At 51.9% G+C, this 57,671-nt stretch carries 39 protein-coding genes (2 of these 39 running past the window's edge); 22 read left to right on the forward strand and 17 right to left on the reverse strand.

Annotation, left to right across the window (positions count from 1 at the left end; translation table 11 throughout):
• Nucleotides 1–443, reverse strand: partial view of an FAD-dependent oxidoreductase gene (locus tag SH302x_RS01690; protein ID WP_479366833.1) — the 5' end (the start) only. The gene continues 1,234 nt to the left of window position 1, outside the view; 443 of the gene's 1,677 nt are visible here — the first part of the coding sequence; the start codon lies at nt 441–443; the stop codon falls past the left edge of the window.
• Nucleotides 444–992: 549 nt separating this feature from the next.
• Between SH302x_RS01690 and SH302x_RS01695 the strand changes: the two genes are divergently transcribed.
• A complete protein-coding gene (locus SH302x_RS01695; RefSeq protein ID WP_479366834.1) occupies nt 993–1,562 on the forward strand; it encodes a hypothetical protein in 570 nt (189 codons plus the stop codon).
• Nucleotides 1,563–1,576: 14 nt separating this feature from the next.
• Here SH302x_RS01695 and xerD read toward each other — a convergent pair whose 3' ends face one another.
• Nucleotides 1,577–2,533, reverse strand: a complete 957-nt coding sequence (gene xerD / locus SH302x_RS01700; RefSeq protein WP_479366836.1) for a site-specific tyrosine recombinase XerD — start codon at nt 2,531–2,533, stop codon at nt 1,577–1,579.
• 90 nt (nt 2,534–2,623) lie between these two features.
• On the opposite strand from xerD, the gene galE reads away from it, so the two are divergent.
• Nucleotides 2,624–3,625 (forward strand): UDP-glucose 4-epimerase GalE, encoded by a 1,002-nt coding sequence (galE, locus tag SH302x_RS01705; RefSeq protein ID WP_479366837.1) that lies wholly within the window; start codon nt 2,624–2,626, stop codon nt 3,623–3,625.
• Nucleotides 3,606–4,838 (forward strand): 1-acyl-sn-glycerol-3-phosphate acyltransferase, encoded by a 1,233-nt coding sequence (locus SH302x_RS01710; RefSeq protein ID WP_479366838.1) that lies wholly within the window; start codon nt 3,606–3,608, stop codon nt 4,836–4,838. Before galE ends, SH302x_RS01710 begins: the two co-directional genes overlap by 20 nt.
• Nucleotides 4,839–4,862: 24 nt before the next feature.
• On the opposite strand, the gene SH302x_RS01715 is transcribed toward SH302x_RS01710, so the two are convergent.
• Complete coding sequence (locus SH302x_RS01715; protein WP_479366839.1) at nt 4,863–5,054, reverse strand: Flp family type IVb pilin; 192 nt, start codon at nt 5,052–5,054, stop codon at nt 4,863–4,865.
• A 309-nt stretch (nt 5,055–5,363) separates the two neighbouring features.
• On the opposite strand from SH302x_RS01715, the gene SH302x_RS01720 reads away from it, so the two are divergent.
• Genes SH302x_RS01720 through SH302x_RS01730 form a run of 3 tightly spaced genes read left to right on the forward strand, consistent with a single transcriptional unit; the run spans nt 5,364 to nt 9,486 of the window.
• Nucleotides 5,364–7,196: an ABC transporter permease subunit gene (locus SH302x_RS01720; protein WP_479366840.1), complete on the forward strand. Its 1,833-nt coding sequence runs from the start codon at nt 5,364–5,366 to the stop codon at nt 7,194–7,196.
• A 3-nt stretch (nt 7,197–7,199) separates the two neighbouring features.
• Nucleotides 7,200–8,504 carry a CNNM domain-containing protein gene (locus SH302x_RS01725; protein ID WP_479366841.1) on the forward strand — a complete coding sequence of 435 codons (1,305 nt, stop codon included), beginning with the start codon at nt 7,200–7,202 and terminating at the stop codon, nt 8,502–8,504.
• A 22-nt stretch (nt 8,505–8,526) separates the two neighbouring features.
• On the forward strand, nt 8,527–9,486 hold the full coding sequence (locus SH302x_RS01730; RefSeq protein ID WP_479366842.1) for a CNNM domain-containing protein: 960 nt from the start codon (nt 8,527–8,529) through the stop codon (nt 9,484–9,486).
• A 40-nt stretch (nt 9,487–9,526) separates the two neighbouring features.
• On the opposite strand, the gene SH302x_RS01735 is transcribed toward SH302x_RS01730, so the two are convergent.
• Nucleotides 9,527–9,847, reverse strand: a complete 321-nt coding sequence (locus SH302x_RS01735) for a hypothetical protein (RefSeq protein ID WP_479366843.1) — start codon at nt 9,845–9,847, stop codon at nt 9,527–9,529.
• Between the two features lie 99 nt (nt 9,848–9,946).
• Between SH302x_RS01735 and SH302x_RS01740 the strand changes: the two genes are divergently transcribed.
• From SH302x_RS01740 to SH302x_RS01760, 5 genes are all read left to right on the forward strand, one after another.
• Nucleotides 9,947–13,573: an ABC transporter permease gene (locus SH302x_RS01740; protein WP_479366845.1), complete on the forward strand. Its 3,627-nt coding sequence runs from the start codon at nt 9,947–9,949 to the stop codon at nt 13,571–13,573.
• 13 nt (nt 13,574–13,586) lie between these two features.
• Nucleotides 13,587–14,663 (forward strand): radical SAM protein, encoded by a 1,077-nt coding sequence (locus SH302x_RS01745; protein ID WP_479366846.1) that lies wholly within the window; start codon nt 13,587–13,589, stop codon nt 14,661–14,663.
• A gap of 113 nt (nt 14,664–14,776) precedes the next feature.
• Entirely contained in the window at nt 14,777–15,475 is a 699-nt protein-coding gene (locus SH302x_RS01750; protein ID WP_479366848.1) for a 3-keto-disaccharide hydrolase, read from the forward strand.
• Between the two features lie 199 nt (nt 15,476–15,674).
• Nucleotides 15,675–17,168, forward strand: coding sequence for a hypothetical protein (locus SH302x_RS01755; protein WP_479366849.1), 1,494 nt, complete (start codon nt 15,675–15,677; stop codon nt 17,166–17,168).
• Entirely contained in the window at nt 17,165–17,902 is a 738-nt protein-coding gene (locus SH302x_RS01760) for a hypothetical protein (protein WP_479366850.1), read from the forward strand. The genes SH302x_RS01755 and SH302x_RS01760 overlap by 4 nt, the downstream gene beginning before the upstream one ends.
• Before the next feature lie 76 nt (nt 17,903–17,978).
• Here SH302x_RS01760 and SH302x_RS01765 read toward each other — a convergent pair whose 3' ends face one another.
• Entirely contained in the window at nt 17,979–19,286 is a 1,308-nt protein-coding gene (locus SH302x_RS01765) for an O-antigen ligase family protein (RefSeq protein WP_479366851.1), read from the reverse strand.
• A 365-nt stretch (nt 19,287–19,651) separates the two neighbouring features.
• On the opposite strand from SH302x_RS01765, the gene SH302x_RS01770 reads away from it, so the two are divergent.
• From SH302x_RS01770 to SH302x_RS01780, 3 genes are all read left to right on the forward strand, one after another.
• Entirely contained in the window at nt 19,652–20,770 is a 1,119-nt protein-coding gene (locus SH302x_RS01770; RefSeq protein ID WP_479366852.1) for a hypothetical protein, read from the forward strand.
• A 364-nt stretch (nt 20,771–21,134) separates the two neighbouring features.
• Complete coding sequence (locus SH302x_RS01775) at nt 21,135–21,818, forward strand: M14 family metallopeptidase (protein ID WP_479366854.1); 684 nt, start codon at nt 21,135–21,137, stop codon at nt 21,816–21,818.
• A gap of 63 nt (nt 21,819–21,881) precedes the next feature.
• Nucleotides 21,882–23,198, forward strand: coding sequence for a polysaccharide biosynthesis/export family protein (locus SH302x_RS01780; protein ID WP_479366855.1), 1,317 nt, complete (start codon nt 21,882–21,884; stop codon nt 23,196–23,198).
• Nucleotides 23,199–23,216: 18 nt separating this feature from the next.
• Here SH302x_RS01780 and SH302x_RS01785 read toward each other — a convergent pair whose 3' ends face one another.
• The 4 genes from SH302x_RS01785 to SH302x_RS01800 form a co-directional block, all read right to left on the reverse strand.
• The gene (locus SH302x_RS01785; RefSeq protein ID WP_479366857.1) at nt 23,217–25,646 is read right to left on the reverse strand and encodes a polysaccharide biosynthesis tyrosine autokinase; all 2,430 of its coding nucleotides are present in this window, start codon (nt 25,644–25,646) and stop codon (nt 23,217–23,219) included.
• 446 nt (nt 25,647–26,092) lie between these two features.
• The gene (xylA, locus tag SH302x_RS01790) at nt 26,093–27,403 is read right to left on the reverse strand and encodes a xylose isomerase (protein ID WP_479366859.1); all 1,311 of its coding nucleotides are present in this window, start codon (nt 27,401–27,403) and stop codon (nt 26,093–26,095) included.
• A 159-nt stretch (nt 27,404–27,562) separates the two neighbouring features.
• Entirely contained in the window at nt 27,563–28,579 is a 1,017-nt protein-coding gene (locus SH302x_RS01795; RefSeq protein ID WP_479366861.1) for a hypothetical protein, read from the reverse strand.
• Between the two features lie 8 nt (nt 28,580–28,587).
• On the reverse strand, nt 28,588–29,955 hold the full coding sequence (locus tag SH302x_RS01800) for a zinc ribbon domain-containing protein (protein ID WP_479366863.1): 1,368 nt from the start codon (nt 29,953–29,955) through the stop codon (nt 28,588–28,590).
• A 74-nt stretch (nt 29,956–30,029) separates the two neighbouring features.
• Here SH302x_RS01800 and SH302x_RS01805 point away from each other — a divergent pair, with 74 nt between their 5' ends.
• Nucleotides 30,030–31,061, forward strand: a complete 1,032-nt coding sequence (locus SH302x_RS01805) for a threonine aldolase family protein (protein ID WP_479366865.1) — start codon at nt 30,030–30,032, stop codon at nt 31,059–31,061.
• Here SH302x_RS01805 and SH302x_RS01810 read toward each other — a convergent pair.
• From SH302x_RS01810 to SH302x_RS01820, 3 genes are all read right to left on the reverse strand, one after another.
• Nucleotides 31,018–32,085, reverse strand: a complete 1,068-nt coding sequence (locus tag SH302x_RS01810; RefSeq protein ID WP_479366866.1) for a threonine aldolase family protein — start codon at nt 32,083–32,085, stop codon at nt 31,018–31,020. The genes SH302x_RS01805 and SH302x_RS01810 overlap by 44 nt on opposite strands.
• Nucleotides 32,086–33,949: 1,864 nt before the next feature.
• Nucleotides 33,950–35,143 (reverse strand): transposase, encoded by a 1,194-nt coding sequence (locus SH302x_RS01815; RefSeq protein WP_479366868.1) that lies wholly within the window; start codon nt 35,141–35,143, stop codon nt 33,950–33,952.
• A 90-nt stretch (nt 35,144–35,233) separates the two neighbouring features.
• The gene (locus tag SH302x_RS01820; protein ID WP_479366869.1) at nt 35,234–35,647 is read right to left on the reverse strand and encodes a threonine aldolase family protein; all 414 of its coding nucleotides are present in this window, start codon (nt 35,645–35,647) and stop codon (nt 35,234–35,236) included.
• Nucleotides 35,648–35,972: 325 nt separating this feature from the next.
• Between SH302x_RS01820 and SH302x_RS01825 the strand changes: the two genes are divergently transcribed.
• Together SH302x_RS01825 and SH302x_RS01830 are read left to right on the forward strand one after the other, a co-directional pair.
• Complete coding sequence (locus SH302x_RS01825; RefSeq protein ID WP_479366871.1) at nt 35,973–36,533, forward strand: ECF-type sigma factor; 561 nt, start codon at nt 35,973–35,975, stop codon at nt 36,531–36,533.
• A gap of 881 nt (nt 36,534–37,414) precedes the next feature.
• Nucleotides 37,415–40,867 (forward strand): PKD domain-containing protein, encoded by a 3,453-nt coding sequence (locus SH302x_RS01830; RefSeq protein ID WP_479366872.1) that lies wholly within the window; start codon nt 37,415–37,417, stop codon nt 40,865–40,867.
• Between the two features lie 568 nt (nt 40,868–41,435).
• On the opposite strand, the gene SH302x_RS01835 is transcribed toward SH302x_RS01830, so the two are convergent.
• The gene (locus tag SH302x_RS01835) at nt 41,436–41,630 is read right to left on the reverse strand and encodes a pentapeptide repeat-containing protein (RefSeq protein WP_479369230.1); all 195 of its coding nucleotides are present in this window, start codon (nt 41,628–41,630) and stop codon (nt 41,436–41,438) included.
• Between the two features lie 203 nt (nt 41,631–41,833).
• Here SH302x_RS01835 and SH302x_RS01840 point away from each other — a divergent pair, with 203 nt between their 5' ends.
• The 3 genes from SH302x_RS01840 to SH302x_RS01850 all read left to right on the forward strand — a co-directional run bounded on the left by SH302x_RS01840 (nt 41,834) and on the right by SH302x_RS01850 (nt 48,018).
• The gene (locus tag SH302x_RS01840) at nt 41,834–45,019 is read left to right on the forward strand and encodes a protein kinase domain-containing protein (RefSeq protein WP_479366874.1); all 3,186 of its coding nucleotides are present in this window, start codon (nt 41,834–41,836) and stop codon (nt 45,017–45,019) included.
• Nucleotides 44,964–46,109, forward strand: a complete 1,146-nt coding sequence (locus tag SH302x_RS01845; protein ID WP_479366875.1) for a WD40 domain-containing protein — start codon at nt 44,964–44,966, stop codon at nt 46,107–46,109. Before SH302x_RS01840 ends, SH302x_RS01845 begins: the two co-directional genes overlap by 56 nt.
• Nucleotides 46,110–46,947: 838 nt before the next feature.
• Nucleotides 46,948–48,018 carry a hypothetical protein gene (locus SH302x_RS01850; protein WP_479366876.1) on the forward strand — a complete coding sequence of 357 codons (1,071 nt, stop codon included), beginning with the start codon at nt 46,948–46,950 and terminating at the stop codon, nt 48,016–48,018.
• Here the strand turns inward: SH302x_RS01850 and SH302x_RS01855 are convergent.
• From SH302x_RS01855 to SH302x_RS01870, 4 genes are all read right to left on the reverse strand, one after another.
• Nucleotides 48,015–49,865 carry an SMP-30/gluconolactonase/LRE family protein gene (locus SH302x_RS01855; protein ID WP_479366877.1) on the reverse strand — a complete coding sequence of 617 codons (1,851 nt, stop codon included), beginning with the start codon at nt 49,863–49,865 and terminating at the stop codon, nt 48,015–48,017. The genes SH302x_RS01850 and SH302x_RS01855 overlap by 4 nt on opposite strands.
• A gap of 57 nt (nt 49,866–49,922) precedes the next feature.
• A complete protein-coding gene (locus SH302x_RS01860) occupies nt 49,923–51,566 on the reverse strand; it encodes an alpha-amylase family glycosyl hydrolase (protein ID WP_479366878.1) in 1,644 nt (547 codons plus the stop codon).
• A 68-nt stretch (nt 51,567–51,634) separates the two neighbouring features.
• Nucleotides 51,635–53,044 (reverse strand): DUF1501 domain-containing protein, encoded by a 1,410-nt coding sequence (locus SH302x_RS01865; protein WP_479366879.1) that lies wholly within the window; start codon nt 53,042–53,044, stop codon nt 51,635–51,637.
• 15 nt (nt 53,045–53,059) lie between these two features.
• Nucleotides 53,060–55,894 carry a PSD1 and planctomycete cytochrome C domain-containing protein gene (locus tag SH302x_RS01870; RefSeq protein WP_479366881.1) on the reverse strand — a complete coding sequence of 945 codons (2,835 nt, stop codon included), beginning with the start codon at nt 55,892–55,894 and terminating at the stop codon, nt 53,060–53,062.
• A gap of 145 nt (nt 55,895–56,039) precedes the next feature.
• On the opposite strand from SH302x_RS01870, the gene SH302x_RS01875 reads away from it, so the two are divergent.
• Nucleotides 56,040–57,353 (forward strand): Gfo/Idh/MocA family protein, encoded by a 1,314-nt coding sequence (locus SH302x_RS01875; RefSeq protein ID WP_479366883.1) that lies wholly within the window; start codon nt 56,040–56,042, stop codon nt 57,351–57,353.
• A gap of 115 nt (nt 57,354–57,468) precedes the next feature.
• A protein-coding gene (rpmB, locus tag SH302x_RS01880; protein WP_479366885.1) for a 50S ribosomal protein L28 crosses the window boundary here: on the forward strand, nt 57,469–57,671 show its 5' portion. 58 nt of this gene lie beyond the right edge of the window; 203 of the gene's 261 nt are visible here — the first part of the coding sequence; it begins with the start codon at nt 57,469–57,471; its stop codon lies beyond the right edge, outside the window.

The following is a 57,671-nucleotide window of genomic DNA, read 5'->3' on the forward strand; positions in this document are numbered from 1 at the left end:
ACAAAGGATTTGATGCGATCGGTATCTTCCAAGTTACGCAGCGTCAGGACATTGCCAGCGTCAATGCCAGCGATCGGCGGAACCAAGGGACTGGCTCCCGGGGCAAGGATCAATTTATCGTAAGGTTGAGTGTACTTTTCGCCGGTTGCGTGGTTAAGGACTTCGACCGTTTTTTTGACGCGATCGATAGCGGCGACTTCTTGTCGAACGCGGACATCAAGCCTGAATCTGCGGCTAAGAAATTCAGGCGTGGCGACCAGCAGTTTTTCTCGCTGCTGGATTTCGCCGCCGATGTAATAGGGGAGGCCACAATTGGCGAAAGATACGTGGGGGTCTTTTTCGAACAGAATGATCTCAGCGGACTCGTTCATTCGCCTGGCGCGGGTCGCTGCAGAAGCTCCACCAGCCACACCACCTACGATGACAATTTTTAGTTCACTCACGTCTTACATCCAGCCTTTTACATTCTTGAAAGTCGAAGCCGTTCGCAATCGAATGCGATTCGTTCCATGGCTTCGCAGGGAAATCCAGCGTGCAGGTAGTTGGCCGACACGCTTTGAGTGGAATTGTGCAGATTTTAACGTTGTCGGCGAGCATGGCCATGGCGTGTGCTGGACCGTCACTCTCCAGCGTGCGAGGAGCGGGGCAGTTTCTCTAGAAAACGCGTATGCCTGGGCCGACAGTCCAGCGAGTTGATGCCGAGAACGGGGACTTGGGCTGTTAAGTCGTTCGGATTATGCGGTTTGTTCGAAGCGAGAGCTGACGAATTTCGAACTTGCGCTCAGATTGACTGGATATCGCTTTGATTTTTAGGTGCGTCCTCAATAAATTCGAACTGTTGACAAAAAGAAGTCGATCCCCCGCCATCTGGTGAGCAAGCGCAGATGTTCGTCGCGGATTGAGCTTCCTTTTGTTCCAACACGTGTTTCGGTCGGCTGGTCAAAGCCGCCGAGCTTGGCGTTTGATCTTGTTTTCCTTACCTTCGGGCCAGGATGAATACGAATAATCCAATTACAGACGAAGTCGATCAACTGTTGCTTAACGCTCAACTGCGTACAGAGTTGGAGCCATTTCTTGATGAAGCGACAGATTTGTTAGCGATGCAACGCGTACCGCTGGCGATCGAAAATGATTTCTTGGCGTCGATGCTGGCGTGGGAACGCGCTCCGGCGTTGCCCATTAGCCGCTGGTTTACTCCAGAGTTGTTGTTGCCTAATCCCGATTCTTTGTCCCCGCAGGCATTACATCGTCTGTTGTGGGAAACGATTCATCGGTTGCATGCGCAGCGAATTGTGCTGGAATTTACCGACCACTTGAGCGATCGCGAACTGTACTGCGTGATTGCTCGAGATATTTTGCCTAGTTATGAAAAGAAGATCGAAGAGCCGCGCAACTACCTGCATTGGCATTGTTTGGATGAAAGCGAAAGCGAACTGTGGCTGACCTATTACGCCACGGAAGAAGAGCGTCGGGCTTGGTTGATGTCCAATGATGGGGGATTGCCCGAGCGAAAGCCGTTGCCATACCCACGTAAGATGCCCAGCCGTCCGCAAGGCATGTAAAAAAGGCCGTTGGTCTACGCTCTAGGATGATACAACTTGTGGACTTTCTTTAACCGCGAGTTGTCGACTTGGGTATAGATTTGCGTAGTTTGGATACTCGCATGTCCCAGCATTTCTTGAATGATCCGCAGGTCTGCTCCATTCTTTAGCAGATGCGTCGCGAATGAATGACGCATCGTGTGCGGCGAGATCTCGATGCTGATGTCGGCTCGCAAAGCATGTCGTTTGATCAGTTCCCAAATGGCTTCGCGTCGCAGTCGTCGTCCGCTGCGAGATAGAATCAGCCAAGGTAGGACGGCATAGTCGCGACCTCTCGCAAGTTTTGGCCGCAAGATTTCCATGTACTCTTGGATGGCTTCGATCGCACTACGCCCCAGCGGGATCATCCGTTGCTTGCGGCCTTTCCCTTCGGCCATGCAGTAACCATCCTTCAGATGCAGGTTTGCGATGAGCATGTCGCTGACTTCCGACACACGGCAACCGGTGGCGTACATCAATTCCAACAGGGCACGGTCTCGCAAGAACAGAGGGTCGTATCGTGAAGGCGACTTTAGGAATCGGTCGACTTCTGCGGTCGTTAGTACGCGAGGGACGCGTTGCCACATTTTGGGCAACGTCAACAACTCGGCTGGATTATCGACCAAAATCGATTCTAGTTGCAGGTACTTGTAGAACATCCGCACAGCCACCACGTGTCGGGCGATACTGGCGGAAGCCAACTCCAGCGACTTTAAATAGGACAGGAAGTCCATTAGGCCGCTAATGTCTAGTTCCGCGGGGTTGCGACCTGCCAGCCAAGTCGCAAAGTGTTCCAAATCGCGGCCGTAGGCGGCGATTGTATTGTCGGCCAGATGGCATTCGCTGCGCAGATAGTTTTCGTAGCCGCTGAGCCAAGCGGTCAGCGATGGCTGCGGAGCTTGATACACTTTGGTATCGGTCTGCCGAAGTCTTTTAAGTTTGCTTGCCGCCATCTGCGTCTTGTTGTGCTTAGAGTAAGGTAATGTAAATTGGTAGCCGTTGAGGCTGAAAATTCGAACTTGGTTGTTAGGTAAAGCGAGTCAATGAATATTTTGGTGGTCGGAGGTGCCGGTTATGTTGGATCCCATACGGTGCGGCATTTAATAGAAAATGGCGAAGAGGTTTGGGTCTATGACAATCTTTCCCGCGGCCACGCGGCGTCGGTCCCAGAAGGTCGATTAATCGAAGGAAATCTGACGGATCGTGCCAAGTTAATGCAGGTTATGCGGGATAAAGAGATTGATGCGGTCATGCATTTTGCAGCGTTTGCACTGGTCAATGAGTCGGTGAATCATCCGGCGATGTACTACCAGAACAACGTCGTCGCGACGTTGGAACTGATGGAAGCGATGCGAGCGACCGGCGTTTGGCGATTCGTTTTCTCGAGTACTACTGCGACGTATGGTGATGTGGCCAAAATGCCAATCAAAGAAGACACGTTGCAGCAACCGATCAATCCCTATGGTTTTACGAAATTAGTGATCGAAAAAGCTTTAGAAGACTACTCGATCGCATATGGCTTTGGCGCGGCTTGCCTACGCTACTTTAATGCAGCCGGAGCGATTGACGATGGTTCAATTGGGGAAGACCATGATCCCGAGTCGCATTTGATTCCGATTGTGTTGCAGGTCGCACTCGGGCAACGCCAGCATGTTTCGGTGTTTGGCCGTGATTATCCGACGCCCGATGGTACCTGTATTCGCGACTATATTCATGTCAGCGATTTAGCGACAGCGCATCTGGCAGCCCTGAAGAAACTGGAACCAAGCCAAGTTTTAAAAATGAATCTTGGAACTGGCAAAGGGACCAGCGTGCAAGAGGTGATTGAAGCTTGTCGCAAAATCACTGGGCATCCAATTCCTACTGTCGATGCAGCCCGTCGCGAAGGCGATCCACCGGCTCTTGTGGCGGATTCCAGTTATGCGCAGTCGCTGTTGCAATGGAAGCCACGCTACGACAATATTGACTCGATTGTGAAGACCGCTTGGAACTGGCACAAAAATCATCCACGTGGTTACGGGGACTATGCAACCAGTCATCATTGAACAGCCGTACAAGTTCATTCCGCCTTGGCGGGGGACTTGGTTGCCCTACATCGCGCAGAAGTTTCGCATCATCGACTGGTACTTAAACAAGTACGAGGGCGTGGAAGATCACGAATTGCGAGGCTTGGAGAATCTGAGTGCCTCGATTCGCAGCGGCCACGGAATATTGCTGGCTCCAAACCATTCGCGTTACGCGGACCCATTGGTCATGGGCTTTATTGCGCGGCGGTTGAACACCTATCCATTCTTAATGGCCAGTTGGCACCTCTTTCATCATAGTCGCCTGCAGAGTCTAGCGATGCGAGCGGTCGGCGCCTTCAGTATTTATCGCGAAGGAACCGACCGGCAATCGCTGGATACGGCGATTGACGTATTGGTGGAAGCCAAGCGTCCGTTGGTCATTTTTCCGGAAGGAGCTGTCTTTCGCACCAACGATCGATTGCAGGAGTTGCTGGATGGTGTTGCGTTGATTGCACGATCAGCCGCGAAACGTCGAGCGAAGATTGAGGCAGGAGCTAAAGTCGTCGTGCATCCGATTGCGATTAAGTACGTTCCGAAAGCACCTGTTTCGTCGATGGTCGACGGGGTGCTGCGAGATGTGGAGAAGCGACTCACATGGGAGTTGAAGGCATCCAACGCGACCTCGCTGCTGGCGAGGACAGAACGTGCTATGCATGGCTTGCTATGTCTGAAAGAGATAGAGCACTTCGGCGTCGCTCAGACCGGAAGTTGGGTGGAGCGTCAGCAGCGATTGGTCAATCGACTGCTGGAAGATAGTGAATTGCAATGGTTGGGGCGAACGGGGACCGGCGCCATCATTCCGAGGATCAAAGCGATTCGTAGTCGCATTCTGCCGGAATTGTTAAAGCCCGATGTGACCGAGCAAGAACGACTGGCAATCTGGCATCAGTTGAGCAAGATTTATCTTGCACAGCAGATCTCCTCTTATCCGCATGATTATCTTAGCTCACCGACCACCGAGTCACGTTTGTTGGAAACAGCCGAACGACTGCACGAAGACTTAACAGATCGATCAATTCGAGTGAGGCCCTTGAAGGCGATCATTCAGATAGGGGAAGCAATTGAAGTACCGCCAGAAAAAGTGCGCGGAGATCGCGGTTCGGACGTGATGGTTGAATTGAGCACGCAATTGCAGGCAATGCTGCAAGTGCTATCGAGCGAGTCTCGCGTGTTCAATGAGCAAGATGGTTGACGTTTGTGCGTCGACGTGATTCGATTACTCGTTAAATGCTGAATCGATGGCAGCAGCCGAAGCGTCGAAAGAGCCAGCAGTGGCGTTCGACATGTGCTTTACGGCTCCGACGCAGACAACCACAATCAAAGACAATAGGACGGCATATTCGACGGCGGTCGGGCCTGCTTCGTCGCGTAGCAGTCTGGTAAAGTTATTTGCAAGACGAGTCAACATCTTACGTCCTGTGGATAAATAGTGACAAGAACGGATCAGTGAAGCGTTTGGAATCGCCCAGTTCCTGATAGAAACTCTAGTTCATGTATCGGCATACAGGAGGTCGCTTTCTTTGACGACTTTGATGAATTTCCAAGCTGTTTGTCCGCGTGTCCGTGGTAACCGGTAAGGGTGAATTAAGCGGTAAAGTCATCGCAATTACTACAATTTTCGATTGGGCAGTCGCAAGATGCGAGGCTTCAGTCCATAATGTCCTGGCCGTCTTATCCAAGCCGCCTCCTAGGAATCAAACAGAACACATCCACCTTCATGCTCGGCCCTATTTTTGAACGTGAACTAACTATCCTGCCGCGGCGAGGGAAGCATTACGCTGGGCGAGTGGTCTTTTGCTTGTCATTGTTTGTGCTGCTATGTACCGCTTGGCTATTGATGGCTGGCATTCAGCCGATTCGAGAATTAGGCGATTTTGCGCGATTTGGTTCGTTAGTATTTCAGATCCTGGCTCCTTTGCAGTTGGTTGTGCTTACCTGTGTAGCGGCTTTGGCTGGTGCGATTTCGGTAGCGCATGAGAAAGACCGCAAAACGCTGCTACTGTTGCTGATGACTTCGCTGCGCAACAACGAATTGGTGTTGGGGAAAGCCGGCGGCGGTTTTTTGATCGCGCTCAATCTGTTTTTAGCTGGATTGCCGGTGCTAGCCATGTTGACTTTGCTGGGCGGTGTTTCCACCAGCCAAGTTTTGTTGACCGCTTGGATCACGCTGGCCACGATTTTTGCAGCGACTTCACTGGGGGCGACGGTGGCTTTCTGGCGCGAGAAGACCTTTCAAGCGATTGCGATCACGATCTTGACGATCGTATTGTGGATTGCATTGTGTGAAGCGATCGGAGCGGGTGCTGTGCCTGGTCTTCCCCCCGATTGGGCGGTGATCCTGAATCCGTTTCGCGCAGTTTGGTTGCTCAGCCAACCGATGCCGACAGCCACGCTGTTTGATTCAACAACCAGTGTCGGCTTTCTGAGCGGTTTGTGGATGTTTGCATTTGGGGTTAGTCAACTGGTGATCTCAATTGTCATGTTGCGAGTTTGGAATCCATCGCGTGAAGCACGGCCCCGCATGGAAGAAGAAAGCGAGTCGGATCAAACGGCAAGACTAACGACAGCAGCGTCTGGTGGTACAGAAGAATCCAGCAACCCATCTGCGGGTAAGCAAGTGAAAGCGTGGAAGAGTCGCGAAGCTCGCCGCGTTTGGAATAATCCAGTCCTCTGGCGGGAAGTGCGAACGTGGGCTTACGGTCGCAAGGTGCTGATCATTCGTATGGCTTACTTATTATTAGCCAGTGTGGTCGCGTTGGCATTGTATCGTCTTGCTGCCACCGGCGTATTTCAGGCCCGCAATCAGCTCAATGAAGAATTGATTCCTGTTGCGGCAAAACTGCTAGCTCCCTTTGGCGTCATTTCTTTGGTCATCATCAACGCCCTGGCAGTCAACTCGATTGCCAACGAACGCGATAGTCAAGCGCTTGATCTATTGTTGGTGACGGAGATAACACCGCCAGCTTTTCTGTTTGGCAAGTTGTTTGGTGTGATGTATGTCTGCAAAGAAATGATCCTAGCTCCCATAGCATTATGCATTTATCTTTGGAGTTTAGGGGGGGTGAGCTCGGAGAATTTAGTCTTCACGGTCGGTGGTTTGATCGTGCTTGATTTCTTCGTTGCCATGCTAGGCATACATTGCGGCATCATATACTTCCGATCGCGCACTGCGATTGCGACCAGCCTGGGCACCGTCTTTTTCTTATTCCTGGGGGTGGTGACTTGCATGTTGATTATGATCTCGTTCCAAGGGTCTTTTAGCCGCCAGTTGGCACCCTTTCTGGCGATCATTGTGGGAGGAGGGCTCGGCTTGTACTATGCGTTGGGATCGCGGAATCCGTCGCCAGCGATAACAATTAGCGCTTTTCTGTTGCCTTTTTTGACGTTCTTTTCGTTGACAAGCTTTATACTCCGGAATCAAGAACTAACCGTCTTTAGTGTGATTGTGTCCGTCTATGGCTTTACTACTTTGGCGATGATTATCCCGGCGATTACCGAATTTGATTTTGCATTAGGGCGTACGCCGACAGCCGAAGATGCGGAGGGTTAATCGTTGGACTCGGTTACGTCGGCATCGCAATTGATGGCTTATCACGTCATTGGTTTAGTAACCGCGATGGTGTTTCTCTTGGCAGGATCTGCATTTTTCTCTGCGAGTGAAGCTGCGCTTTTCTCGCTGAACTGGAATCAACAGACGGCAGCAACCAAAAAGAAGCTTGTGGATCGCACGATCTCTCATTTGCTGGGCAAAGCGGACCGTTTACTGTCGACCATTCTCTTTTTCAACTTGACGATCAACGTAGTCTATTTTTCCATTGCGACGATCTTGGCCAATCTGGCGGCTCAGGCGCAGTCGAGTTGGACATTTGCGATTCCGCTGTTGAGCTTGGGTGTGATCATTTTAAGCGGTGAGCTGATTCCCAAAAGTTTAGGTGTGGCGGCACCAATGCGAGTCGCGCGAGCGGTTGCGATCCCGCTCTCGTGGGCAGTCGCCATTGCAAATCCCATCACGCCGATCTTTCAATGGGCCAGCGATTTATCGCGACGAATTATTTGGCCTGGTATGACACCGGAGCAGTATCTAGATGTTACCGACCTTGAGCGAGCTATTGAGTTAAGCGGAAGTGACGCGTCTTTGATCAAGCATGAAAAAGACATGCTCCAAAATACAGTCCAACTTTCGGTCGTGCGTATCGAAGAATGGATGAAACCGCGGTCCTCATTCTTCTGTGTTGAGCTAAACGATCAGCTCGGGCACGAGATCAATGAAAGATTAGGGGAGTCAACCGACGAGAGCCCTGACTACATCTTGGTCAGCAACGAATCGCAGGAGGTCGCCGCTGCGATTCGGTTGGCGGATCTGCCGTACACGCCGGAGCTTGATTGGCGCGAAAACGTACAGCCAGTTTTGATTGTGCCATGGTGCCAGTCGCTGGGCGATGTCTTTACGGCGATGCAAAAATCAGGCAAGTACGTTGCGTTGGTGGTTAACGAGTTCGGTGAATCGATCGGAGTAGCGACGTATGAGGATTTGATTGAGTCGATTTTCTCAACCGAAATTAGCGATGTTCAAGCCTTCTCTCGGCCCGCATTTGATCAGACAGGCAAGCTTCAATGGGAGGTGACTGGCTCAACTAGTTTGCGTCGCATCGAGCGAGCATTGAGCCGAAAGTTGCCTCGAGGTCGTCAGGTGACGGTGGCGGGTGTCTTGCAAAACGAACTGCAAAGGTTGCCGCAGGCTGGCGATATCGTACAGTGGGGGGGATTTGAAATCGAAGTTGTTCGAGTTCCGCGTCGTGGGGAAGTCCTGTTGCGAATGACTCAACTTGAACCGCAAGAGGGAAGCAACCTGTCCTGATCGGAGGCTTTGGCTGTTCACTATGTACGTTGCAATTGTATTCTTTCTGATCGGTTTGTCTGCGAGCGCTTTCTTTAGCGGGACAGAGACTGGTCTATATCGGGTGCCACGCGTTCGCCTGGTCCTGGATGGAATGGAAGGTTCTACGATCGCAAGGTTCCTGCTGTGGTTGACCAATCATCCGGCCGCTTTTGTATCGACTGTGCTGATCGGAAACAACATCGCTAACTACATCGCATCGGCTGGCTTGGTTGGGATCGCATCCGTGTTGCTTGGCGATCCGAACACTTCGCTGGAATTGTTACTGACGCTGTTGGCCACGCCGCTGCTATTCATCTATGGCGAGTTGCTGCCAAAGTCGCTCTTCTACAACGCGCCGTTCCGACTATTGATGCTGAGCGGCTATCCGTTGCTGATTGTCACGCTGCTTTTGTCACCCATCTCTTTCTTGTTGTACTCGTTGAGCGTTTTGGTGCAGCGATTTTCTGGAGAAACGCCGTTTAAAGTATTGCCTGCACTGGCACGTCGAGAGTTAAAGCGGATGTTGCAGGAAAGCCGCGAGATTGGGTTGCTTAATACGGTGCAACGGGATGTTGCGCAAAATATTTTAGCGTACGGAGGAACTTCCATCAGGCAGTATTGTATGCCAGCTCGAGCACTGAAGATTGTGCCATCGGACGTCACGCTCGCGGAACTGCACCATGCAGCCGCCAGGAGTACGTTTCCAATCCTCGCAGTGAAACATCCCAAGCACGATCGTTTGGTTGGTTACTTTCGAATTTCAGATATCATTGTCGCGAAGAAGCAGTTGCCCAAGCTGCGAGCTTTGCTGACGCTTTCCCCGGAAACCAGCCAAGCTGTTGCACTTAGCCAGATGCTGAGCAATCGTTGCGAGTTGGGGCGTGTCATCGACAGCAACGGCAACGTGATGGGCGTTTTGTTGCAACAACGACTGTTGGGGCAAATGCTGCAACAAGATTAGTTGCAGAAAAAGTCGATCTGATTGGCTGGTAATCAGTCGGTCATTGGTCTAGACGCTTTTGCGAGAAGAACTCGCTAGTCGTGCGTGGTCGTTCAGCAGGGGCTGGTTTCGGTTCGGGAAACGGATCGAGGAAAGCGGCAGTTTTGTTCCAAGCGGTCGCTGTTCCCTGCGAGATGGATTTCCAAGTGGATTTAGTTGTTTTGGTTACCGTGTTGGTCGTCGAGGTTACAGGTTTAGTGATCCATGTCGGCGGTGTAAGCAGTTTCATTGGATTCCAGTCCCAACCCTCTGCGTGAGCGACCGAAGGTGCAAACAAACCGGACGATATGACAAGGAATAATGTTGCGATATACTTTTTCATGGTTTACACGATCCGTTTAAGCATTGGCAGTCAACGTCGCCGACGCCCAGAGTTTCATAAATGGAATACGATTTGAGCGCAAGCGGAGCAAGGCCAGTTATGACCAAAAACTCTCAGGAAGCGAACATGCAGTCATCCGCAATATTGTCACGTACGCAAATTGCTTTGGCTTCCTTGCGCCATTACCCCAGATTATTGCTGCCTATTGCTTTGGGGATTGCCGCAGCCACGGCCACCATTGTCGGTGCCTTGCTGGTTGGAGATAGCTTGCGAGGGTCCCTGCGATTTTTGGCGTTAGATCGCATTGGCCGAATCGAACAACTATTGCTAGCGCCCACTTTTTTTGACCGCGAAGCGATCGAGCGCTTAAATCCAGCCGATATTGATGACTCTTTATCGGACGCTATTCCGGTAATCTTGTTTGCCAATACGAGTTTGGAGTTTCGCAGCCAAGGGCAAGTGCGTCGAACCAGCGGCGTGTTGACGCTTGGGATTTCCGACAGTTTCTGGACGTTGGGCGATGACCTCTCAGCTCCCCCGCTGGAGATTGACCAAGTCATCTTGAATGAAGCGGTCGCGATGGAACTCAATGTCCAGATCGGCGATACGTTAGTGTTGCAAGTTCCCGCTCCGGCTGCAGTACCCGCGGATAACCCGCTGGGCAAACGCGATAGCGAATCGATCGCAATTGCCAATCTGCAGTTGGTCGCGATCTTGCCCAGCAAAAGTTTAGCGAGATTGGATCTGCAAAGTAACCAACGATCATCGCTCAATGCCTTTGTGGCGGCGAGCACGATTCAAAGGGCGCTGTCGCGGCCGGATCAATTCAATGCCGCTGTCATCTCGCGGTCGCTGGCTGAGCCTGCGGAAAAGCTGGACTTTGAAGAAGCCCACGCGGTGGCGGCGAAAATTTTAGCGCAGTCGCAGTTTACGCTAAAGGATCTAGGGTTTCACTTGGATCGTCATCGAGCGGTTGTGCCTTCCAGCACCGATGCTCCAACCGTAACCCCAGCGACTCAACAGGACGTCGTCTTTGACTACTATCAACTCAGCAGCGACCGCCTGATCATTCAAGCAGCGGCCCAACAAGCGGTGATGAAGGATTTGGGCACGGCCAGCGCGTTGCCTCTTTTTGCTTACTTGGCGAATGGCATTCAATCGGCATCCAAGCCTGACAGTCCTGTCATTCCCTATAGCACGATCGTTGGCTTGGAACCCAAGGCGGTGGGCCCGAATCGTGCGTTGTGGCAGTGGAATACCAATGCGCTGGATGCCAGCGGATTACAGGCTGACGAATGCTTGATCAACTCATGGCTAGCCGATTATGGCAAATTGGAAGTCGGCGATACGCTCCAGATCGAATACTTCCAAAGTGAGAATGAAGACGGTAAAGAGGTCGAACGTTCTGCCGAATTTAAAGTGGCTGGGATAGTTCCTATTACAGCACCGTCTCGTAGTTTTCGGCGCAACCGGCCAGCGGAGTTTGACCAGCCGCCGACGGTTTTCAACGATCCGGCCATGACGCCGTCAGTTGCGGGCATTACCGACCAAGAATCGATCTCGCAGTGGGAGACACCCTTTCCTTTAACGCGGAGCGTCAATCAGGATGACGATGATTATTGGAACGATTACCGCCTGACACCCAAGTTGCTGATTACGTTGGATAGGGCGCAAGCTTTATTTGGTTCACGGTTTGGGCAAATCAGCAGTGTGCGGATCTCGGCTGCAGACTTCCCTGATCAAACTGAATTGGAGGCACGGCTAGCGGCGGCATTACAAAAGGTTGCACCGGAGTTAGGCTGGCAAGTTTTACCACTTCGGGCACAGCAATTGAAAGCGTCTAGTGGTTCCACTCCATTTGATGGTTTGTTCCTAGCGCTAAGCTTTTTCGTCATTCTCGCCTCGTTGATGTTGATCTTTTTGCTAGTGCGACTGTGCGTCGAAACGCGAGCCAATCATTGGGGGATCTTAAAAGCCAGCGGTTGGTCTCCCATTCAGGTACGGCGATTGATTTTAGTGGAAGCGTTCCCGGTAATTGTGTTGGGGGTAACGCTAGGGATTCCCATCGGGTTTGTTTTTTGCAGAGCGGTTTTAGCGCTGTTACAAGGCCAGTGGGTGGGGGCCATTGGTGTTCCCTTTTTAGAGTTTCATTGGACGCTTCGTACCTTGATCATTGGCGCGATGGTAGGAGGAATATCAGCGATCGCGACGATTTGGATTTCGCTGTTGTATCTCTCCAAGCGATCGATTGTCCATTTGTTGCGAGGTAATTTGTCTAGCGAAACGATGACGCGTGGAACAGGCAGTTGGATACGACGTTCGGTGATCATGGCTTGTGTGGTGGCCATGGTCGCGTTGCCAGTTGTGGCGTATCAGTTGCAGGGGCCAGCCAAAGCGGGTGCATTTTTGGGAGCAGGCTTCTGCGCTTTGATCGGATTGTTGATGGCCTTTTACGATGGGTTCGTCGTCAGCAGTCATCGAAGCAACAGGGCGACGGACGTTGAGCATGCGCATGCGTTATCGTTGCCCAGTTTGACGGTCAGTTCGCTTCGTCGCAATCGCTTGCGCAGCATTTTGGCCGTCAGCCTGATCGCGGTCGCTTCGTTTCTGCTTCTATCGGTCAGTCTATTTCATGTGGAGCCTGATGCCCGAGGGACCGGCGAGTTTACTCTGATGGCACGCAGTGATTTGCCGATCATACGCGACTTGAATGATCCTTTGGTGCGTCGCAATGCGGTGGGGCAAGCGGAGGCGGATTTGTTGTCGGAAGTGAAGATCGTGTCGATGCGTTTGCGGGGGGGCGATGATGCAGGCTGCAGCAACTTGTATCAGGCCAATCAACCTCAAGTCTTGGGAGTGAACGCTGCGATTGCGGCGATTGATTTTGCACCGGATGCGGCCGCCAATGGCGGTTCGCGTTTTGCTTGGGCTGGCCAAACGAAGTTGGGCAGCACGCAATCGATCTGGACCATGTTGGAAGCATCAGCGGCTGGAACCTTAGACTCGCCGATACCAGTCGTGGTCGATCAGAATACGGCCATGTGGGGGCTGCACTTAAAGTCGTCTGTCGGCGAAGTCTTTGCGTATGAGTATGATGGGAACACGATCTATTTTCAGACGATCGGTTTGTTGCAGAACACCATTTTGCAAGGCTATTTAATCATCGGCGAATCCAATTTCAAAGCGGCTTTTCCTGAAATTGTCGGCAACCGGTTCTTCTTGATTCAAGCTTCGGAGCAGCAAGCCGCAGACGTCAGCGCGTTAATCGAACGTGGCTGGGCCAATGAAGGGATTGACGTTGTGGAAAGCAAGAACGTTTTGTCTCAACTGTTAGCAGTTCAGAATACTTATTTGTCAGCGTTTCAGTCCTTAGGAACCTTGGGTTTGATCTTGGGAACTTTGGGGCTAGCGGTAATTCAAATCCGTTCCGTGGTGGAACGTCGAAGCGAGTTTGGGTTGTTGCGTGCAATGGGGTTTAGTTCCAGTCGAATCTCGCGCATCTTACTGGCTGAGCATCTGGTGCTGCTGCTTAGCGGTGCCACGATTGGGATGGGAGCTGCTTTGCTGGCGGTCGCTTTTGCGGCAATGAGTCGACAGGCAACCGGTGGAATTGCGATGCCAGTGATCATGTTGATGGTGGTGATCATCGTCGGCACGCTTTCGGGACTATTGGCTGTGCGTCGCGCTATCGCTGTTCCGGTGCTTGATGCGTTGAGGTCTCAGTAAGATGAAGGGAACTATGGACGCGTTGCCAAACGATGTTGCATTGCCAAGCAGATTTTCGATGTGGGATTTGCTGCGGCACAAGCCCTTGCGCCGGGACCTGTCGAAGCTACGTTGGAAGGTCTTGCAGCAGGGGCAACCGGTAGAGCTCCACTGGGCAGATTTGTGTCGATTGTGGCAGAGGGATTATCCGGCGCTTGTTGGCCAGTTGCAGGCAGATGCGCCCCAGCGGGTGTTGAGCAAACTTGCGCAGATGGATGATCCCATTGATGGCACGACCAAATGGTTGCTGAAGACCGAAGATGGGCATGCGATTGAAGCAGTCTTCTTGCCCTCGTCTCGTTCGCGGCGAGCGACAGCTTGTATTTCCAGTCAAGTTGGCTGTGGAGTGAAGTGCTCGTTTTGTGCGACAGGGACACTTGGGATGGTCAGGAATCTTTCGGCCGCCGAGATCTTGGAGCAATTGTTAGTTGTGCGGGAAGAAGCTTACCGGCGCAACTATACTTTGCGAAACGTCGTATTCATGGGTATGGGAGAGCCGCTGCATAACTGGTCCAATGTGCAGTCGGCGATTTCTTTTATGCTTCGGGATGATGGCTTCTACTTTTCACCGGCGCACGTCTGTGTTTCGACGGCAGGGGTGGTTGGTAAAATGCTGGAATGCGCCAGGGCGTTTCCAACGCTTCGAATTGCGATCAGCCTGCACACTTGCGACCCTGAGGTGAGGCGACGGATTGTGCCGCGAGGAGTGGGCAGTTTGTCACAGATTCGAGAGGCGATTGTACAACTGAATCACGAGTTTCCCAATCGTACTTTGTGGTTGGAAGTCGTTATGCTTCAAGGCGTCACCGACCGCGATAGCGATATTGATCAGTTGATCGACTTTTGTCGTGGTTTGACAATCGAGATCAACTTGATTCCTTACAACACCATTGCAGATCCTGGGGAAGCGGCATTGGGATCGCTCCGTCGCAGCGAGCGGGTATGGGACATTGCGCAGCGACTTCGTCGTGAAGGTTTCTTTACCACCATTCGATATTCCGGTGGGCAGAATATCGCGGCCGCTTGTGGTCAGTTAGTCGCCAATCGGTAAGTTGGAAATCGCCTGAGTGATTTCGGAATTGGGGCAGGGTGCTGCAGTAGTGGGGGCCTTTTGGTACACTGGAGCGTTGGGCATTTTCTAGAATTCAACAACAGGGTGACTTCATGGGTAAAACTACAATTTCGACAATGTCGATGTGGCTGGTCGGCTTAGCCGCAGGACTCGTTAGCTTGACCGTAGTCAGTGCAGAGGAAGGCAAGGGCTTGTTCAATGGCAAGGATCTTTCCGGATGGCAAGGACGCAGCGACTTGTGGTCCGTGGAAGATGGGGCTATTACTGGTCGCACCAAGGAGGAGGCTCCAATCCAGCAGAACACGTTTCTGATCAGCGAACATGAAGTCGCTAACTTCGATCTCACGTTTGAGTATCGTATCGAGCGCGGGAACTCGGGCGTTCAGTATCGCAGTCAAGTGAAAGACAAAGAATTGTTTGTCGTTGGCGGTTATCAAGCCGACATCGATTCGCAACCACGGTACTCGGGCATTAACTATGAAGAGCAAGGACGCGGCATTCTGGCCGATCGAGGTCAAATTGCGATGATCCAAGGCGGCAAGCCGGAGGTCATTGGCATTTGCGGAGATGCTGAGAAGCTGCAAGAGAACGTCCGCAGCGAAGAATGGAATACTTATCGCATCGTCGCACTGGACGGCCATCTTCGTCACTTTATCAATGGCGTGTTGATGAGCGAAGTCATCGATTTGAGCGAGCAGGCGAAATCGTCCGGTGTTTTAGCCTTGCAATTGCACAAAGGTCCGCCGATGGTCGTGCAGTTCCGAAACTTTGTTTTGGTCGAGCATAAGTAGTCTTCTTGAGGTTTTGGTCGGGGGATTATGGCACGCGGCGGTTGCTGTCGCAGGCAATCGCGAGCGAATCAAGTCAAGTTACAGGCCGCAGTTCAGCCGCAACTTGATTGGATTGTCTCTGTTCAGATGTGCTGTAATTCCCTATTCTTATTGCCATTGAGAGTGTCTTGAAATTCCGGAACACATCCAGCAAGCCGACATGGGCCAGTTTCTCTTTTACTACCAGCGACCAGAGCCATCGACATGGGTCTACATGTCGTCGTTTTTGGTGGTCGGCATCTACTTCATGTTTCATCGGTTTTGGAGCGTTCGGAATCTGGACGTTTTGTTGCTGCTGCTGCTGACGCCAGGTTTGATACTGATCCATGAATCGTATCGGATGGCAGGTAGTCCCACCGAACCGGTAAGCAATGCGGCTGCAAAACAAGCCATGGTGGATTTGGCCCAGTACGTGGCATCCCAAAGCCAGAGCGATGGCAGCTTGACCGGCGATACGGCTTCCGCGGCGGGGGATCTTGAAGCGGGAGTTGGGGCTGAGAAGGGTTTTCAGTGGACTGCGCGCAAGGTTCGTTTGTTTGGGTATATCTGGTTGCTATCGGTATGTGGGTTATGGCTAGCGCGCATGTTGGTAGACACGACGTTTTTTCGACGTCCTCTGTTGGATCCCAACTTATCCCAAGGTGGTTTAGTCTTTATTGGGTTAAGCCTGTTCACTTTCTTGACCGCCAACGTGTTGAATAGTCCGCCTGCGCAGATCAAATCGACTCAATTGAATCGCGGGCCTGGGTTCGATCCTTTGAAGGCGTTGCCGGATATCGCTACGACACGTCAATCATCGTTGGACGGTCAAAAGCAAGCCAGTGCAGGTTCGCCAGAGGGGAATGCCGCCAGTCGGATGAAACAAGCGCGATTGGCGACGTTGTCACGAGTGCTGCTGACCATAGCCAATTCGGTTCTGATTCTCGGCATGGTGGGCGTTGGCTATTGGCATTTCAGCGACTTGAAATCAGGAGTAGGGGCAGCCGTTCTGTATTTGCTGCTGCCGTACACAGCTCAGATGATTGGCAGGGTCGAGCATGCGATTCCCGGTTCCCTGTTGGTGTTAGCAGTGCTTCTCTACCGGCGGCCGTTGTTGGCGGGAGCCGCCCTTGGGCTGGCTGGCGGCTTAGTGTTCTATCCGTTGTTCCTATTGCCCTTGTGGTTGAGCTTCTATTGGCAGCGTGGCCAGAAGCGATTTATTGTCGGTGTCGTATCTGCCTTGCTAGGCCTAGTGATCGCGCTAGCCTGTATCTATCAACGCGATTTCTTGGTCCAATTGCGGCAGATGTTCGGCACCATTGAATTCAAGCTAACGGACTTGGACGGAATCTGGGGGCTAGGAGTGCACCCGTATGTTCGTATTCCAGTGGTTGTTGCATTTGTGGCTTTAGCGTTTTCATTTGCCTTTTGGCCAGCTCAAAAAAGCCTCGCCACGCTGTTGAATTGTTCGGCCGCGGTGATGGTCGCGGCGCAGTTTAGTTACGCCTACGGTGGGGGCTTGCTGATGGCTTGGTATCTTCCACTGGTTTTGCTGACTGTGTTTCGCCCCAATTTGGATGACTTAGTTGCCTCGCAAGCGGTTCGGCGATTCAGATGGTCGCGACGGAAAGAGCCGCCACGTCGCGTTGCCCAACCGCAAATTGAGTCGATATGAAGCGATTGCTCTGGCTGTTAGTTGGCATTTGCGGTTTGGCATTGCTGGCCCTGGTGCTATGGTATCCAAGGGAGATTCGCGGCGTCGAATTCTGCCCTCAAACATTTGAGCAACGAGCGTTTGTGTTCTATCAGAACGCTTTTGGCAGCCAGAATATGAACCGCGACCCGGCTGTGCCCGTGGTTGGATCCGCGGTCACACAGTATCTCACAAGTGTTGACTTCACTCAGTCCCCAAAGCGTTGGGATCTTGTTAGCGGATCATCGATCGATCGGAAGTTTGGCGACGCACAAGTTTTATTCGGCTATCTCACTGCACAGCATACAAGCAGCAATTGGAGTTTAGAGGATTGGACCAAACAGCAACCGGAGTTAGCTGCCGAACTCTGGCCGCAGGTACAAGCCTTGGCGGTTCACAATCTTTACTTTGCCATACCGGAACTCATCGAGTTCGCGTTAGCTGAGCCCAGTGTTAGCGATCTCAAGGACTATGCCCAGCGTCGTTTAACCTCAGCGGCGATGGAGCGTCTGCGTTACTTGACTGCCCATGCAACGGATGATGACCACTTGATTGAACTTGGTCGGCTCCACCAGTACCTTACCGTTCAGCAAAACCAGCAAGCGGAGGTTTCTGATCTTCAGCAGCAAGAAGAGCTTAGCGAGCTATTAGCGAATGCAGCGAGCATGGTGGCGGATTTAAAGGATGAACGACTCTCCAATGAGGATACTCCTTAAAACGCCCACTTAGAGCCACGATGGCAGTGCGGGTGCAATATGGCTTGGGATGCGCCGCCGGAGACAGCGAACTATGTTAGTATTCGCGGCGTTCTTGTCTCGCCATTTTTCTTTCAAGATGATCTGCCATCAGACCTGCGCTGCCACCCATGAGCCACAGCACATGGAAACCATAGTCTTGGGGCATCCATACAGTGAATTGGATAAAGGCCAGTCCAATAAAAGCGCTTGCCAAACCAGCGCATAACCATTTCAAGTCGATGGGGCAGTGGCTGGAAAGTTTAAAGTAGTTAAAACAGGCGCACGCCAATGCGGCGATCCAACATGCAACTCCCAGGTATCCGAATCGAAGCGTCAGCAACAAAAACTCATTGTCGACCGCCCATAATCCTCGCAGCGTTTTCATATCATTGCTGCCTCCCATCGGGACCGTTGGGGGGAACGTCGATGTGCGATTTGTCCCATATCCAAATAAACCGGCTTTTCGGACTGCGGTACCGTAAAAACTCCATAGATGGAGTCGTACCGTTGCAGAAGAAAGCTCGACGTTCTCTCCATCCACTAGGATGGTCGCACGCTTTGTCTCCAAGGACTCACCAGCCATCTGGTGCATGAGATTGACCAGTTGCGTTTGAAATACAAACGCGGCGACAAGTGTACCAATGCTGATGGCAGCAATAGGAAGGCGAGTCTTTGGGACAAGTACGAAAGGCAGACCTATGGCAAGAATCGCGATTGCCAAGACAGGCGCCCGCGACAGTGTACTTAGAATCCCAGCGACTGCGATCAACGTTCCAAGAAACCAGATCGGATTGCGATCTTCTTGGAGTTTCGACATAGCCACCTGAACTGTCCAAGGCAGCATCATTATCAATAGGGTTCCAAAATAAATCGGGTTCTCTGTCTGGCCTGCGGACCGACGATAGCCCCAACGCATTCCGAATCGTTTGCTCAATGACTCATCAAAGCTGAAGATTTCGTGATACAGATTGATAGAGCTTACCGATTCAATGATTCCAATAGTGGCGAGTGCAAGACAAACATAGAACGCAGGCCATTGCAGTACGCGGAGGCTTGGAAAACTAGCGAGAGACAATCTGCCTAGCACATACGCAACGAACCATTCACCATAAATCTGAGCGAGGATCTCCAGGCTCGGCCCGCTATTGATTAAATCGGAGACGAAATGCACCACTACCAGTGCCATCATGACATAATCCAAAGGGATGAGCTTAGTGCGGAACTTGGCCTTCGGATGTAAGCAGTAATAGCCCAACGCCATGATGCCACTGGCGACACATAAGTTGAGCCCATTGCCAAAGAGTTCTAGCTGAATCCAGAAGGGCATCAACAAGGCAGTCAGGCTGGTGATGGCCAGTGCCATGTGAGGACCGTATTTGCGTCCGGATGCCAGAAGCACCAACAGCAGGATAATGAGGCAGGAGATCCAGGTCAGCAAGGTTTCGATTTACAAAAAACTTAGAAAGGTATGTGCGGCTATATTCAGCCCGCTGTCGGTTCCATATTGGTCAGGAAAGCTGGTCAATGTCAACAGCGCCCGCTTTAAACAGACCAATTGATCGGAAGTTAGATAGTATCCGCCGCAAATTCGTTGAGAATGGCTTGCTGCTAGCACCTCATCGAAGGACAATAGGTAGGCTTGGTGTTCGTTGCGTAATTACCGCTCGTGACTTGTTTTCTCATCATCCAAGCGGCGATTTTGAGAGCAGAACTTCTACAGAGGCTGTTTTGAAGCTTTTATTGTCTTTTGTCGTGCTTTTGGGATTGGCCGGGGCAGGCTTCTATTGGCTGCCTCAAATGCGAAAGGATTCATGGAAGGAAACTCGTGTTACTAGCACGGAGTCTTCAACGTCCGCTCGGCCGGTTGCAGAAGAATCTGATATCAATTCCGAGATGGAAAAAGATATCAGCGAGTACGATATTCGTCGCGACCAGCGAAAGTTGAAATCGATTCCGAATACACCTGCAGCATTAGAGGCTGCGTATCGAAAACGAAGAAACGACACCTGCGAAGAGCTGCCTGCTGGAGAACCAATGGAGTTTCTCCAATACACTATTTCGTTGACACCACGCGATCGACATAAGACTGCAGATCGACTTTTTCCAGCTACGCGTCGCGAGTTCTTGACGGTTGGTTTGACCATGCTACCTAGCGACGAAAAGAAGTTGCCGGTGTTGAGTCGCCCGGTCATTACCGGTTTCTTGGCAGACCATTACTTAAGTTTGCAGGCCCGAATCACGAAAGATCCGGTGACTTCCGAGTGGATACTTAACTATCGACCGATAGCCGCCGTCGGACGTTTCAACGGCTTGCCGCTGACGCAATCGTGGGTGGAAGCGGTTTCTAACACCGTGCAGGATATCTGTGGTTTAGGGATGGTCGATGGGGGCGAAGATGCCGCCAGTCAAACAGCCGTATTGTTGTTTAGGTCCACTTGGTTGGATCAAGAAATCGGCCGGCCCGAGTTTCGGCATGAACTGGGTTTCTTGCAAGCACAAGCCCGCAAGAAACGTTCAGATAGCGGTGAAGACGAATTTGATCTGCATCTAGTCATCACCTCCGATCAACGGCAAGTTTGGCACTACATCTCACCAACAGATTTGCAGTCGCCACGCTCATTAAAGGCGTGCGGCATAGTAGGGACTATTCGATTTGATGAGTTTATGAGCGATGGGTTACAACCCAAACGGGCAGTCACACGCAGGATGGAGACCAAGTCCAATCGCAGGTTTGATGTTTCTGAAATTGAAAGTTACTTGACGGCCTCGCAAGTAAGCGGAGGCTGGAGCAACAATATTAGCTTGGTGCTGGACGGTATCATCCAGTCGAAGATCTCGCCGCCGTAGCAGGCGCTTACCCGCAGCGGTTAGAATACCCGCAGCGGTTAGAATCAAGCCGCCTGAGCTAGGTCGTTGGTGGATTGCGATTGTACCGATTCTAACGGTTTGGTTCAGCACGCATCTGTTTTTCGAAGTTCGCTCTGTGACGATTCTACCGTTTCCATGGAGTCTATTCCTGTACATGTCCGCATAGCTCCGTGTTTTCAAAACGCTGCAGAGAGCCAAAGCCGATACCGAAATCGACTACCGATTCACACGGGCAGGCTAGCTGATCGGATGCGCGACGCTTGGTCGAGTCCGAAGCTGGCAAGGATTTTGCTGGACTTAAGCCGGAACTGCTGAATTTGGCAGGCTACAGGGAAGTGGCTATATGTTGAAAAAGATTTCGTCGTTGGTGCTGGTAAGCTGTGCTTGTTTTAACGGGTGCGCTACCGTGGCTGACTACCATTACTCGTATACCAACAAAGTGCGCGCTTGGACGGCGTGGAGATCTGCTAAGAGTTGCATCGCCGAAGATAAGATCACTCGCGATTTCGCGAAAGGTTACCGGGCTGGTTACGAGGATGTCTCGCAGGGTGGCAATGGTGCTCCTCCACCGGTCGCTCCTAAAGAATATTGGGGACCTTCCTTTGGCGATGTCAGTGGACGATGTTCGGTGAATCAGTGGTACGAAGGCTTCTCCTTCGGCGCAATGGACGCGTTAAGAGATTGTCGCAATCGACAGTACAGCGTCCCATCATGCTATCAAGGAACAGATGGAGCTGTTTGTCTGGGCGATACATGCGGACTGGAGAACAACCAGATCCTACAACCCAAGCGGTCATCGCATTTACCGTCGGATCAATATTTCGTGCCCTCGCCTTCAGATGCTCCCCAGTTTGAGCAACCTGAGCATTTGCCCCAAGCCGATTTGCCCTCAGCGAACATCCCGCCTGTCGCCGAGCCAATTCAATCTAACTCCGATCTGGACGGTATCCAGCCACCCACGCTGCCGGAGCAGCAGGCTGGAGAATGGCTCCAACCCGAGACCCTTCAGGTTCCCTTCGCCCATTGAGCCTTTGTCTAGGGAAACCAGATCTGGAACGTAGTGTTACAATCGCATCAGGGAAGATCGAAAATGCAGTCGCAAAAGAAGTCCAATCAGTTCGCTTACCTCATCATCGTACTTTTCTGCTTACCGTTTTGCAGTGGGTGTTTGACGTTCACCAGCTATGCCATTCCAGCGGATCGGTTGCCTGAAGCTCTGCGTGGACCAGTGAAGTCGGAACGCGTGCCACTCAACTTGGCACTGCTAGGACAACCACAACCACGCGAGTACACGATTGCCCCCGGAGATATCTTGGGGGTCTATGTCAAAGGGCTGATTCCCCCCAATCCCGAAGAACCGATTCCATTCGTGCCACCGCAGGCGAACTTCTCAAATATCTATTACCCCCCCTCGGGTCAGAACTACACGCCGGCTGTCGGTCTACCGCTCGAAGTGAATTCGGCCGGACAACTGGAACTGCCTGCGATCGGTGCGATCAAACTGGAAGGGTTGACCATCTCGCAAGCGGTGGAATTGATAGGCAAAGAGGTCGTCGACAAAAAGTTATCGCAAGCTGGTCGTCAATACGTTTACCTAACACTGATCCGTCGCCGCGTCGTACGTGTGCTGGTTATTCGCGATGAAATTCCAAGCGATGCGCCCAGCTTCCTGGCAAAGTCAGTTCCGTTGTACAGCAAGCATGGTAAAGCTCAAGTCGTGGATCTGCCCGCATTCGAAAACGATGTGCTGCATGCGCTTAGTATCTCAGGAGGCTTGCCAGGTTTTGACGCCTACAATGAATTGTGGGTCCTACGGCAAGAGAAGCTGCAACTGAGTGAAGTCAATCAGTTCTGGGATCCGAACCTTTATCCACAAGGCGTACCCACAAGCGTGATTGAAAATGGCAGCGTTGGGACTGCGCTCAGAATTCCACTTTGGGTAAACCCCTGCGAGTCACCGCAATTTAGCCAGGAGGATATTCTGTTGCATGACGGTGATGTTCTGTTCGTTCGAGCAAGAACTGATGACGTCTTCTTCACTGGCGGTTTGCTCGCTGGCGGCCAAGTGCCAATGCCACGCGACCGGGATATTGATATCTTGGAAGCGATCTCACTTGCGAACTTGGGCGTTGGTGGCGTCGGTGGGCAAAGTGGAGTGAACTTTGTAAAGACCGGCTCAGGCCCTGGTAACATTTTACCCCCCTCCAGAGCATTGATCATTCGCAAACTTCCCAACGACCAACAAATCGCCATTCGAGTGGACCTAAATCGTGCTCAACGCGACCGAAAGCACCGCGTGATAGTCCAGCCGCAAGACTATGTCGCCCTCCATTACACGCCCGGACAGATCTTCGGAAACTCGGTGGCGAACATGGTCTCTTTGAACTATGTAATCCCCAATCGCTAACGTTACGCGTCCAAGCTGTTAACTAACTTTGTGATCTGATCCATTGGCGCTTGGGGCCGGTGGCAGGTTTGAACTGCTAGGCACGCTATGCTTGTTGCGGAAATAGTCCGCGGCCTTGCCGCCGTACGAACCATATCCATAACCAACGCCGTAATCGCCCGCCACATCCCCTTCGGCCGTCAGCAACTTGCTCGCATTAACCACCGTGCCGATCACGTTGCCATTGACCTCGTTGATCAACGTCATCGTCCGCTGTAATTCGACTTTGCTCTTGGCATTGACTCGCAACACAAGCAACATAGCGTCAACCGATGTCGCCACGACGCATGGATCGGCAACTGCAAGAACCGGTGGGCAGTCGATTAGAACCACGTCGTAGTCGGCTCGCGCTGTTTCAATCAGCGACTTGAACTCTGGAGACGAGAGCAACTCCGATGGATTCTCTGGCGGCTTGCCGGCCAACAAAACATCTAAGTTGAGTTTGGGCGATTGGATCACGGCATCCAGAAGAATCGCTTTGCCTTGGAGCAGCTCCGATAAACCGACCGTGTTTTCAAGGCCTAGTTTAGAGGCGACCGTTGGACGTCTCATATCGGCATCGATCAACAACACGCGTCGACCAGCATGCGCCAGGCTCATGGCGATATTCAAGAGCACAGTCGATTTGCCATCGCCAGCGGAAGGGCTGGTAACCGAGATGACTTTTGCTTTGGCCGCGTTGGCTTTGAACAGCAACGTGGTGCGCAGTCCACGGAACACCTCCGCTTCTCGCGAGGACGGCTGATGATAGGCGACAATCGTCGGTTCAATCTTGACCTTCGAATCTTTCAGCTTGCGCTGGAACTCTGGATCAAGGTGTTCCGTCAATTTCGGAATCAACGAAATGGTCGGCACGCCCGTGATTTGCTCAACATCCTTGATGCTGCGCAGACTTCGGTTCTGGAGTTCCATGACGACTGCGATGCCGCAGGCGAGAACGAGACCAGCCAGCGTACCTAATGCCGCACATTTGGGGAGCTTAGGCCAAATTTCGATCCCTGTTACAGGCTTACGAATCGTCTCATTGACAAAGCCGCCGTAATCTTTTGCTAGGTTAATCTCGTGAAGCCGTTCAACGGTTGCATTAAACAGGTCCTTTTGACGCTCCACGGAGAGGCGTAACGCTTCGCCTTCCAGTTCTAACTGGATCAAGGATTTGGCTTTGCCTTCAGCTATCTTGCTGCTTTCCAGCAGCAACGCTTCGCGAGCTTGATGAGCGCGGATGTCGTGACGCAACAGCGAAACATAGGCGTTGATGATCGAGTCTGCTGTCAACTCCTCTTCACGTTCTTGAACCTTCAGTTTACCTGAACGGCTAGCGATGAAGTTTTCGACGGTTTCAATCTGCCCGGAAACGTTTCGTACCTCGGCGTGTTCCGGACCAAAGTCCTCGACCAGCGATTTCAAACGCGCCTTCAATTTTAAGAGCTCTTCGTATTCCCCACGGGCTACTTCGATGCGTTCAGGTTGCTGTGCCATAAACAACAGCGAGTCTTGGCGGCCAGCCAGCACTTCCAAGAAAACTTTAATGCGTTGAGCGCTTTCATCACCGATCAACGCAAGCTTTTCGAAGTTGTTGCCGTTAGATTGCTGGATGATCGCGAGCTGTTCTTCGACCAGCTTTAGTCGCGATTCCTTGTCAGCGCGTTCCATTCGAACATCGGTCAGTTTGGCTTCGATCTGCTCGAACTCCGCACGATAGACGTTGGTGGAGTTCTGGTTGCCTACCAAGATAGGTGCTTTCTCGGAGAACTCTCGGAACTGCTTCTCTACTGTTTCTAGATCGCTCTTTAGCTGTGTCTGAGCTTTTTGAATCAACTCTGCGGCCGTTTGGTTTACGTCCGCGTATTTCTTATTGATAAAGTCGCGGAACTCATCGACGATGGCTTCGACGACTAATTTTACATCTTCAGCATTGGTGTGCTCGAACGACACGTTCAAGACTTGTGCATTCTCCGTGTCACCTTTTCCACCCCGCGAAACCGTCAAATTGCGAATGATATAGTCCGCTGGGGAATTATCCGTTGTCGACATTGCTTCGACGAGGCTCGGAAGATTGGTAAGGTCCTTGCGACGGAGAGCTTCTTCAACAATTGCAGGGCTTTTGATCAGCATGATGTGTGTTGCAAGCAGATCGTTGGAAAGCGTTGCGTTCGCATCACGGCCGCTGTCCAGACCTCGAGCGGCTAATGCCGGGTCTTTAGGCATCAACAATATCTCAGCGCTCGATTCGTAAATCGGCGGAGTTTTTAAATAGTAGACGATGGCCGCCGCCCAACCTAACAGCACGCAGACTACGCCAATTGGCCAGTAGTAACGCACCATCTTCATGACGTCCCAGTCAATTTCAGCAAACGAATTCGATTTGGATCTTTGAAGATTATCCAAGGCAGTGGAGGTGTTGATCATTAATCTGAAAACAAAGAAGTACGAGTCCAGGCCCACACCGATAATTCAGTAAAACCGATAGACGTATGTACCGGCAGGCGTAAAAACATCAGTCCAGTATGATAGAAATCGAAGCTAGCGGAAGAAGCATTTTCCCTATGACCGGCCAAATTCAAATGCGATTTTATCTTGTAAGCAGACTGTGCCGGATATGCCAAGGCTGTTGATTGTAACGGGTGTCGCCCAGCATTTCGAAGATTTTGCATGCTGGTGAGTGTCCCGAGCGTTGTGAGTTCCCGCCAATCAAAATCGTAGCTACTCCCTAATGTCGGCTTGCCCGTCGTTGTCGATAACTATAGGGTTTTCCTGCGACGCAAGCGTTTTTCGGTCGTTAAAGTCGAGCAATAAAAAAACCACCGGTTTGGAGTCGGTGGTTTCGGCAATCCTCAGATTGTTGAACTGGATGCTTAGAGATACCAGTTGACGATATTTTCGAGCATTTCTTGGCGACCGCTTTGGTTTGGAGCAGGTTCCCCCTTGGCGAGCATGTACTTTTCAAGCGATTCAAAACACATCTTGCCAGACTCGATGTCCGCTCCGATGCCCCAATCCCAACTGCTGTAACGCTCTTTGACGAAATTGTCGATCACACCGTCTTTGCGAATTTCTGCCGCAATCTTCAGTCCGCGTGCAAACGCGTCCATGCCGCCGACATGTGCATGGAAAAGATCGATTGGTTCAAAGCTTTCGCGACGGACCTTGGCGTCGAAATTGACACCGCCGCTGCCCAAACCACCATGCTTCAAAATCGCAAGCATACACTGCGCCGTCAAGTAGTAGTCGGTTGGGAACTGGTCTGTGTCCCATCCTAACAACAAATCGCCCGTGTTTGCATCAATGCTTCCAAGAGCGCCTTGATGCCCGGCATAATCCAGTTCATGCATCATGGTGTGCCCGGCCAACGTCGCATGGTTGGTTTCGAGATTCAATTTGAAATAAGGCAGCAAATCATAAGCTCGCAGGAAGTTCAAGCACGCGGCTGCATCGGAGTCATACTGGTGCTTGGTGGGTTCCTTAGGCTTCGGCTCGATCAAGAATTGGCCTTTGAAGCCAATCTTCTTGGCGTAGTCGACCGCCATATGGAAGAAACGCGCCAAGTGATCTAGCTCGCGTTTCATATCGGTGTTGTACAAACACTGGTAACCTTCGCGTCCGCCCCAGAATACATAGTTTTCACCGCCTAGTTCCTTCGTAAGCTCCAAAGCTTTCTTCACTTGAGCGGCCGCAAATGCGTAGACATCAGCATTGCAAGTGGTCGCGGCACCATGCATAAAGCGTGGATTGCTGAACATGTTCGCTGTTCCCCACAGCAGCTTGATACCGGTGCTTTGTTGCAACTCTTTTAATTTGGCACCGACTTTGTCTAGGATTTCGTTGCTTTCTCGCAACGATTTGCCTTCTGGAGCGATGTCGCGATCATGCCAAGCATAATAAGGGGCGTCTAGCTTTTCGAAGATCTCAAAGGCCACCTCGGCTCGACGCAACGCATTGTCCACCGAATCCGTACCATCGTCCCAAGGGCGGATTGCAGTCCCTGGACCGAATGGATCGGAACCAGTTCCTCGCATGGTATGCCAATAAACGATGGAAAAACGTAGATGATCCTTCATCGATTTGCCTTCGATGATCTCGTCGGGATTGTACCAACGAAACGCTAGCGGATTGCGGCTAGAAGGACCTTCGTACTTGATCTTTGGGACGTCTGGAAAATAACTCATGATTCAATCTGAATAGGAAGAGAAATAGGGATTTCGTTTAGGCTAGATTTTGCCGCAATTCGGCCAAGCCGAATAGTACCGAGGCAGAAATTCCCAAAGTCTGCCACGCTCAGCCCGGTTCCAAGCATGGGCGACCGCTGCAGCGGTGCAAAATCTCAATTATCGAGCCGCAGAAGCAAGGAAAATCAGCAGCAAAGCGATGCCGACAATCACCAAAAACAAAACAATTGCCACGGAAACTTTTGCGACCGAAATCGGCGCTGAACCGTGCGTTTTTCCGGTCTGACCGTTGATCAACACGCGATAAGGCTTGTTTTGGTAGTGGTAAACCATGATCCAAACCGGTGCCAGCAATGTTTGTCCATACATATTGGAAATCATGACGTTGACACGCACATTTCGGCTGCGTCCGCGCAAGTAGCCTTGGCATTGCATGGCTTCGGTCGCTTCAATTTTGGCTCTGGCCATCGAGCGAGCTTCGCGACGCGGCAAGCGAAAATCTTCCACCACCACATTGGCCAAGTCGACCGATTCCGGGGATGTCTGCTGCGACAGATCAAATGGAAGGATCGACTCCACTTCATGAATTGCTAACACGCTGCTGGCCTGAATCAAGATGGCCTGATGCGATCCCTGGTGCTCGCCACTGCGGCTGCGCCAATCAGCTCGCGAACCAAAAGGTGCCGCTTCATCGCCCGTCCAATGCGTATGCGTCGCAGCCGAAAACAACCAAAACGGTACATAGACCGGAGTGGCCGAAGCGATCACCGAGGCCGCTGCAGTATCCCCTGGCCGCCAGAATCCCCGCGACAGCCATTCTCGCAGCGAGCGTTCCACTTCTGACCGCTGGATTCGCAGCGGTATGACAGTCTGCGCTCGTAACGTTCTGGCATCTTTTCTTTCTTGCAAGGCGGTCGATCCACAAAACGGGCAACGCAATGCTCTGGACGATGCATCGTAGCTCATCGACGCTCCACACCCCTCGCACTCAAACGCATAGACCGACGCGATCTGAGTGGTCGCCACTTTGTCTCCAGCGCGGGCCTGCTGCGCGATCGCAGCGTTTGCAGTCGCATGATGATTTTCGGTGCCGCAATTGGTGCAAAACAGATCGTCATCTTCCAAAAAGCATCTGCAAATTCGACAGCGTGAAAGACTGTGATTGGATACGTCCATGCCCACTCCTAGCTGTTGTTTAAAAGCAAAATGAGCAACACGATCGCCACCACAAACAGAACAGCCAACACGATCGCAATCGCGACTCGAATCCCGGAAATCGGCTTCTCACCTGAATAGCGCCCTGTTTGGCCATTGACCAAGAAGCGGTAAACGCGATCACGGTAACGGTAGCTGAGCACATGCACTGGCAAGAGAACTAAATCGATTTCATTGAGCTCAAAATCGGTATCGACCTGCAAACGCGAAAAGGTATCGCCCGGCATCAACCGAGAAACACTGTTGACTTCTCGCTTCTGGAATTCGTCTTCCGCAATCGTTTTTGCAGAGGGATAGTCAATGGAGTACTCCTCCGACATCCAGCCTGCCAGAAAATACGGTTTGAAGCGCGTAATGGCCCGCAGATCATAAGGCTGGATGTTGAGAGCTTCCTGTTGAGTTAATCCTTTGGAAGCAGAAACCATGTAACCAAAGTAATACTTGTGATGACGACCCGACAGCGGGTTCCACTCGGTTTCACGCACGGTTCGCGTGCGCGTCTCCGTCTTTCCGTCCTGAGTCTTGACCGTATAAGTCTCCGTCCGATACCAATATTGGCCAACCATGGCGTTCCAGCGACTGCGAGCTGAGTAAGCGTAGTGCCAAAAGGGAATGTAAACGCCAATCTGCTTTTCTGAGATAGCTCTCAGCGATAGATCGCTCGGCCGGAACAGACTCTTCTTCTTGATCCAAGCAATATACTTTTCCATCGCTTGTTCATGCGTGATCGTAAAACCGATGATGAACTCTGGTCGTCGACGGTCCGCGGCATGAGATTCGATTTCAGCAACGTAATTAGAATCGCAAAAAGGGCAGCGGTAAGTGCGTTGGCCAGTGCTGGTTGCAATATCGCTGCCGCAATTTTGGCAGTGAAAGACGATGGGCTTCGAACTGGGCGAATGGCTTTCCACGACCGTTTTCGACGACGCGCTGTGGGAGATCGGGGACGCTGGTACGGCAGTAGCTACAGGCTGGTCAAATGGCAGTCCACAAGCAACACAGAATTTGGATCCCACGGAACGAGGCGAACCGCAAGCAGAGCAGGGCAGGGGACGATGTTGAGCATCCACCAACAATTCCGAAGCACTGTTGCCTTGCAAGTTATCGTCTGCATAATCATCTGAACGTTGAACCAGCGTCGCTCCGTCGACTGTCGAAGTTGAACTTAGATTCCCAGTTCGCTGGCGACGTTGCTTCGAAGATTCGACAATCGATTGCCATTCTTCCGTTTCCGAAATAGGTGGAACCAGCCTCGAGCGGTCGGGCCGGATCGTGCTCGGACGCGGAAGCGGGGTCGGTTGGTCGGGCGAATGGTTTGGGTCTGGAACGTCGGACATAATTTGCTTTAGAAGATTTACCTCAGAATAGCATAGCAACTTTCTGACGAAAGAAGTCAAAGGACAAACCGAGCATGGTGATTGATCTGCGCAGCGATACCGTGACTAAACCAACGCCCGCCATGCGATTGGCAATGGCCAACGCGGAAGTGGGCGACGATGTGATTGACGTCGATCCTACGGTCGACCGCTTGGAAAAATACACCGCCGAATTGTTGGGCAAAGAAGCGGCGATTTACATGCCCAGCGGATCGATGACAAATCAAATTGCGATTCGAATTCATTGCGATCGTGGACAGGAGTTTCTATGCGAAGAGAACTGCCATATCTACAATTATGAACAAGCTGCGTTCGCGCAGTTGAGCGGCTTGGTCGCTCGCACTGTCCCTGGCGAATACGGCATCATCGAATTAGAAGACCTGCAAGGCAAGGTTCGACCGTTGAACGATCATATGGTGCAAACCAAGCTCTTGTGCCTGGAAAATACGCACAATCGCGGTGGTGGCAAAGTCTGGCCCTTCAAGAAACTCACCGCGGTCTGCCAGTGGGCTCACGATGCGAATTTAATCTGTCATCTCGACGGTGCTAGGTTGTTTAATGCCGTTGCCGCTACGGGAATCAGTGCCCAGCAGTGGAGTGCACCTTTCGAAACGGTCTCCGTCTGCTTTTCCAAAGGCCTCGGAGCACCCGTTGGCTCAGCACTCGCCGGACCAAAGGAACTGATGAAGCCGCTACGCCGTGCTCGTAAACTCTTCGGCGGTGGCATGCGACAAGCCGGCATCATCGCTGCGGGCGCTCTGTATGCCCTGGAACATCATCGCCAGCGATTGATTGAAGATCACGTCCACGCGCAAATGCTGGCTGAAGCGTTGCGCGGACTACCTCACGTGACACTCAAACCCGATACGATTGATTCCAACATCGTTATCTTTGAACTAGAACCGCCTTTGCCAGTCGCTGCAGAAATTGTTGCTCGATTGGCCGCCCAGCACATCCGTGTGATGGCGATTTCCCAACGCCAAATCCGAATGGTTACGCATTTGGATATCTCGCGCCAACAGATCATCGACGCGCAACAGGCTCTGCGGCAAACATGCGTGCCATAGAGTCCGCTAGCTGGTGTACATCTTCGGCAGCGGTATCCCACGAGCACATCAAACGACATCCGCCCGTGCCGATAAATGTGTAGAATTGCCAACCTTTGCGGCGTAACCCATCAATTGCATGGGCTGGAAGTTGCACAAAAACGGAATTCGCTTGCCGAGGAAACATCTGGTGGACGCCAGGAATGTCGCTCAAAAGTTGGCTTAGCAATTCGGCCATTTCGTTGGCGTGCTTGGCGTGCTTCAGCCAAGCCCCCGTCTCCAGCATGCCGACCCAGGGAGCGGACATGAAACGCATCTTCGAACACAACTGACCAGCTTGCTTGCATCGATATTCGAATTCGTAAGCAAGCTGCGGATCGAAGAACACCACGACATCGCCCACGTGGGAGCCATTCTTTGTGCCGCCTAAGCAAAGCGCTTCTACGCCAACTTTCCAAGTGATTTCGGCTGGCCTGACATTAAGCGATGCCACCGCGTTGGCAAATCTTGCCCCATCCATATGCAAGTGCAACCCATGCGATTTTGCGATCTGACTGATCTCGTTGATCTGGTCTGGAGAGTAGACCGTGCCAACTTCGGTTGCTTGAGTAATACTGACCACTCGAGGTTTAGGAAAGTGGACATCGCTGCGACGGTTGATCGCGCGAGTTAAAGCTTGAGGATCGATTCTTCCATCATCACCAGCCACTTGGAGGATCTTGGTGCCGTTGGAAAAGAACTCGGGAGCTCCGCATTCATCGGTTTCGACGTGCGCAAGTTCATGGCACAAGATGCTGTGATACGACGCGCATAAAGAAGCGAGTACCAGCGAATTAGCTGCGGTACCGTTAAAGACGAAGAAGACTTGGCAATCGGTTTCGAACGTCTCCCGTAGTAAATCGGCTGCACGAGCTGTCCAGGTGTCGTTACCGTAAGCTGGTGCATGATTTACATTGCACTGCAGGAAAGCTTCCATTGCTTCAGGGCACATGCCCGCATAGTTATCGCTTGCAAAATGACGCGGTCGCTGTGGTAATTGGTTCATTGGGTTGGCTATCGAAGTCTGGTACCGATCAGAGCGATTTTTGCAGGATCAAACTAGAACATTATGATGACGCAACTGAATTTAGAGCAAGTGCAAGTCACCAATACCGCAGATTTGCAGTTCCCGCAATATCTCAACAGCCCGCGATCCAAATCCCACTGGCTTGCCCAGTGGATGGTTGGGTTTCTCGCTACACCAAAGAGCCCGCCAGAACGGGAATCCCACCGGCTTGTCCGGTGGATCGTTCGGTTCCTCGCTAGTCAACATCGCTCTTTAGCAAGAAACGCAAACCTCTCCCGGACAAGCCGGGAGCATTAGTGGTAGAGGGGGCGTTTGTTCGTAGGGATGTAGCGAGAAACGTAACAATCTCCCGGGCAAGCCAGGAGCATTAGAAAGACAAGAGACCAAGGCACAACGTTCGGAGATCGCGAAGGGCGACCGTTGGGCTTGCCCCAACGTGTCGCAATAGGATTGGTGTGCTAAACATGCCAGAGTATTGGCCGTAATGTCGCTGGCCACTGGTTGCTTGATGGACGCTGCGGTTGGTCCCTACATCCCCAGCCCTTCTCCCCTGAAGACAGGGGCGAAGGGGGGCAGGAGAATGGGGGCAGGAGAATGGTCATGGAATCTATTCTACTCCCCTGATTCTGCTGCCAAAAGAAATTCGGTCGCTCTTCGCGCAGCAATCCTATTGCGAAGACAGGGCACAAGGCCCAGTTTCGCGTCGATGCTTGCACCGCAGCGCGATCCAAATCCCACTGGCTTGTCCAGTGGATCATTGGGTTTCTCGCTACACCAAAGAGCCCGCTAGAACGGGAATCCCACCGGCTCGTCCGGTGGATCGTTCGGTTCCTCGCTAGTCAACATCGCTCTTTAGCAAGAAACGCAAACATCTCCCGGACAAGCCGGGAGTAGGATCCAGGGGGCCGACCCGTGTAGCGAGAAGCGAAAGTATCTCCCGGACAAGCCGGGAGCATTTGAAAGACAGAAGACCAAGGCAAATTATTCTGAGATCGCGAGTTCTGAGCGACCGTTGGGCTTGCCCCAACGTGTCGCAATAGGATTGGTGTGCTAAACATGCCAGAGTATTGGCCGTAATGTCGCTGGCCACTGGTTGCTTGATGGACGCTGCGGTTGGCCCCTCATCCCCAGCCCTTCTCCCCTGAAGACAGGGGTGAAAGGGGCAAGAGAATGGGGGCAAGAGAATGTTCATGGAATCTATTCTACTGCCCTGATTCTCCTGCCATAAGAAATTCGGTCGCTCTTCGCGCAGCAATCCTATTGCGAAGACTGGGCACAAGGCCCAGTTTCGCGTCGATGCTTGCACCGCAGCGCGATCCAAATCCCACTGGCTTGCCCAGTGGATGGTTGGGTTTCTCGCTACACCAAAGAGCCCGCCAGAACGGGAATCCCACCGGCTTGTCCGGTGGATCGTTCGGTTCCTCGCTAGTCAACATCGCTCTTTAGCAAGAAACGCAAACATCTCCCGGACAAGCCGGGAGCATTAGCTTTAGGATCCAGGGGGGCCGACCCGTGTAGCGAGAAGCGGAAGTATCTCCCGGACAAGCCGGGAGCATTTGAAAGACAGAAGACCAAGGCACATTGTTCTGGAGATCGCGCAAAGCCTGGGGACACACGTTAACGCACACAACGATCTGTTTTTGCTGGCTCGGCATTACAAACAATTCGGACAGAAGTTGTCGTTAACTACAGCAATTCATGGCCGTCTGGTGCAAGCCTAGATGACGACTCAGGCATCGAAGGACGTATCGCTAGACAGCTTCAGATGTTGATTCACCGTTCGCTGGGCCACCAAACAAACTCGACGATCCCCAGAACGGTAAGATCTCAGAACCAACCCATTTCAACTGGCCAACAAATCTCTGGCTCGGCCGCGAACCTTGTAACGATGCTGGCGAGTCCGACTGCGTAATGATTCGACCACCTTCGGCTTGCCTGCCACCGTCGCAAACAATCGACCGAAATCTTCCGTCAACTCCATCCACACATCCACACTCACTCCAAGCCGCTCAAAGATCGGTCGAACGCTCTCGGGTGTCGCCCCTCGCTTGTCAAGCTTCCGCTGCCGAGCGGTCCAATCCAACAACTCAAGATAAGCCCCTTCGCTCATCGGCAAGAATCCCTTATCGCTGGCTCGGCAACCACCACTGTGCACACAAGCTCCCACTTCATCTCGCAATTCATCGATCGACAGCGGGCATATCGACTTGGCAATCTCCTTTACAGTCGACTTCGCCATCGTTGCCGCATTGGAAGTTACATCTGCTTCTGAGTTCACAGCAGCTTTCTGCTTTGGTACAACATCTTGTACTGACAACCCAGGCAATGCTGCGGGCTCTTGTGATTGGCTCATCGCTTGCTCATTGGAAGTGGCATCCATATGAAGTTTCGACTTCAACTGAAGGAAGCGTTGCTGAGCCGAAGTGAAATCGCTCTGCTCAATCGTCTGAGCCATCGCCGCTCGGATCGGGTTCAGGTCGACATAAGCTGCACAAGCCAATAGGGCTGTCTCATCGAGTAAACGGACTGCTCGATAGCGAGCTTGCCAGAACTTGCCGACTTCGTTGTCATCTTGGTTAGCACGCTGAGCAATCTTCTGGCTCAACAACCTCATCCACCAAGAGATATCGCTCAGTCGCGAACGAATCTCTTTGAGTTTAGCGGGATTGTTGCGAATGGTATTCAGTTCAAATTCGTTGGGTTCTTCGGGGGATCGATCGGCATCACGTCGCATTGGGCACAGGAGCAACCAGTGCCGAGCGACTTGCGAATCGTCCCACTGGGCGACGACATCTGGCCGCGAGCGAAGTACCAAATGGAAGTGATTGGACATGATGGCATAGCAGAGCAGATCGATGCCAAAATGCGCAGCGAGGTGTTTCAGTTCGATTTCAAACCAAGCTTTGCGATGGTCGAAGTTCTTCCCGGTCAGCGGATCGATTCCCATCAAGAAGCAACGTCGGACAGTCCGATTCATGACGTGAACGATCGCGATTTCGTCTGGAGCAAAGACTTCGACACGAGCCAAGCGAGCCATGATCAACCTCCTATGTGCGACTGGAATAATCGGAAAAGCTTACCGAAATCGTCTCTCCAGTCAAGTCATGCTGTGTCCCTAAGCTCCCGCTTAAGCTCCCGCTTCGCTGCGACGGTTGATCGCGCGAGTTAAAGCTTGAGGATCGATTCTTCCATCATCACCAGCCACTTGGAGGATCTTGGTGCCGTTGGAAAAGAACTCGGGAGCTCCGCATTCATCGGTTTCGACGTGCGCAAGTTCATGGCACAAGATGCTGTGATACGACGCGCATAAAGAAGCGAGTACCAGCGAATTAGCTGCAGTACCGTTAAAGACGAAGAAGACTTGGCAATCAGTTTCGAACGTCTCTCGTAGTAAATCGGCTGCACGAGTTGTCCAGGGATCGTTACCGTAAGCTGGTGCATGATCTACATTGCACTGCAGGAAAGCTTCCATTGCTTCAGGGCACATGCCCGCATAGTTATCGCTTGCAAAGTGACGCGGTCGCTGTGGTAATTGGTTCATTGGGTTGGCTATCGAAGTCTTCCATCAATACGAATATACTGTTGAAACAGCATTATGATAGTGTAATAAAATCGATGAGTATTGTTTACTCGGGCCTGCAAAACAGTTGTGAATCTATTGCATGGTCCCATTCTTTGCTTTGCAGACTCAACTCGATGCGCGAGCATATCCGATTCTCAGCGAAGGACACTGCTTTTAGTGTGCTAGATGGGAAGTCGGAATGCCCGTTGGTTCCATTTCTGCGTTACAATCAACAGTTACTTGTTTCAACAGTCCAAACCGAGGCCGGCGCGGTTTCTAACCTCAGGTGTAAAGAGGTAAAGCGATGAACGAAGTCACTCAAGTCTTAAAACAAATCGAAGCTGGTGACCCAAACGCGGCCTCGCGGCTAATGCCATTGGTGTATGAAGAGCTTCGAAGGCTAGCGGCTGGACGGTTGGCAGCAGAGCGGTCCGATCATACCTTGCAAGCGACGGCGCTTGTTCATGAAGCCTACTTGAGACTGGTGGGAACCGATCAGAATTGGCAAGGTCGTGCCCACTTCTTCGCGGCGGCGGCCAATTCGATGCGGCAGATCTTAGTGAACTGGGCCTTGGCGAAAGGAGCTACCAAGCGTGGCGGCACAGCGAGCAAGGTGGATATGGACGATGTAGCGATAGCCGATTCGAGCGATCCAGATTTGATACTTGATTTGGACGAGGCTCTCGATCAGTTAGCCGCAGAAGATTCAGTGGCTGCAGAATTAGTTAAACTGCGATTGTTCGCTGGCCTCTCGGTTTCTGAAGCAGGAGAAGCATTAAACCTGTCCCGCACCGAGGCTTACGGCAATTGGAAGTTTGCCCGCGCGTGGTTTGCGGCCCGCAACGACGCAAGCGATTGGAAATGAACGGCCCCTACAGGGCCGAACGATCGTTATGTGAACCGAAGACCCAGGCCTTCGGCCTGGGCTGACAGATCGGCCCCTACAGGGCCGAAGAATGTAGAGGTGCCGTTCGGTTTTCGGCCTGAAGGGCCGGTATCTACCAGCCCAGGCCGCAGGCCTGGGTGGTTGGTCCCACCACGATTCATGAAGGCCTGAAAGGCCGTGTTCAAATACGAAGGATGGAGATGAACGGCCCCTTCAGGGCCGAACGATCATTATGTGAACCGAAGACCCAGGCATTCGGCCTGGGCTGACAGAACGGCCCCTTCAGGGCCGAAGAATGTAGAGGTGCCGTTCGGTTTTCGGCCTGAAAGGCCGGTATCTACCAGCCCAGGCCGCAGGCCTGGGTGGTTGGTCCCACCACGATTCATGAAGGCCTGAAAGGCCGTGTTCAAATACGAAGGTTGGAGATGAACGGCCCCTTCAGGGCCAAATGATCATTATGTGAACCGCAAACCCAGGCCTTCGGCCTGGGCTGACAGAACGGCCCCTACAGGACCGAAGATGTGCTCGGCCAACGTTTTAGGGCCGGAGACAATTCAGGTCTGGAGAGATGTTTAATTTTTTTCTGGACGGTTTACGCCTGTTTCTTGCATTGATGTTTGTAGGGCAGCATGCGTCTGCTCCTCAAGAATCAATCAGGCACAAGGATCACAGCTATGTTTCGTCGGTCAAAATCTAAAGTCGCAGATGTACTGAACGCTGTGAGGGTTAAGGGGGCAGTCAGACCAGTTCAATCAATTTCGCCAGCACCAGCGAAGCTACAAAGGCAACGCCTCAGCCGCTTACTCCGCGCAGAACAACTCGAAACGCGTCGCGTCTTCGCTGGACTCCAATTTGACTCGGTGACCTTATTTCCTGTGGGAGTCGAAATCAGCAGTGTTGCATCTGACTCGGATGGGAATACATTCGTTGCGGGTCATTTTTCTGGAACTATCGATTTCGATTCGAGCCAACAGCATCCTGGCAACGCTGACGTGCTAACGGCGAGAGGTATTGATGATGTGTTTGTCGCAAAGCTAAACGCCAATAACGGACTTGTTTGGGTGAATAGATTAGGTGGCGATTCCACTCTACAACACGACCGAGCGACAGCGATTGAAGTGAACGGCTCTGGAAATGTTTGGGTAACTGGAACCTTTGCAGAAAATGCAGATTTCGGTTCGACAGACCTAATCTCCGCCGGTGACCGAGATATTTTTGTCACCCAGCTCAACTCTGAAGGAATGTTCCAATGGGCCGACCGTTTTGGCGGGGTAGATTGGGATACTCCGGTGTCTGCTTTCGCGGTAGACGGAGCCGGAAACGCTACTGTGGGGGGAAGAACCTTCGGAACTTTTCCAGCAGCAAGATATTTGCGCCAATATAGTCACACTGGCGGTCTAAATTGGGTTTATGATGATCTACCCACGGAACCCACTGGCGGTAGAGCCATCCTCACACGCATCGATTCAGACTCTCAAGGGAATATATATGTCGGTGGCTCCTTCAATGGGAGCGTTGATTTTGATTTGACTGGTGGTGAAGATCGACTCCAAGGAGTTGGAGAACTCGAAAGTCATTCTCGGAATGCATACGTAAGCCAATTTTCCACGGATGGTGCGTATCGTTGGACCACAGCGTTGATCGCTGGAATTGGAGATAGCACGGAGACCGTCAACCTAACAGATCTCACGATTGATGAGTTGGGGCACATTGCAATTGTTGGAATATATAGAAACGGTTCAGTCAACATAATCTTCTCAGGCAATACAGAACCTCAACACTTATTGCCAGAGACCGTCGATCAACGTGGCTATTTTGTGAAAGTAAACGAGAATGGGCAAGTTCTCGCTTCCCGATCTTATTGGACAACGGTAGAGGCTCCACCGATCTCTGAGATTGTGGCAGGGCCAAGCGGCTACTACGCTATCACGCGGGTTGCAAATTCTAAGAGTTTTAGTCCAGGGCCCGGAATTACGGTTTCTGGTTACGGCACCAACGCTGGCCTCAATGGTTTGACGTGTTGGACTACTGTTTTGCTTGAAATGGATGATTTGGGGCAAGTATCAGCGGCTGGACGAATTGGTGGAGTTGCAACCGCAAACTACCAGAATACCTTTGTAACCGATCTACACCGAAATTCATCTGGAAATATCTCCATCGTCGGAAGGTCATCAAATCCAGAAAATGATTACGATCCGAATTCAAATGCTGTCTCCGATATTAAGGGTGCTGGCAACTTCTACCTGAAATTGAACGAAGTTAAGCCTGGTAGCGAAGTAGTGCTGTTAAATGACGACTTTGAGTCCTCTAATTGGTCCGCGTTGTGGGTACAAGACAGCCAGTACGATTGGTTCCAATCAACTCAGCGAGCAACCAAAGGTAATTACTCAGCGGAAGTCGATGGATCTGCCAATAACGCAACTCTGACGACCGCAAACGTTATCGATCTGAGCGGAATGGCGTCGGCAACGTTGACATTTGATTGGCTGATCGAAAGTGGCTTTGATGCAGGTGAGTATTTGTCGCTAGATATCTCGACTAACGGTGGCAACTCGTGGATCCAAGACGTGCGACGACTGAACGGTAATATCAGCGCAGAAGACGTGTGGCACAATGAAACTGTCGACTTAACTCCCTACATGTCGTCTCAGCTAAAGATTCGCTATCGATCTAAGGTAAGTGCGGCTGATGAGGATGCAAACGTCGATAACGTCCGCATTGTAGGAATCGTAGATGGGCCGAATGTGAACCCTGTAGCAGACGCCGGTAGTGGCTATGCTATGAGTGAAGGCGGCAATATCACACTGAGCGCAGCAGGCTCCAACGATCCCGATGGCACGATCGTCAGTTATGCTTGGGACTTTAGCGGCAACGGACAATACAACGATGCCAGTGGCGTAACGCCGACATTCTCAACCACCGCTAGCGGAACTCATGTAATTGGCCTATTGGTTACCGATAATCGCGGAGCAACCTCAACCACGACAACAACGGTTGTGGTCAACAACGTCGCTCCCACAGCGTCTGCAGGGAACGATGCGACGGGAATTGTTGGACAATCAGTTGCACTTAGCGCTGCCGGTTCCAGTGATCCTGGCCAAGACATCGTTAGCTACCTTTGGGATTTGAACAACGATGGAATTTATGGTGACGCCTCCGGAATAAATGTAGCCTTTTCTTCGGCAATAGCCGGTGTCTTCACCATTGGCTTGCAAGTTACCGATGCAGATGGTGCGGTAGGCTTCGATTCACTGACGGTCACGATTACATCTGCTCCCGTACTCAATACCAAGTTCTATGTCGTGGACGACGCGAGCACGGATCGAACGTTCGAATACACAGCCAATGGGACTGCTGTGGAAAACTACGGCTTAGGTAGTGGCAATACGGCTCCACGCGGTGCAGCCAGCACAGTGGCTGGCGACAAAGTCTGGGTCGTCGATGCGAACAAAAAAGTCTATGTCTATAACGATAGCGGTGTATTGCTAGGTTCTTGGACGGCTGGGTCGGTGGCTTCCAATGCGACCATCGAAGGGATCACAACCAACGGGACCGACATCTGGTTGGTCGATGCTCGGCAAGATCGTGTGTATCGCTACTCCGGTGCAGCAAGTCGACTCTCCGGCAGCCAAAACGCAACAAGCAACTTTGCACTCAACAGCGGGAACCTCAGTCCCAAAGATCTGGTGACCGACGGAACGCATATCTGGGTGGTCGACGATAGTACGACCGACAAAGTCTTTAAGTACACGATGACCGGTTCGTTGGTGGGTAGCTGGACCATCGATTCAGCGAACAAGTTGCCAACCGGCATTACACTTGATCCATCCGGAGCCAGCCAAAGCCTGTGGATCGTCGATAGCGGCACCGATCGCGTCTATGAATACACGAACGCTCGCAGTCGGAATTCGGGCAACCAATCAGCAGCAGCTTGGTTCGCGCTATCAAGTGCCAATGGCAATCCTCAAGGAATCGCAGATCCGCCATCGCAAGTAACCGTCGCCTCGACTTCTACGAAGGTAACGTCGGATGTTTCACCAGTTGCAACGTCGGTCCCAATGGTCGATACGTATGTGTCGCAAGCAAAGCGATCTGAATCGGACCAACCGTTGGTTCGCGGCACATTCGTTGAAATCAATTCGCCTTCGTCCGTATCAACCGTTGTTTCCAAGTCGCCTATTGCAGCGAAAGCATTGACCGCGATGTCATCAGCGATTGTTACCTTGCAGGACAAAGCGATAGCGAACCTTGATTTTATATTCGATGATAGTGCGTTGGATACGTTGGCGACCAGTGTACGCGGTTCACGATAGGCGTTAAGCGTTTTTGAATTTCGACATGGAACAAGATTGCATGTTGGAGTTCGAAAAGGCATGAATGGGACGTTGGTTTCGAGTATGAATTGTGGGCGGTTTTGGATTTCGGCCTGAAGGCAAACAGATGTTGGTTTTCGGCCTGAAAGGTCGGTCTCCGTCAGCCCAGGCCGCAGGCCTGGGTCATCGGCCCGCGTGCCCCGTTAAGGCCTGAAGGGCCGTGTTCCATTGATTTACCCTGGAAATGAACGGCCCCTACAGGGCCGAATAATCGTGCGTCATCGAATTCCCAGGCCTTTGGCCTGGGCTGACAGAGCGGTCCCTACAGGACCGAAAACGACAGGACCGAAATCGAATCGAAGATCCAACAATGATGTTTTACACAATTACGGATGTTTTACACAATTACGATGAATTGCAATTTGGTTGACGACCATCCGATTCTGGTTTTCGGCCTGAAAGGTCGGTCTCCGTCAGCCCAGGCCGCAGGCCTGGGTCATCGGCCCGCGTGACCCGTTAAGGCCTGAAGGGCCGTGTTCCATTGATTTACCCTGGAAATGAACGGCCCCTACAGGGCCGAATAATCGTGCGTCATCGAATTCCCAGGCCTTTGGCCTGGGCTGACAGAGCGGTCCCTACAGGACCGAAAACGACAGGACCGAAAACGACAGGACCGAAAACGACAGGACCGAAAACGACAGGACCGAAAACGACAGGACCGAAAACGACAGGACCGAAAACGAATCGATGATCCATCAATGATGTTTTACACAATTACGATGAATTGCAATTTGGTTGATGACCATTCGACGTTGGATTTCGACCTGAAAGGTCGGGTTCCGTCAGCCCAGGCCGCAGGCCTGGGTCATCGGTCCACGTGATTCGTTGAGGCCTGAAGGGCCGTGTTCCGTCGGCCTAGGGTAACATGGAGTGACGTTTAGAAATCATGTCTCACGAGATCTTCCTATGACAAACGAAATCGCCAAACAAAATTCAGCCAAGGATATCTTTCTTCAGGCGGTAGAAGTGACGAACGAGGATGAACGGCACGCACTGCTTGACGCTCAATGCAGCGGCGATGCTGATTTGCGACAGAAGGTCGAACGTCTCTTGGATATCGCTAAACAAGACGCAACTTCCAATCGTCTGGATGTCATCGCCGATGCTTTTGGAATTGAGGCGACGCGACTTGAACCCAACGCCCCGGCCAAAGCAGTCGCTATGACCGAATCGATGCCGCGACCACCATGTCTCCGCGATATTGGCCCTTACAAACTGCTTGAACAGATCGGCGAAGGAGGATTTGGAACAGTATACATGGCCGCTCAAACCACTCCGGTCCGGAGGAAGGTGGCCTTAAAAATTCTTAAGCCTGGGATGGATTCTAACGAAGTCATCGCGCGGTTCGAAGCAGAACGTCAGGCGTTGGCAATTATGGAACATCCGAATATCGCCAAGGTGTTGGATGGCGGGACTGACAGCGACGGCCGTCCCTACTTTGTGATGGAGTTGGTCCGAGGTGTGCCTGTGACACAGTTTTGCGACGAAGCTCGATTGACCACCGACGAGCGTTTAAATCTTTTTATCGATATCTGTCGCGCAGTTCAGCACGCGCACTTAAAGGGGATCATCCATCGTGACCTGAAGCCCTCGAATGTGCTGGTCACTCTACACGACGACAACCCGGTGCCAAAAGTGATCGACTTTGGGATTGCCAAAGCGTTGAATCAACAGCTTACCGATCGGACGCTGTATACCGGCTATCGACAGATGGTCGGTACACCGCTTTATATGAGCCCCGAACAGGCGGCGATGAGCGGCGTCGACGTGGATACGCGGAGCGATGTCTATTCGCTGGGTGTGATTCTGTACGAGTTACTCACCGGAACCACGCCATTCGCCAAAGAACTTCTTTCGAACGCCAGCTTCGACGAACTGCGACGAATCATTCGCGAGCAAGACCCGCCACGTCCTAGCACTCGCATCACAACAATGCAGAATCATGTTCGATCGACCGTTGCAGAATGCCGCCGGATTGACCAACGGCGCGTCAGCGACATGCTGCGCGGCGAGCTCGATTGGATCGTGATGAAGGCGCTCGAAAAGCAGCGTGATCGACGTTACGAATCAGCCAGCGCCATGGCAGCGGATGTGCAGCGATATTTGGACGATGAACCGGTCCAAGCTTGTCCCCCATCGATGACCTACCGTATCGGCAAGCTGGCTCGGCGGTATCGTGGTTTGGTCAGCGTTGCGTCCATTGTGGTGTTAACCCTGTTGATCTCCAGCGGCGTCCTTTGGAATGAGCGAAAACAAACGCTAGCTGCACTGGGTGGAGAAGTTGAGCAGCGGAAGAACGCAGAGCAACAACAAACTATTGCCGAAGAGCAAGAACGACTCGCGCGGCGAAGCGAAGCTATTGCTTTGGAGCAACGTAATCTAGCGCGACTCAGCCAATACAATGCCGAGATGGTCTCGGGGCAATCCAATTTGAAATCCGGAAACATCACTCGGTTGCACGAAAAGCTGATTAAGCACCTGCCAACGGATTCTGAAAAAGACAGTCGTGGCTGGGAGTGGTATTACTTGTTTGGCAACTGCCATCAAGAAGAGAGAACTCTCTATTCAAGAATCACCAATTTAAAAGCAGCCTGGAGTCCCGATGGGAAGCTGATTGCTGGAAATGGCATCATCTGGGATGCGACGACGGGAGATTGTGTGCGGTTAACTGAGTTCTACGGCTACGACGCGAGCGTGACATGGAGCACCGACAGTGAATACGTCGCATGGGGATTTATAGGATCTCCCAACAATTTGGCGATATGGCAACGTTCGACCAACACGATACGCCGTATCACGGCATCAGAAAATTCGATTTGGGCCACGTGTTTCAGTCCGGATGGAAAGTTCATCGCGGTCGGCGGTGATCGCGGTCCTATCCGTATCGTTAACTTCGAGACAGCAGAAAAGGTTATGGAGCTTCATCCTGGCGCGAATTTCTTGGCAACGAAGGATCTCGACTGGAGTCGAGATGGGCAATACCTTGTCGTTGGATCGTTCCAGAACGGCTTCTATGTTTACTCAACCAAGACCTGGGAAAAGGTTTACGAGAACCCCGGCACATTATTCGGGGACTCCTATAATTACGCATCTTTCAATTCAGAAAGCAAATTGCTGGCCGTACAAAACAGGAAGTATTGGTCGATATACGACGTCGCTGATTGGTCTGTACGCTACGAGCAAGCATATCCACCTTCTAACTTAGGACGTCCTTCTGCCGTTGAATGGAGCAGCGATGGTCAACATATCGCTTTGGCCAGAAGCAATATGATTTCTGTGTGGGACGTTAAACAAGAAGCAGAAATAAAGCAATTTCAAGGCGGTTCTGCAAATTTTTCTGCTGCGTCGTGGAACCCAAATAATCGTGAGCTCGCAGCAAGTTCTTACTCCCGCGAAATCCGCATATTTGGATTAGAGGCAAAAGCAAACGATACCATCGCTCAATGTGAGACAGAAATCTGGAATTTTGACTGGGCGTCGAGCGACAGAGAAGCCATCATTGCCTCAAAGGACTATGTCAGCCTGGAACGTCGAAACCTGCTGGACGGGTCACTTATTCACCGAAGTGAGTTATCAGGAGAAATTGACCTCGAATTTGCATATCCTTCACCTAACAATCTTTTTGTAGCAGGACCTGTCGTTGAGAACGGCCGCGAAATCATTGCGGTGTTCGATACTCGCTCGGGAAAAAGGATTAGTGTGTGTGAACCGGATAATTCGGTGAAATCAATTGTCGGGTCAACCGTTCACATGCATAGATTAGGTTGGTCACCTGACAGCAGTTCCATTGTGATTGCAGTAGCAACACCTACGCACGTTGGTGTGGATATTTGGAGGGTAGGTAGCAACGCACTCCAAGCTCGCTACTTGCGAAAGCGTATGGATTTTGATGAAGAGAACGAGGCCGTCTGTTCACATCTATCATGGTCTCCCGATGGAAAGTTTATAGCGTTTAATGGCTATGGCGACGGTGACTCTTGGTCGACGACTCTCTATGTAATACGTTGTAATACGTTCGGAGGATGGTCAGAGAGTCATGAAGAAAACGCTGACGGACATCAATGTTGGTGGAACTTCGGACATATGGACTAACGCCTGGGATAGTTCAAGTACGAAGATAGCTGTTGGACTCGGAAGTGGCGAGATCGAGTCGTTTGACTTACATTCCCAAAAGACGTTGATGAAGAGTCGAATCGACCAATCACCCGTCTGCTCGCTCGCTTGGCATCCAGATGGTTCGAGGCTGGCGGTTGGTTTGTTGTCTGGAGAGTTGAAAGTAATCAATTCAGAAACAGCTACAGAAATGCTTAGTTTTGATTGCAAAGAACTTATACGCCGAGTCAAATGGTCCGCTGATGGACAGAAACTAGGTGCATGTGCGGGTAAAACTTTCTATCAGTTCGATGCATCTCGCGGTTATGCGTTTGCAAAAGGTCAATCGCGACATAGTGAACTCGCGTGGTTATATTCAGAGCTTTCCACGCAGCCTGGAGCGAATGTTCAAGAGTTGCTAAAGAAAGTCGTCGAGCTAGCGCCGCGAAAGCTAGATCATCGCTACTTGAGAGTCAATGCTTATGCGCGACTTGGGGAGTATGCTCAAGCAGCCAAAGAGTATCAGGCGGTGGCCGCGCACGATGGAAATGCAATCGTCGACGCCGCTCTACTAGAAGCCTTGCTTGGTGCTCGTGATATTGATGAATATCGTGTCGAACTTAAAAAATTGAACGATAAAAGGGATATTCTTCGTGATTCGCAACAAGCTAAACTGCTTTGGTACAGTTGTATCATTCCGAACTCTGGAATCGATCTCGCAGAAAAATCCGACCAGTTCAAACACTGGGCGGAAGGTGGACAAGCAACGAAGCTTAATCAGCTACAGCGAGTTTACTTTGCAGCGTTACAGTATCGCTTGGGGAACAATCAGCGAGTAGTTGATTTACTAGAGGGAATCGAATTGGCGAACGATGAATCATCTCTATCAGATCGGCATCAACGGACGCTAGCAGTCTGCCTGAAGAGTTTGGCGATTTACAAGTTAGGAAATGTTGATGGGGCTCGTCGATTGTTTAAGACAGCCGATGACGCACGACTTCGTTTTATTTCCGACGATCAGTTTTACTGGCCGAGTCGAGTCGAAAGTGAAACGCTTTTCCGCGAAGCCAAACTGTCGCTCGAACCTTGAAAGAGCATTCGCCGGGTGCGGATCAACAAGTTCAGTCTTGCTTTATCAACCAAGAGTACGCGTTTTTTGGAAACGAAGGGTGTCGCGAGCTAGTGCACTATCGAAACGCATCGTATGTTTTGGCCCAACGTGTCCTTATCCAAATGAGAGATTTCAGGACGCCGCAGATGTTCTTGACAAAGTATCGTTAAGATTCAGCAGCATCGGCGATTCAACGCAGCGTCACCGATCAATTTTCGCGCTATTGTATTTGGCTATGGCGCGAGAACAACTCGGTCATGGTTTTCAAGCCAAACGCCACTTGGACGAAGCAAATAGACTCATTGAAAAGTTTGCTGCCAGTACGAGTTGGAGTGATCGTGCGCAGATTCATGTATTAGCAAATGAAGCTCGCAACCGAATCGGAAGTTAGCGCACCAATCCTGTCGCGACAAGTTGGGATAAGCCTCGCCCGGCTGTCACAAGACCTTTCTATCGCCCCCCTCACGCCTGAGGACCAAAGTGCGACGTTTCCCATGGCTGAATCGGCCACGGCAGGAATTTTGTCAAACCTTCGACTTGAAGGCAGACTACTTGGGGGCGCTTCTACGACCGCTTCTCGCATTGCGGCAATGGTGCCAAGCCCTTGGCTTGAAGGACTCGTTTCAACCGCCTGTGGGATTTCGTACAAACGATTGGAAATTTTGTGAGCGCGTCAAGAATGCGTTAAATTTATCCTCAAACTTGTGGTCGATATGCCACAGCATTTGCGAAAATGTTAACAATCCATTGCGGTGCAATTTTATCAAAAAATTGTCGCAGGACGATTCCGAGCCGTTGGTTGAAAAAGGAGATAGGCATGTGTGCAAAGCTTTTGGCGATATTCGGCCTGGCCGTTTTTACTATAAATCGATTGCCCGCCCAGGAAGTTGCTTCGCCGCAGACCTATGATCGCTTGCTGGTGGAATGGTCTGCGGTTGAACCGCGTGTTGGTTTTCTCGCTGACAGAATCGATACTTTCTCACAAATGCCGTTCAATGCCACGGTAACAGTATTTGTGGCGGATGACGGCAGCGAGTTGCTGTGGGATACCTGGGGCCAGCGACAGTACGCAATATCTGATTTCTCTCATTGCTTTGACGCATTAAAGAAGCTCGCTGATCGACCTTTGGGCTTTAAGCTCTTTGCCAGATTGAATGTGCCCACCGAGCCTTTTGATTGGTTGGACGAGACTGCTTGGCAACGTACACTGGCGAATGTCAAAGTGTTTGGAGAACTGGCCAAGATGGGCCGATTCGATGGCGTAGTTTTCGACACAGAGCAATATGGATCTCAAGTCTTCAGCACGTTTGAAGCCAAAGAGCCTCTGGATCATCTATACCAAGTCATGAATGAGCGCGGGCGTGACTTGATTGGGACGCTTGAAGAATGCTTGTCTGCTCCAACAGTGCTGATCACTTTTGCATACCGTACCACGCTGGACCAAGTCGGAGATGGCCGCGAAGGCATCGATTACAGTTTGCTGGAACCGTTGTTGGATGGCATGGTGGAACACGCTCAAACGTCAACTAGGTTGATCGACGGTTGGGAGTATGCGTATGGTTATCGCGAGGAAAGTAAGTTCAAAGAGGCTGTCCAGCAGTTTTTGAGGAGTACCAGTGCGAATCCGATTCGCAGCCGAGTGGAACTGGGATTCGGAATCTGGTTGGATTTCGCTCCCGGCAAATACCCATGGAACGAAGCGAACCCTGAATCGAATTACTTTGCACCAGGCAAGTTTGCTGAGGTCGTGTCCATGGCGATGGACTATAGCGAAGGCGTTGTCTGGATCTATTCCCAACAGCCTAATTGGTGGACCGGTGCAAGTATGCCAGAGGATTACCTTACGAAGCTCCGCTTGTCGCTATTGCCAACGCCTAGTGAACCTTAATGAGTGCCTGGGGTTGGCCAAACCGATACGCCTGGTACTAAAGTGCGAATGCTCCACAGTGAACCGCCAGCCGTTACAAACAACGTCTTCCCGTCGGGGCCGCCGAAACCGCAATTGGTCGTTTCGTCACGGGGGATCGGAGCAAAATCCAGCAGCTTGCCTTCCATTGAAAATACGTAGATGCCTGCTGTCGGCGGATCTGCACTTTCGCTGGGCAAGTTCGGTTCATTGATTCCAGCGGCCACGTATAAACGATTGCCAGTGTCAAGCTTCATGCCGTCAGGTCCTCGTGTCGAACCCCAATCGTAGATCAACTGCTGCGAATTCAAATTTACATTGCCGTCGTCTTGGATCTCAAACCGATACAGCTTTCTGGATCCACCTGGCCCATTATTGTTGTCAGCAACAAACAAGTACTTGTCATCGCTAGTGACTACCAATCCGTTGGGGCGATCAACTTCGTGCGTAATCACACGCGTTACCTTTCCATTTTCATCGATGCGATAGACACCTTCGATCGGCTTGCCTGCCGCGTCACGCATCTCCATGGCGGATCGATCGCCGTAGCAGGGGTCGGTGAAATAGACGCGATTCCTGGAATCGAGTGCCAAGTCGTTAGGTTGATTGAACTTCATACCGTCAAATGTCTCGGCTAAGACCGTCGTTGAGCCATCAATTTCCATGCGCGTAACTCGGCGGCGCACGGGTTCACAAATCAAGAGTCTCCCTTGGCGATCAAACATCAGTCCATTGGAGCCCGCGTTTTCGCGGTACACGGTCAACTGGCCGCTCAAGTCGCGTCGGTTGATGTTGCCTTCGCCGCTGGTCAGCAGTCCCAGTTCTGGATGCCAAGCGGGACCTTCGCCTGCGCCATGCTCTTGCAACAAGATGGGCTCGCCGACAAAAGCCGAGGTGTTTGCAATCGTTAAAGTGGCTGTGATAGGAATATGGTCCGACAACATTTCGGTCGTGTCGTCGCGCAAGATGGTCGCCTGTGATACGTGATCAATCAAATTAGGTGAGACGAAGATATAATCCAATCGGCGATCGGTTCCGTGGTTTTCATCGCTGACAATTCTGGCCGGAAACGTACCGACAAAGGGAGCTTGAAGTGGACGCTGGCGGTCATAAGTATCGATAAACCCTTGTGCCTCAATCGCCTCCAGGCCACCGAAATCGATTCGGCCTGCGTTTAGGTTTTTGGCTTTGTCATCACGCTGATCCAGCATGGTAAAGAACTCGACCAATTCCTTGTCTTTGTCATAACGTTGGCGATCTTTGGGCGAGAAACCGTTGAAGTCACCGGCCAGAACGATTTGTGGATCCGTGTCGGGCAAAGCGGCGATATCTGCTTTCAGCAATCCAGCTTCTTCGATGCGTCGTTCAAAGTTGGAAGGATGGAAATGTACCACATAGACCCAAACGCCACGAACCCGACAACGCAACAACCCGTGGTGCATCCCGTCTCGAATCCGCTTGACATCGGTGATTGGGTAACGCGACGTAATGCCAGTTGGGAAGCCATCTTCCTTTAGCAGCACAGAGTACTTGTGCCCCCAGTCTAGTGCGTCTTGCGCTAGCTTGGTCGACGTATAGCCATTAAGCTCTTGTAACGATACGACATCAGGTTGCTGAGCGGCCATCCAAGTTAGCCAGTTGGCATGACGTGGTTCGGGCTTCTTGGTGAAACCGTACCAAACATTGTGCGAAACGATCTTCAGCGACAGCGTCTTTGCTGCTTTCGAGCCAGCAGAACTAGCAGCCTCATCTGCTATCGCATACGGAGCTTGTTGGACCAGGACTAGAATCGCAAGAGCGATTAACAAGTGGTGAATTCGATTGTTCATTAATAGCGTTTTCAAGAACTGTGGAAGCATCGTTGAGGTCTTTGGTGGGAGAGGTAACTAGGGCGGTGTGATTGGATCGCGGTTCCAGTGATACAGTTTGGTCTCAAAGGGAGCCAGTTCTTTCAATAGCAGTGTTTGGTGTTGGACAGGAACTGGCGGCAACTCTTCCGGTTCTAACGCCGAACTGATTGAGCTAACGATAGCATCATCAGGCAAGTTTACTGCCAGCCCTGTTAGCAATTCTGGCGACCCATTCAAAATCGTGAGCGTCGAGTTCCCGTCAAAGCTGCGGTACAGCGCGATAACATCTTTGGTTTCCGGAGTGACTTGGAGAAATTGAGCAACACCGCGGCGGAGGCTGGGATGGGAATGTCGCAATTGGATTAGTTTCTGATGCCAATTCCAATTCGAATCGCTGAGCGACTGTTGGCTTTGTACCACGTCCCAGTTTAATTTCTGACGATGTTTGGTATCGCCTCGTTGAGGGCCTTGGGGTTGCCCAATCTCATTTCCGTAGTAGATAAAAGGCGTGCCCGGACCAAGCAACAGCCAAGCGGTCTGAGCTCGTAGTTTTTCTGGTTGGTCTGCGAAAAGGGTACCGGGTCGGTCTGCTGCCAAATCGTGATTGCTGACGAAGTTACCAAGCGTCACGTCCTGCGGCAAAGTCGTTTGCCAATGCCAATTCTCGCGAGCTTGATAAGCGTTGAGTTTGGTGATTGCGGGGAGCAACGCGAAGTTCAACGTCATATGGAAAACGCTTTGGCTGTCATGCATCAGATACGATTTCAGTGACTCGCGATCGTCAGTCCAGTTCTCTGCAACCATTAGTTTCGGATAGCCCATCGAAGTGTAGGGTTCGATCACTTCATTTCGCCAAGCTTTGAACCACTGAATCGTTTCCGGTTGGTCTTCCTGGTCTGCTTTTGCTCCTGTGCCTTCCGTGTTTTCATACAAGTATCGAATTGCATCGATACGCATGCCGTCAAAGCCTTTGTCTAACCAGAAGCGGGCGGCTTTTGCAAGTTCCAGCCGCACGTCAGCATTACGATGGTTAACATCGGGCATTCCGCTCCAGAAAATTCCGTAGTAGTAGCTGCCATTGGCTTCATGCCAGTCGCTTTGTCGATCGAAGCCTGTCCAGCCCTGCTCGGGTCGGTTGTCCCGCCACATAAACCAATCGCGTTTGGGTGATGAGGCATTTTGCGAATCGATAAACCAAGGGTGTTTACTAGAGAGATGGTTGGGGACGAAATCAAAAATTAAACGCATGTTCCTGAGGTGAGCTTGATGGATCAGTTCCTCGATGTCGGCAAGGGTGCCAAACCTCGCGTCGACTTGGTAATGATCGGTAACGTCATAGCCATGTAGGTTGCGATTCGAACTAGCGTTCTCAAAGAAAGGAGAAAGCCAGAGAGTGTTGACGCCCAGTTGGCTTAACGCATCAAGCCCGTCAATCACTCCACGAATATCTCCAACACCGTTCCCATCGGAATCGCGGAAGGCGGCGATCCAAACGTGGTAGACGACCGCATCGTGATACCAATCATGGACGTCGCTGGCCAAGCTGAGTTGACGGTCTGGCGAAGGTAATGCAAGACCCGCGAAATGTTCCTTAGGCGATTCCGCGCAGCTTATTGAGTACGCGGAAAACAAAGTGGTCAGTGGGATGATTAGCAGCAAGTGCTTTAGATGTGCGGGCATAAAATGATTTTGCAGGAAGGTGCTTTTGGGGAGTCAGCGTGAGGAATAGTAATAAGCAGTGAGATCAGTTAAGCGATCAGTTGGTGGATGACTTGGCCGCCGAACTGGCTGAGTTGTTTAAAGCGGCCGGCATGATAAAACGTCAGGCGATTGTCGTCTAAGCCAAGTAATCGCAATAGTGTAACGTGCAAATCGCGGACATGGTGCACCTCTTCCACCGCGGTGGCTCCGGTTTCGTCGGTGGCACCGATAGTATGTCCGGCTTTGCAACCGCCACCTGCCAGCCAGACGGTCATCGCGCTGGGGTTGTGGTCTCTGCCGTAGGCGGTACCGCCGCGTACACCGTTATCCGGAGACCTTCCAAACTCACCACACCACACGACCAGCGTGCTATCCAGCAAGCCGCGTTGGTGCAGATCGGCGATAAGTGCCGCGATGGGTTGATCAACGGCGCTGACAAGATTGCTGTGGGCTCTTTCGATGTAGTCGTGACTATCCCATGAGCCATTATAAAGCTGGACAAAGCGGACTCCTTTTTCAACCAGTTTGCGTGCCAACAAGCACTTGCGGCCAAAGGCATCTGTCGTTGGTTGGTTGATGCCGTAATCATCCAAGGTGGCTTGTGTTTCGCCATCGATATTTAAGACTTCGGGCACTTCGGTCTGCATTCGATAGGCCAACTCATAGCTTTCCATTCTGGCGGCTAGTTCCTCGTGCGAGGGGTGCTGGACGGCGTGGGCAGCGTTCAGTTTTTGCAGCAAGTCCAAGTTCGCTCGTTGCCGCTGTGGGGCAACTTCAGGGGGGGGCTGCAAGTCTAAGATCGGTGAGCCCGCTGCGCGGAAAGGTGTTCCTTGAAAGAAGGCAGGGAGGTAGCCGTTGCTCCAGTTGGCGGGCCCGCCTTGGGGATAGCTAACCTCCGGCAAGACCACAAAACCTGGCAGGTCTTGGTTTGCGGAGCCTAGGCCGTAGTTGACCCAAGAGCCCAGTGCTGGATCACCGCCGAAGCGGTTGCCGCAATTCATTTGGTACATCGCTGTGGGATGATTGACCGAGTCCACTTGGCAACCGCGGTAAAAGCAAAGATGGTCAGCGACCTTGGCTAAGTTTTGCCAGTTCTCCGCCATATCCGCGCCGGATTGACCTGCTTTGATGAATTGAAAGGGGCTTTGGACGTAGTATCGTTTGCCGCTTTCCATCGCTGACTTCTGCTCGCCGCGGCGAACGAACTCTTGTAAATGCAATCGCGTTAAAGCGGGTTTGGGGTCAAACGTGTCGATGTGAGATGGCCCGCCTTCCATCATTAGGAAGATACAGTTCTTCGCTTTCGACGCAAAATGTCCTTCTTTAGGAGCAAGTGGTCCGGGCTTGGGTGGTGATGCTGCTTGCTCTTGGGCCATCAGTGCGGTGAATGCGAGGCTGCCAAGACTAGCGCCAAGGCCGTACAAGAAGTCGCGTCGGATTGAGTGAGAGTAGAGCATTTTCAACATCTTGCCTTAATAGACGTATACGAACTCATTCGAATTCAGCAGGACCAGGCAGATGTCTGCCAGCACGCGAACTTCCGCGGTTACATCGGTGGGTTGCAGGTCTGGTACGAAGTCTTTGTAGGCATGCAAACGTTCCGAAAACTCAAACTGCTGGCCCGTGTTTTCCTCCACCGCAGTTCGTAGCACCATGGTTGGGACAACTTGTGGCTTGCCAGGCGTTTGCTGGATCAGGCCCAGTTGTTCTTCCCAATGTTGAGAGCACCACTGGAACTCTTGCGAAGTGGCCGGTCTGCCAAACGCCAATTTAAAACAACGAGAGATGACGATTGATTTATCGGCAACGCCGACTTCGCTGGCCGCACGATTGGCCAGCGCGAGCGAGCGGTTTGCGCTGTTTTGACTGTTGAAAAGGCTAAAGACTTGAGGCGTGATGGTCGACACTTCGCGACGTTCGCATGAGAAGTCGCTGGATGGGGCATTGAATACATCTTGGAAGGGATCAACCAAACCACGTAGTTTAAGGGCATAGATCGAGCGACGATGGCGTTGATTGGGCAAAGGGTTAGGTACCCAAGCTTCGGCAAACGTGCCCATCACTTGTCGTGGTTGCAGAGCGGCCTCCAAATTCATTTCAGGGCGATTGGGAATACCGCCGATGTCACGGTTTAATTCGCCCGTAGCGAGCAGGGTTGCATCGCGGATTTCGTCGCTGGTCAAGCGGCGGGGAGTGAAGACGGCATAGCTAGTTCCCAAAGGATCTAGTTCCGTGAGTTGTTTGCGGTCGGGATGTAGGCTGCTGCGGCGGTACGCGTTGGACAGCATGATCGCGCGATGCAGCGACTTCAGGGACCAGTTGCTGGCTACCAAATGATGGGCCAGATAATCTAGCAGGGCAGGGTGCGTCGGCGGTTTGCCGGTCGAGCCGAAGTTGTTTGGATTGCCCGCGATCGCTTGTCCAAAGTGCCACAGCCAAATTCGGTTCGCGATCGTTCTCGTGGTCAATGGATTGTTAGCGTCAGCGATCCAGTTGGCAAGTTCAGTTCGACGGCCCGTGATTGAATCTGGAATCTTGCATTGCAGATGTTGATCCAGTGCGCTCAGAACGCCGGGTTGCACCGGAGTTGATGGTGAGAAAGGGTCACCGCCAGTGAGGATACAGACCTGCTCTAGCTCGCCTTGGGATAAGGGGTCGTTGGGCATTCGCATCGGCGAAGTGACGCTCGTTTTCTGTGGTGTTTTTCCGTTGTAGACACCTAACGCAAAAGGGCTATAGCGGTCCATGGTCCAAGCAATTCGCTCCAAGCCTTTGCGAGCCACGCGTTCTTGGCCAAATTGCTGCGGCGTAAAGCCGACGAGCTTGGGTGGCAATTGATCTTCCGCCACTCCTTTGGACATCAGTTTGCTTCTTGCTGCATTGAAGATGCCTCGCTGGTGTTCGCTGCCAACGGATGCCACAGCAGCGTCCCACTGGTCTGGCGAGATCTCGTTTTGCAGAAACCATTGTTGAGCGTTCTCCAGGAGGACATGGTCAAGTTTGGCTAGTACCGCTTCATGTTCTGACTTTTGCGACTGGAGGTATGCTTTTTCTTCAAATCCTCCCACATTCTCTTGCGGCAAGAACGCTGCGCTTCGATCGCTTAGTTGAGTCGTCGCAAAGACACTTTGAATCGCGTAATAATCCTTTGTTGGAATGGGGTCGAATTTGTGATCGTGGCAGCGAGCGCACTGTAAAGAATGAGCGAGGAACGTCTCCCCAACACTGTTGGTTACATCGTCCAGGAACCTTTGGCGAGCGACCTTTGCGACTTCCATGCTCGTGAGTTCCCATGGTCCCATACGGAGAAAGCCTGTGGCGATGATCAGTTCGGGATCCGTTGGATCGATCTCATCACCAGCGATCTGTTCGCGGATGAAGATGTCAAAGGGTTTGTTATGGTTGAATGAGCGGATGACGTAATCCCTATAGCGCCAAGCGTTGCCACGTTCGTAATCATTCGCCAGGCCTGATGAGTCCGCGTAGCGAACAACGTCCAGCCAGTGTCGAGCCATGCGTTCGCCGTAATGAGGTGAATCCAGCAAGCGTTCGACGACCGCAGCAAAGGCAAGCTCATCGTTTTGCGAGTCCGCCAAAAACGCATTAATCTCTTCCAAGGTTGGAGGCAGTCCTAGCAAATCCAATGTGGCGCGGCGAATCAGTGTTGTTCGGTCGGTCGGTGACGCAACGGTTAATCCCTTGGGCATTTGTTCTTCGATCAGCCGATCGATCGCTTGAGAAGCCGTTAGCGAACCAACGGTTGAAGGAGGGGCGACTTTTTGATAGGCCCACAATCCTTCTGGTCGATAGCGACGGTTGGTCCATGCTTGGGCAAGTCCGCCGGAGGTAGTGACGATCACGCCATCTTCACTGGACCAAGCGTCCAAGTAGGTCTGGTTGATATGGTTGGCTCGCTCTTGGTCAGGCCAGTCGGCTCCAAGCGTGATCCATTCATAGATGTAGTCCAAGTGCTGCTGAGAGACTGCCTCGCTTTCTTTGGGTGGCATTGCAGACCAGAGTTCGTGGGTGCGTTGCATGGCTAGATACAGCGGGCTGTCCTGAGGGCGTCCAGCGACGATCGCTTGCTCGCCCGAATCACCGCCAGCAATCGCAGTGGCAGCATGCTGCAAGTTCAGATTGCCTTCAATGCTATCAGGATTAGCGCCGTGGCATGAGTTGCATTTCTCGGCCAACAACGGCGCGACCCTTCGCACAAATAGCAACTCACTCTCAGTGGGCTCGCTGGCCGGAAGAGTTGCGGCGAGACATAAAACCAGGATGGTGGGGAGGAAGGTTAGGCGGGGCATAAAGCTGATTATATCAAAACGGATTGCCGGACGGGAAGCAATCGTCAAAAAGCGAGCGTGAAATCCACTGCTCAATTTGATCCGACGAATTGGTGTATATTCAATGTTCTCTCCGACCGCTCAACACCTTCATGCGAGTGAATCTATGAATAAAGAACAGGCTCAAAGCACCAGTCGTCGTCAGTTTATTGGTAAAAGCGCTGCTACGACTGCCGCCGCTATGCTAGCAGGCGGCGTGATGCGGCAAGCGAGTGGGCAAAACGCATCGACGGCACCAAGTGAACGCATCAATCTGGGAGTGATCGGAATTGGACCTCGCTGTACTTACGATTTGCAATCCATTTTGCAGTTTCCTGACGTGCGCTGCGTAGCTATCGCGGATGTGCAGGCGAGCCGGCGCGATGCGGGCAAGAAAATGGTGGATGATCACTATGGCAATAAAGACTGTAGCCTGCATATCGACTTTCGTGAGATTCTCGATCGCAAAGATATCGATGCGGTGCTGATTGCGACGGGAGACCGCTGGCATACGGAAGCGTCCGTGATGGCGGCTGAAGCAGGTAAGGATATCTACAGCGAGAAGCCCTGCGGGATTACGATTGCGGATTGCCAGCGGCTGAGTGAAACCATTGAGCGAACTGGGCGGGTGTTTCAAGCGGGGACGCAGCGGCGGTCAGTCTTGAATTTTGTGAAGGCGGTTGAGTTAGCTCAATCGGGTCGGCTTGGGAAATTACAGAAGCTGCATGCTTCGGTTTATGTGCCGACGCTCGACAATACGTGGTTGCCTGCTGAGCCGAGTCCTGCTCGCGAGGTTTGTGATTGGAACTTGTGGTTGGGGCCAGCCGCGTGGCGACCTTTCAACCAAAAGTATGTCGAAGGCCGTTGGCGAGGCCAATGGGATTTTGATTCGGGAGCTCGGCTGCTGGATTGGGGCGCGCACACGGTCGATCTCTGCCAGTGGGCCAACCAGAGCGACGATGCGATGCCTATCGAGTATGTGCCCAGTGAGAACGACATCACTTGCAAGTATGCCAACGGTGTGACCTTGATGATCGACTTTTTGTCCGAGCCGTTTGGGAATCGGGATCCGCACTACATTACCCGGTTGGGGACCTGCCCGGTGCGTTTTGTCGGCGAGGCTGGCTCGATCGAAACCGGAGACGAAGGCGAATTGGTGGCTTCGCATCCTGATCTGGCGAAAGAACTTGAGCGAACACCACGGGTGCGAGGTTTGGATGTAGCGACACATGCAAGGGATTTTTTTGATTGCATGCGGACTCGAAAGTTACCGGCAGCCAATCATCAAGTGATGCGGCGATCGCATATTGCCTGTCATGCCGCGGCGATAGCTTGGATCTTAAGGCGGCCGTTGAGGATCGATCCAAAAACCGAATTATTTGTCGACGATGTGGAGGCGAACTCGTTGCGATCGCGGCCGGCTCGCCAGTGGGCTGTGTAGAACAGTGGCGTAGATCAGTGGCAAAAAGGTGGTATTTTGCCGTTGCTTCCTTAGCCTGGACCGCTATACTCTCACCTCCATTTTTCCAGAAATATCGTGCAAAAGTAGCAGAATCATGGCAAAGCAATGCGAAGTTTGCGGCAAGGGTCCGCAAGTTGGCAATTCAATCGAAACACGTGGTAAGGCGAAGTACCTCGGTGGTGTTGGTACCAAAGTGACCGGCATCACTCGCCGCCGGTTCCTGCCTAATCTGCAAGAAATCAATGCAGAAATGCCGGATGGCGGCAGCAAGCGGATTCGCGTTTGCGTCCAATGCAT

Source organism: Njordella calcicola (genome assembly GCF_056494125.1).

Coding starts and splice junctions, on each gene's coding strand:
- SH302x_RS01695 (WP_479366834.1), top strand. CDS start 993: ATGAATACGAATAATCCAATTACAGACGAAGTCGATCAACTGTTGCTT.
- xerD (WP_479366836.1), bottom strand. CDS start 2,533: ATGGCGGCAAGCAAACTTAAAAGACTTCGGCAGACCGATACCAAAGTG.
- galE (WP_479366837.1), top strand. CDS start 2,624: ATGAATATTTTGGTGGTCGGAGGTGCCGGTTATGTTGGATCCCATACG.
- SH302x_RS01710 (WP_479366838.1), top strand. CDS start 3,606: ATGCAACCAGTCATCATTGAACAGCCGTACAAGTTCATTCCGCCTTGG.
- SH302x_RS01715 (WP_479366839.1), bottom strand. CDS start 5,054: ATGTTGACTCGTCTTGCAAATAACTTTACCAGACTGCTACGCGACGAA.
- SH302x_RS01720 (WP_479366840.1), top strand. CDS start 5,364: ATGCTCGGCCCTATTTTTGAACGTGAACTAACTATCCTGCCGCGGCGA.
- SH302x_RS01730 (WP_479366842.1), top strand. CDS start 8,527: ATGTACGTTGCAATTGTATTCTTTCTGATCGGTTTGTCTGCGAGCGCT.
- SH302x_RS01735 (WP_479366843.1), bottom strand. CDS start 9,847: ATGAAAAAGTATATCGCAACATTATTCCTTGTCATATCGTCCGGTTTG.
- SH302x_RS01740 (WP_479366845.1), top strand. CDS start 9,947: ATGACCAAAAACTCTCAGGAAGCGAACATGCAGTCATCCGCAATATTG.
- SH302x_RS01745 (WP_479366846.1), top strand. CDS start 13,587: ATGGACGCGTTGCCAAACGATGTTGCATTGCCAAGCAGATTTTCGATG.
- SH302x_RS01750 (WP_479366848.1), top strand. CDS start 14,777: ATGGGTAAAACTACAATTTCGACAATGTCGATGTGGCTGGTCGGCTTA.
- SH302x_RS01755 (WP_479366849.1), top strand. CDS start 15,675: ATGGGCCAGTTTCTCTTTTACTACCAGCGACCAGAGCCATCGACATGG.
- SH302x_RS01760 (WP_479366850.1), top strand. CDS start 17,165: ATGAAGCGATTGCTCTGGCTGTTAGTTGGCATTTGCGGTTTGGCATTG.
- SH302x_RS01765 (WP_479366851.1), bottom strand. CDS start 19,286: ATGGCACTGGCCATCACCAGCCTGACTGCCTTGTTGATGCCCTTCTGG.
- SH302x_RS01775 (WP_479366854.1), top strand. CDS start 21,135: ATGTTGAAAAAGATTTCGTCGTTGGTGCTGGTAAGCTGTGCTTGTTTT.
- SH302x_RS01780 (WP_479366855.1), top strand. CDS start 21,882: ATGCAGTCGCAAAAGAAGTCCAATCAGTTCGCTTACCTCATCATCGTA.
- SH302x_RS01785 (WP_479366857.1), bottom strand. CDS start 25,646: ATGATCAACACCTCCACTGCCTTGGATAATCTTCAAAGATCCAAATCG.
- xylA (WP_479366859.1), bottom strand. CDS start 27,403: ATGAGTTATTTTCCAGACGTCCCAAAGATCAAGTACGAAGGTCCTTCT.
- SH302x_RS01795 (WP_479366861.1), bottom strand. CDS start 28,579: ATGGACGTATCCAATCACAGTCTTTCACGCTGTCGAATTTGCAGATGC.
- SH302x_RS01800 (WP_479366863.1), bottom strand. CDS start 29,955: ATGTCCGACGTTCCAGACCCAAACCATTCGCCCGACCAACCGACCCCG.
- SH302x_RS01805 (WP_479366865.1), top strand. CDS start 30,030: ATGGTGATTGATCTGCGCAGCGATACCGTGACTAAACCAACGCCCGCC.
- SH302x_RS01810 (WP_479366866.1), bottom strand. CDS start 32,085: ATGAACCAATTACCACAGCGACCGCGTCATTTTGCAAGCGATAACTAT.
- SH302x_RS01815 (WP_479366868.1), bottom strand. CDS start 35,143: ATGGCTCGCTTGGCTCGTGTCGAAGTCTTTGCTCCAGACGAAATCGCG.
- SH302x_RS01820 (WP_479366869.1), bottom strand. CDS start 35,647: ATGAACCAATTACCACAGCGACCGCGTCACTTTGCAAGCGATAACTAT.
- SH302x_RS01825 (WP_479366871.1), top strand. CDS start 35,973: ATGAACGAAGTCACTCAAGTCTTAAAACAAATCGAAGCTGGTGACCCA.
- SH302x_RS01840 (WP_479366874.1), top strand. CDS start 41,834: ATGACAAACGAAATCGCCAAACAAAATTCAGCCAAGGATATCTTTCTT.
- SH302x_RS01845 (WP_479366875.1), top strand. CDS start 44,964: ATGAAGAAAACGCTGACGGACATCAATGTTGGTGGAACTTCGGACATA.
- SH302x_RS01850 (WP_479366876.1), top strand. CDS start 46,948: ATGTGTGCAAAGCTTTTGGCGATATTCGGCCTGGCCGTTTTTACTATA.
- SH302x_RS01855 (WP_479366877.1), bottom strand. CDS start 49,865: ATGAACAATCGAATTCACCACTTGTTAATCGCTCTTGCGATTCTAGTC.
- SH302x_RS01860 (WP_479366878.1), bottom strand. CDS start 51,566: ATGCCCGCACATCTAAAGCACTTGCTGCTAATCATCCCACTGACCACT.
- SH302x_RS01865 (WP_479366879.1), bottom strand. CDS start 53,044: ATGCTCTACTCTCACTCAATCCGACGCGACTTCTTGTACGGCCTTGGC.
- SH302x_RS01870 (WP_479366881.1), bottom strand. CDS start 55,894: ATGCCCCGCCTAACCTTCCTCCCCACCATCCTGGTTTTATGTCTCGCC.
- SH302x_RS01875 (WP_479366883.1), top strand. CDS start 56,040: ATGAATAAAGAACAGGCTCAAAGCACCAGTCGTCGTCAGTTTATTGGT.